Annotated in this window: 37 protein-coding genes, 1 tRNA gene and 2 pseudogenes; 14 read left to right on the top strand and 26 right to left on the bottom strand. The window is 43.0% G+C overall.

Annotation, left to right across the window (positions count from 1 at the left end):
• Nucleotides 1-127: 127 nt before the first annotated feature.
• Nucleotides 128-193: pseudogene (locus IQ234_RS03410) on the top strand (DUF3782 domain-containing protein); the annotation flags it as partial.
• A 698-nt stretch (nucleotides 194-891) separates the two neighbouring features.
• Here IQ234_RS03410 and IQ234_RS03405 read toward each other — a convergent pair.
• From IQ234_RS03405 to IQ234_RS03395, 3 genes are all read right to left on the bottom strand, one after another.
• Nucleotides 892-3414 carry a glycogen/starch/alpha-glucan phosphorylase gene (locus IQ234_RS03405; protein ID WP_193956043.1) on the bottom strand — a complete coding sequence of 841 codons (2523 nt, stop codon included), beginning with the start codon at nucleotides 3412-3414 and terminating at the stop codon, nucleotides 892-894.
• A gap of 198 nt (nucleotides 3415-3612) precedes the next feature.
• On the bottom strand, nucleotides 3613-3906 hold the full coding sequence (locus IQ234_RS03400; RefSeq protein ID WP_110578765.1) for an RNA recognition motif domain-containing protein: 294 nt from the start codon (nucleotides 3904-3906) through the stop codon (nucleotides 3613-3615).
• Nucleotides 3907-4127: 221 nt separating this feature from the next.
• Nucleotides 4128-4382 carry a DUF3493 domain-containing protein gene (locus tag IQ234_RS03395; RefSeq protein WP_002751490.1) on the bottom strand — a complete coding sequence of 85 codons (255 nt, stop codon included), beginning with the start codon at nucleotides 4380-4382 and terminating at the stop codon, nucleotides 4128-4130.
• Nucleotides 4383-4441: 59 nt separating this feature from the next.
• On the opposite strand from IQ234_RS03395, the gene IQ234_RS03390 reads away from it, so the two are divergent.
• Nucleotides 4442-4513: transfer RNA gene (locus IQ234_RS03390), tRNA-Thr, on the top strand.
• A gap of 193 nt (nucleotides 4514-4706) precedes the next feature.
• Here IQ234_RS03390 and IQ234_RS03385 read toward each other — a convergent pair.
• On the bottom strand, nucleotides 4707-5207 hold the full coding sequence (locus IQ234_RS03385; protein ID WP_193956042.1) for a hypothetical protein: 501 nt from the start codon (nucleotides 5205-5207) through the stop codon (nucleotides 4707-4709).
• A 38-nt stretch (nucleotides 5208-5245) separates the two neighbouring features.
• On the bottom strand, nucleotides 5246-6226 hold the full coding sequence (locus IQ234_RS03380) for a DUF4351 domain-containing protein (RefSeq protein WP_193956041.1): 981 nt from the start codon (nucleotides 6224-6226) through the stop codon (nucleotides 5246-5248).
• A gap of 231 nt (nucleotides 6227-6457) precedes the next feature.
• On the opposite strand from IQ234_RS03380, the gene IQ234_RS03375 reads away from it, so the two are divergent.
• Complete coding sequence (locus IQ234_RS03375) at nucleotides 6458-7963, top strand: AAA family ATPase (RefSeq protein ID WP_002766416.1); 1506 nt, start codon at nucleotides 6458-6460, stop codon at nucleotides 7961-7963.
• A gap of 12 nt (nucleotides 7964-7975) precedes the next feature.
• On the top strand, nucleotides 7976-8488 hold the full coding sequence (locus tag IQ234_RS03370; protein ID WP_193956040.1) for an SH3 domain-containing protein: 513 nt from the start codon (nucleotides 7976-7978) through the stop codon (nucleotides 8486-8488).
• Nucleotides 8489-8842: 354 nt separating this feature from the next.
• On the opposite strand, the gene IQ234_RS03365 is transcribed toward IQ234_RS03370, so the two are convergent.
• From IQ234_RS03365 to IQ234_RS03345, 5 genes are all read right to left on the bottom strand, one after another.
• Nucleotides 8843-9316: a phosphate-starvation-inducible PsiE family protein gene (locus IQ234_RS03365; protein WP_193956039.1), complete on the bottom strand. Its 474-nt coding sequence runs from the start codon at nucleotides 9314-9316 to the stop codon at nucleotides 8843-8845.
• A gap of 379 nt (nucleotides 9317-9695) precedes the next feature.
• A complete protein-coding gene (locus IQ234_RS03360) occupies nucleotides 9696-10535 on the bottom strand; it encodes a nitrate ABC transporter ATP-binding protein (RefSeq protein ID WP_193956038.1) in 840 nt (279 codons plus the stop codon).
• A 78-nt stretch (nucleotides 10536-10613) separates the two neighbouring features.
• Nucleotides 10614-12632 carry a nitrate ABC transporter ATP-binding protein gene (locus IQ234_RS03355; protein WP_193956037.1) on the bottom strand — a complete coding sequence of 673 codons (2019 nt, stop codon included), beginning with the start codon at nucleotides 12630-12632 and terminating at the stop codon, nucleotides 10614-10616.
• 69 nt (nucleotides 12633-12701) lie between these two features.
• Nucleotides 12702-13532, bottom strand: coding sequence for a nitrate ABC transporter permease (gene ntrB / locus IQ234_RS03350; RefSeq protein WP_193956036.1), 831 nt, complete (start codon nucleotides 13530-13532; stop codon nucleotides 12702-12704).
• A 112-nt stretch (nucleotides 13533-13644) separates the two neighbouring features.
• Nucleotides 13645-15003 carry a CmpA/NrtA family ABC transporter substrate-binding protein gene (locus tag IQ234_RS03345; protein ID WP_193956035.1) on the bottom strand — a complete coding sequence of 453 codons (1359 nt, stop codon included), beginning with the start codon at nucleotides 15001-15003 and terminating at the stop codon, nucleotides 13645-13647.
• Between the two features lie 427 nt (nucleotides 15004-15430).
• On the opposite strand from IQ234_RS03345, the gene IQ234_RS03340 reads away from it, so the two are divergent.
• Complete coding sequence (locus tag IQ234_RS03340; protein WP_193956034.1) at nucleotides 15431-16513, top strand: molecular chaperone DnaJ; 1083 nt, start codon at nucleotides 15431-15433, stop codon at nucleotides 16511-16513.
• A 204-nt stretch (nucleotides 16514-16717) separates the two neighbouring features.
• Here the strand turns inward: IQ234_RS03340 and IQ234_RS03335 are convergent.
• The 7 genes and pseudogenes from IQ234_RS03335 to IQ234_RS03305 form a co-directional block, all read right to left on the bottom strand.
• Nucleotides 16718-16846, bottom strand: a pseudogene (locus IQ234_RS03335) (hypothetical protein); the annotation flags it as partial.
• A 27-nt stretch (nucleotides 16847-16873) separates the two neighbouring features.
• Complete coding sequence (locus IQ234_RS03330) at nucleotides 16874-18034, bottom strand: restriction endonuclease subunit S (protein ID WP_193956033.1); 1161 nt, start codon at nucleotides 18032-18034, stop codon at nucleotides 16874-16876.
• Nucleotides 18035-18349: 315 nt separating this feature from the next.
• Nucleotides 18350-18805 (bottom strand): NUDIX hydrolase, encoded by a 456-nt coding sequence (locus IQ234_RS03325; RefSeq protein WP_193956032.1) that lies wholly within the window; start codon nucleotides 18803-18805, stop codon nucleotides 18350-18352.
• A 76-nt stretch (nucleotides 18806-18881) separates the two neighbouring features.
• Nucleotides 18882-20270, bottom strand: a complete 1389-nt coding sequence (gene argH / locus IQ234_RS03320; RefSeq protein ID WP_072925798.1) for an argininosuccinate lyase — start codon at nucleotides 20268-20270, stop codon at nucleotides 18882-18884.
• Nucleotides 20271-20439: 169 nt separating this feature from the next.
• Entirely contained in the window at nucleotides 20440-20643 is a 204-nt protein-coding gene (locus IQ234_RS03315) for a hypothetical protein (protein WP_193956031.1), read from the bottom strand.
• A gap of 106 nt (nucleotides 20644-20749) precedes the next feature.
• Nucleotides 20750-21361: a class II aldolase/adducin family protein gene (locus IQ234_RS03310; protein WP_193956030.1), complete on the bottom strand. Its 612-nt coding sequence runs from the start codon at nucleotides 21359-21361 to the stop codon at nucleotides 20750-20752.
• The gene (locus IQ234_RS03305; RefSeq protein ID WP_193956029.1) at nucleotides 21358-21693 is read right to left on the bottom strand and encodes a hypothetical protein; all 336 of its coding nucleotides are present in this window, start codon (nucleotides 21691-21693) and stop codon (nucleotides 21358-21360) included. Before IQ234_RS03305 ends, IQ234_RS03310 begins: the two co-directional genes overlap by 4 nt.
• A gap of 261 nt (nucleotides 21694-21954) precedes the next feature.
• Here IQ234_RS03305 and IQ234_RS03300 point away from each other — a divergent pair, with 261 nt between their 5' ends.
• Together IQ234_RS03300 and IQ234_RS03295 are read left to right on the top strand one after the other, a co-directional pair.
• Entirely contained in the window at nucleotides 21955-22848 is an 894-nt protein-coding gene (locus IQ234_RS03300) for a ferritin-like domain-containing protein (RefSeq protein WP_193956028.1), read from the top strand.
• Between the two features lie 163 nt (nucleotides 22849-23011).
• Entirely contained in the window at nucleotides 23012-24076 is a 1065-nt protein-coding gene (locus IQ234_RS03295; RefSeq protein WP_193956027.1) for a pentapeptide repeat-containing protein, read from the top strand.
• Nucleotides 24077-24134: 58 nt separating this feature from the next.
• Here IQ234_RS03295 and IQ234_RS03290 read toward each other — a convergent pair whose 3' ends face one another.
• Both IQ234_RS03290 and IQ234_RS03285 read right to left on the bottom strand, forming a co-directional pair.
• Nucleotides 24135-24887, bottom strand: coding sequence for a Uma2 family endonuclease (locus tag IQ234_RS03290; RefSeq protein ID WP_193956026.1), 753 nt, complete (start codon nucleotides 24885-24887; stop codon nucleotides 24135-24137).
• Between the two features lie 243 nt (nucleotides 24888-25130).
• On the bottom strand, nucleotides 25131-25763 hold the full coding sequence (locus IQ234_RS03285; RefSeq protein ID WP_147070499.1) for a response regulator: 633 nt from the start codon (nucleotides 25761-25763) through the stop codon (nucleotides 25131-25133).
• Nucleotides 25764-25991: 228 nt separating this feature from the next.
• Here IQ234_RS03285 and IQ234_RS03280 point away from each other — a divergent pair, with 228 nt between their 5' ends.
• Nucleotides 25992-28229, top strand: coding sequence for an MASE1 domain-containing protein (locus IQ234_RS03280; protein ID WP_193956025.1), 2238 nt, complete (start codon nucleotides 25992-25994; stop codon nucleotides 28227-28229).
• A 282-nt stretch (nucleotides 28230-28511) separates the two neighbouring features.
• On the opposite strand, the gene IQ234_RS03275 is transcribed toward IQ234_RS03280, so the two are convergent.
• The 4 genes from IQ234_RS03275 to IQ234_RS03260 form a co-directional block, all read right to left on the bottom strand.
• Nucleotides 28512-30185, bottom strand: coding sequence for a DUF4127 family protein (locus IQ234_RS03275; protein WP_228008357.1), 1674 nt, complete (start codon nucleotides 30183-30185; stop codon nucleotides 28512-28514).
• Between the two features lie 83 nt (nucleotides 30186-30268).
• A complete protein-coding gene (locus IQ234_RS03270; protein WP_193956023.1) occupies nucleotides 30269-30691 on the bottom strand; it encodes a hypothetical protein in 423 nt (140 codons plus the stop codon).
• An 81-nt stretch (nucleotides 30692-30772) separates the two neighbouring features.
• On the bottom strand, nucleotides 30773-32287 hold the full coding sequence (locus tag IQ234_RS03265) for a glycoside hydrolase family protein (protein ID WP_193956022.1): 1515 nt from the start codon (nucleotides 32285-32287) through the stop codon (nucleotides 30773-30775).
• Nucleotides 32288-32366: 79 nt separating this feature from the next.
• Complete coding sequence (locus tag IQ234_RS03260) at nucleotides 32367-33476, bottom strand: DUF2235 domain-containing protein (protein WP_193956021.1); 1110 nt, start codon at nucleotides 33474-33476, stop codon at nucleotides 32367-32369.
• 520 nt (nucleotides 33477-33996) lie between these two features.
• Between IQ234_RS03260 and IQ234_RS03255 the strand changes: the two genes are divergently transcribed.
• On the top strand, nucleotides 33997-34713 hold the full coding sequence (locus IQ234_RS03255; RefSeq protein ID WP_193956020.1) for a hypothetical protein: 717 nt from the start codon (nucleotides 33997-33999) through the stop codon (nucleotides 34711-34713).
• Nucleotides 34714-34932: 219 nt separating this feature from the next.
• Here the strand turns inward: IQ234_RS03255 and cysK are convergent, their stop codons facing one another.
• On the bottom strand, nucleotides 34933-35892 hold the full coding sequence (gene cysK / locus IQ234_RS03250; RefSeq protein ID WP_193956019.1) for a cysteine synthase A: 960 nt from the start codon (nucleotides 35890-35892) through the stop codon (nucleotides 34933-34935).
• A 287-nt stretch (nucleotides 35893-36179) separates the two neighbouring features.
• On the opposite strand from cysK, the gene IQ234_RS03245 reads away from it, so the two are divergent.
• The 5 genes from IQ234_RS03245 to IQ234_RS03230 all read left to right on the top strand — a co-directional run bounded on the left by IQ234_RS03245 (nucleotide 36180) and on the right by IQ234_RS03230 (nucleotide 40064).
• Nucleotides 36180-36878, top strand: a complete 699-nt coding sequence (locus IQ234_RS03245) for a hypothetical protein (protein ID WP_193956018.1) — start codon at nucleotides 36180-36182, stop codon at nucleotides 36876-36878.
• Nucleotides 36875-37237 carry a hypothetical protein gene (locus IQ234_RS03240; RefSeq protein WP_193956017.1) on the top strand — a complete coding sequence of 121 codons (363 nt, stop codon included), beginning with the start codon at nucleotides 36875-36877 and terminating at the stop codon, nucleotides 37235-37237. The genes IQ234_RS03245 and IQ234_RS03240 overlap by 4 nt, the downstream gene beginning before the upstream one ends.
• 15 nt (nucleotides 37238-37252) lie before the next feature.
• Entirely contained in the window at nucleotides 37253-37783 is a 531-nt protein-coding gene (locus tag IQ234_RS03235) for an HNH endonuclease (RefSeq protein ID WP_193956016.1), read from the top strand.
• Nucleotides 37784-38276: 493 nt separating this feature from the next.
• Nucleotides 38277-38399, top strand: coding sequence for a hypothetical protein (locus tag IQ234_RS21525; RefSeq protein ID WP_002737208.1), 123 nt, complete (start codon nucleotides 38277-38279; stop codon nucleotides 38397-38399).
• Nucleotides 38400-38423: 24 nt separating this feature from the next.
• Nucleotides 38424-40064 (top strand): MBL fold metallo-hydrolase, encoded by a 1641-nt coding sequence (locus IQ234_RS03230; protein WP_193956015.1) that lies wholly within the window; start codon nucleotides 38424-38426, stop codon nucleotides 40062-40064.
• A 234-nt stretch (nucleotides 40065-40298) separates the two neighbouring features.
• Here IQ234_RS03230 and IQ234_RS03225 read toward each other — a convergent pair whose 3' ends face one another.
• Together IQ234_RS03225 and IQ234_RS03220 are read right to left on the bottom strand one after the other, a co-directional pair.
• Entirely contained in the window at nucleotides 40299-46451 is a 6153-nt protein-coding gene (locus tag IQ234_RS03225) for an AAA family ATPase (protein WP_193956014.1), read from the bottom strand.
• Nucleotides 46448-48280 (bottom strand): carotenoid oxygenase family protein, encoded by a 1833-nt coding sequence (locus IQ234_RS03220; RefSeq protein ID WP_193956013.1) that lies wholly within the window; start codon nucleotides 48278-48280, stop codon nucleotides 46448-46450. The genes IQ234_RS03225 and IQ234_RS03220 overlap by 4 nt, the downstream gene beginning before the upstream one ends.
• Nucleotides 48281-48463: the final 183 nt, after the last annotated feature.

The raw sequence follows: 48463 nt of genomic DNA, 5'->3' as shown, positions 1-48463 counted from the left end.
AGCTCTTTTATGAGTTTTGAGAAATTCGTCATCAGGGCAAACTACCTATTGTGAGGTGAATAAGTTGTCTAGATTCTATCTATAATAGCATTTTTTGTCTGACTTTTCTCAACGTTCAACACTTCTGGTGCATGAGTTTCACCCTGGTATTTCGGTAAAACGGGATAATGAGGGTTTAGAAATTGATCTATTATAACGGTGTGCAGTCGTATGAGGTACAGTGTCACGAGCTATAAACCATGCTAGGCAAAGCTTGGTTTGTATCTCACTCAAGCGCTTACCGCTATATTTTTGACCGTAGGCACTCTCATCGAATTTTATTTTAAGTTAATTATTTGCATAACAATTCCCGAAGAGCCAAAGTTTTTTGTTGCGAATATGTAATGATTTTTGACAAAAGTAAATTCTCACCCCCAAAAATTCGCTTCTTCTTAGTCTTCTAAGCTAATCTTGACGAGATTAATTTCCCATCGGTAAAGTCAAAACCGGGCTCTTCTGGTTTCTGTGTGGAAACGAGGTCTATACTGATAGAATATCCGCAAAATAGTCTTAAAAGTCTTGTCCAGTAAGCATTTCACGATTCCATAAGCAAAAATTATCACACAAAGCCGAGAAGAGCCAAAACCGTTATCGACGAGACGATTATAAAGTCGCGGACAACCTAAAGCTAGGGATTTTCCTCACGGGATTTGGTGGGATTAAGTAAGTAGTTATAATTAAATTGAAGATAGATTTTGCCTCTGATCCCCCCTGCCCCCCTTGATAAGGGGGGAAACTGATAGTTTTTAACACCTAACTACTTAAATTTCATCGTTTTCACCAAGCATTTTTGGGACTACAGTTCCAAAATTCGGGCTAGTCAAAGACTAAACCCGAACTTGACCGAGTTTTTTAATCCTCTAAACTAATCTTGACCGGATTAACTTTCCAAATCTCTTGACAATATTCCCAGATTGTGCGATCGCTAGAGAATTTGGCCATACGAACCGAGTTAAGAATCGACATCCGCGTCCACTTGTCCCGATCGCGATAAGCTTCACTTACCTGTTCCTGACAATCAGCGTAGGATTGATAATCAGCTAAAAGCATATACTGGTCATCGTAGAGGAGAGAATCAACGATCGGCCTGAATAATTCCTGGTCACCATGGCTAAAATAACCACTCTTAATTCGATCGATCACTCCCTTCAATTCGCGATTATTTTTGTAATAGCTCATCGGTTCATAACCGTGTGCCTTCTTAGCATAAACTTCTTCTGCTGTCAAGCCAAAAAGGAAGAAATTTTCTGCCCCTGCTTCCTCGCGAATTTCGATATTAGCGCCGTCCAGAGTCCCAATGGTGAGGGAGCCATTCATGGCAAACTTCATGTTACCTGTTCCAGAAGCTTCCTTACCCGCCGTAGAAATTTGTTCGGAAAGATCCGCCGCCGGATAGATGCGTTGACCCAAGGAAACGTTAAAGTTAGGCAGGAAAACCACTTTTAAACGACCTCTGACATCAGGATCCTTATTCACAATTTCAGCCACAGCATTAGTTAACTTAATGATTAACTTCGCCATAAAGTAACCGGGGGCTGCCTTACCACCAAAGATAAAAGTGCGCGGCACAATATCGATCTGAGGGTTCTGTTTAATGCGATTATAAAGGGCGATAATGTGCAGAACTGCCAGATGTTGGCGTTTGTATTCGTGAATCCGTTTTACCTGCACATCGAAAATCGAATTAACATCCACCTCGATATTGCGGGTTTTCAGCATATAAGCCGCTAAATCGGCCTTATTCGCCTGTTTAATTTCATACCAACGCTGACGGAATTCAGGATCATCAAGGTATTGTTCCAGTTTTCGCAATTCCTTCAGGTCTTTTAGCCAATTATCGCCAATTTTTTCGGTAAATAGTGCCGATAATTGGGGATTGCTCAATAAAATCCACCGGCGCGGGGTGACACCATTGGTTTTATTGTAGAATTTTTCCGGCCAGAGCATGGCAAACTCTTTCAGGGTGTCTTTTTGCAGTAACTCCGTGTGTAAGGCAGCGACTCCGTTAATCGAGTGACTACCCACACAGGCTAAATTAGCCATGCGAATTTGTTTATTACCCCAACCAGCTTCTTCAACTATCGACAATTTGCCCAATAATTCCTCGTTATCGGGAAACCAAGTCCGCACATCGTCGAGGAAAAAGTGATTGATCAGGTAGATAATTTCTAGATGTCGGGGTAGCAATTTCCCGATCAGATCCGCCGACCAACGTTCTAGGGCTTCTGGCAATAGGGTATGATTGGTATAAGCGAAGGTTTTTTGGGTAATTGTCCAAGCTTTTGACCATTCTAAGCCGTTTTCATCCACTAACAAACGCATTAACTCAGCGATCGCAATGGCGGGGTGAGTATCGTTAAGTTGAATAGCGGCGGTTTCGTGGAAATTTTGCAGATTTTTGTGGCTTTTTAGGTGAATGCGAATTAAATCTTGCAGGGAAGCGGCCACAAAAAAGTATTGTTGGGCCAGACGTAATTCGCGACCGGCGGGGGTGTTATCGTTGGGATAAAGGACTTTAGAAATGGTTTCCGCGTCCATTTTTTCAGCCACGGATTGATCGTATAACCCGGCGTTAAAAGCCTCAAAATTAAACGATTCACTCGCTTCTGCTTTCCAGAGACGCAAAGCGTTCACCGTGTTGGTTTTGTAACCTGGGACGGGGGTATCGTGGGGAATGGCTAAAACCCGGCGTTCCGGCAGCCATTGTACCCGTTCCTGTCCCTTATCATCGTGATAGATTTCCGTCCGGCCACCCAGTTTTACTTCCACACTTTCATCGGGACGGGGTAATTCCCAAGGATTGCCGAAGCGTAGCCAGTTATCGGGGATTTCCACCTGCCAACCGTCTTGGATCATTTGATGGAAAATGCCAAATTCGTAGCGGATACCGTAACCGATGGCGGGAATTTCTAGGGAAGCCAGAGAATCAAGGAAACAAGCCGCTAAACGCCCTAAACCCCCGTTTCCGAGGCCGGGATCTGGTTCCTGTTCGATAATTTCCTCAAAATCAAGACCTAATTCCTCGAGCATCTCTTTGATTCGGTCATAAATACCCAAATTAGCGAGATTATTACCTAAATACCGCCCCATGAGAAATTCGGCGGAGAAATAGCAGACGAGTTTAACTTTTTCTTGTTTGTAGGTGTCGGTGGATTTCAGAAAACGACGCAGCAGGCGATCGCGAACGGTGTAGGCAAGGGCGACATAGTAATTGTAGGGACTAGCATTAGTGCGGTTAACCCCTTGCAAATAAAACAGATTGTCCAGAAAAGCCCGTTTTAGGGTTTCGGGACTCATGCCCGTGCGATCGTCTTCAATTAAAGTGGGGCATTGAAGCACTTCACGCCCATCAGCTAGGGTATAGGTTGTCTCCATGGGTTTTTGTTGTCCATATATTCGGGAGTCGATCGCCGATCAGACCTGATGACGATATCCTTTATAGTTTACTTGTTACCTTTTGGAGAGACTCAGACATTTAGACTTCTATTGGTTTTCAGCCGAGCGGCGATCGCAATTGCCGACAAAAAAAGGGTGAACCCTGTCCACCCTCCCACAATTATTCACAAAAAAAGCTTAATAGCGTTTTTTTCTGTCACCACCACCACCATTGAAGGGCGCACGCTCTTCACGATCGCGGGCTTCGTTAACTTTAATTGATCGCCCCATCCAGTCAGCACCATCTAGTGCCTCAATTGCGGCGGCTTCCTGGGCTTTACTTTCCATTTCCACGAAGGCGAAACCGCGTTTGCGCTGTGTCTCTTTGTCAACGGGAATATGAACCCTCTTAACCTTGCCGTACTCTGCAAAGACATCGACCAGATCTTCTTGGGAAATCTCGTAAGAGAGATTACCAACAAAAATAGACATAATACTTGAATCCTCGAACAATACTCGAAACGGTGTGGAGACACAAAATTCAGGGAGAAGCCGAACAATACTAAAGTAAAAGACTTACCGGATTAATACTGGAAACGAACTTGAACACTAATCTTGACTCTCGTCTCGATCATAACACGAAAGGACTGGAGTTAATGTTAACTTTTATTCTTCAGGGGAAGAGACTGTTTTGGCTATCGGTGGCTACTCCCTCAACCGCCAGCTTTTTTCTCCCGACGAAATAACCAAATCATCAGGGCCACCACACCGATTTGTAGGGCAAAATTGGGTAAGGCGGTGGCTACGTCCCTGCCTGCCGCTAATTGGGCCAGAAAAACCACCGCACCGATAAAACCAGAAGCACCTAAACCGAGATAGATAAACTGCCGCAGACCTCGGTAGGGATTAGCCGCTTCCTCTTTCAAGCGGGCGTATTTTTGGGGATCAAGTCGAGGGGATTTGCTCATAAAAAAATCTTTCTAGCTTTGTATCTATTGTCTGTGATATAATCGGGAACTGGCAATGTGCCGATGTAGCTCAGTGGTAGAGTAGTTGATTCGTAATCAATTGGTCGTGGGTTCAAATCCCATCATCGGCTTGGGGTTTTACCTCCCGGAAGTTGACTAGGAAATACCGAAGTCCGGCTGAATAAATCCAAAAACCTTGTTGGATAAGACTTTTAGACTTTTTGTCCATCCAAAAGTGTCGGACGCCGGAGTGATCGGAATGGGCAAAACCCCACACCCCACACCCTGCTCTCACCCACCAACTTTTCCGGCAAACCCTAGTTACTAAAGAAAAGGTTGCATAATTTCTGTGATCGCTTGACGTTGGCAATCGTCATATCCCCAGCGTTCTAGAAAGGCTTGATATTCTCCTTGTCCTGTGTTTAAACTGGTGGCTAATTGTTGTAATTTTTCCCCCAAGGCCTGCGATAATAACTGCTTAATTAGTTGACCAGTTTTTTCTTGGACTTTCTCAGAACCTCGGGCGTTTTCTTCGTCTCCTTGACTGCGATGATAGATAACCATTGCCGTGGACATAGCCAGATTTTTAACTAATAATTCATTCACCAATATCGGGGAAGTTTTTAAAGCGGTGATTACCTCCAAACTAGGATGTTCTGTATAGGGTAAATCGCTGGTTAAATAAGTAACAAAAAATCCTCTAGCTCCATTTTCTGTTGAGACTAGATCAGTAAGTTTTTCATTGATCACATTGGCATCTAAAAACTCAATTTGACTTAGTAAGTATTGAGTTTGTTGGATGGCATTTTCAAAAGTTATACCCATAACATCAATAGCCTTCTGTAAAGTTTAAGAGAAAAATACTAAGCATCTAAAGCATTTAACCAATTAGTTAAATCCTCCAATGTCGAAAAATCCAATAAAGCTTCCCCCACTCGTTCTAGATCATCAATATTCAAGGTCATAATCCGACTCTCTAGAGCCACATCAATAGCTCCTAACTTACGTTTAATCAGACGAATAATTAGATTTCTTTCTCTTGCTAAACCCTGTTCTAAACCCTGTTCTAAACCCCGTTCTAAACCCTGTTCTAAACCCCGTTCTAAACCCTGTTCTAAACCGCGGCGCATCCAACTGGTGGTAATCTGCATAACTCCCTCCTGTTCGGGTTGAATAAATGTGCTAATCTCCTGTTGAAATTCTATCTCCTCGGATGAGTTGAGATTGAGATAGGTATCGACAAAGCCTGAAATCAATTGCATTCTAGCGGCATCTAATCTTAATGTTACCAATAATCTTAGACATTGTGCCTTAACTTTTGCTCTATCGCGAGGGGCAATTTTCATCTTAGCCATCAAAGCGGATGCGACGGGATTAGCTTGATTGATAAAATCTCGCCAATTCAAGCGATTTAACTGGACAACTTGATAGTTAAATTCTAGCACTTTTAAGTCAGGAAACTCAATTTTATATTGACGAATTGCTTCTTTTTGTGGACGATCATAGGAAAATATGACAATGGGATAAACCGGTAAGGCAAATTTTTGATGCAGACGAGCGAAATAAGTAAACATTCGCCGATTAAATTCTGGTTGAGAGCTAGACTGTGCTTCTAGATGAATTAAGAAAAATGATGATTGTCCTCGAAATTGAACTTGGGCGACTAAATCACTTTCATACTTTTCTCCTTCCGTGATATCGGTAAAGACTTCTTTGTCTAAAAATGTGATCTGATTAGGCTCTAAATAATTGATAATCTCAGGAAAAAACAACTGAATAAATTCAACAAAAAAAGTCGCAATTAATTCCTTAAATAAACGATCATGGTCAATAACATTATTCATACATAGCAGTTATCCTAATGGTGAGGTAGAAAGTTTTCGTTTTGAGGAGTCGGTCGCTCGTCGTCGATATCAAAATTAGGTTACACTTCATCTTGAGGAGAAAGGCGGTCAATTACTCGTTAAGAGGGGAAGCGAGGCAATTCGAGCATTTGTACTAAAATATCCAAGAGACGGCTAACTGCTATATTTTCTGATGACGATATAAATAGCAAAAACTATAGACGAATAGCTATGAGCTTTGGTGAAGAATTTCAATTACTGCTGCGGGCCCGTTATCCTCTCATCTATGTTACCACCCTAGAAGAAGAACGTCTCGAAAAAGCGATCGCCGATATTGCTAAACAGAGCAATAACCGTGCTGTCTATGTTTGGGATTTCGTGGATGGTTATCAAGATAATCCCAATAATGAGAACTTTGCTCGGCGTAATCCCCTGCAAGCTCTTGAATTCGTCGAAAAGCTGCCGTCTAACATCGCCGCCATCATAATTTTGCGGGATTTCCAGCGCTTTTTAGAAGATATTTCCATCGCCAGAAAATTGCGAAATCTCGCCCGTTCCTTGAAATCTCAGCCTAAAAACCTAATTATCGTCGCTCCCGAACTGTCCATCCCCTCGGATCTAACCGAAGTAATCACCGTCGTCGATTTTCCCCTCCCCAGTGGCGAAGAAATCAAACAGGAAATCCAGCGATTAATCGCTGCCACCGGACAACCCGTCAAAGAACCACTCCTGGATGAATTAGTGCTTTCTGCCCAAGGATTGTCCCTAGAGAGAATTCGTCGGGTTTTGGCCAAATGTTTAGCCAGTCACGGCAAAATTGAGCCAGAGGACGTGGAATTAATTTTGGCAGAAAAACGCCAATCGATTCGTCAAACCCAGATATTAGACTTTTATCCCGCCACAGAGCAGATTTCTGACATCGGCGGACTAGATAATCTCAAAGACTGGCTGATTCGTCGCGGTGGTGCTTTTAGTGAACGCGCCCGCGCCTACGGTTTACCCAATCCCCGGGGTTTACTATTGGTGGGGATTCAGGGGACGGGTAAATCCCTGACAGCGAAAGCTATTTCCCATCATTGGCACTTGCCGCTACTGCGTCTAGACGTGGGGCGTTTATTTGGCGGATTGGTGGGGGAATCGGAATCACGCACCCGTCAGATGATTAATCTCGCTGAAGCTTTAGCTCCCTGTGTGCTGTGGATAGACGAAATCGATAAAGCTTTCGCCGGAGTGGATGGGAAAGGCGACGGAGGAACCACCGGGAGGGTTTTCGGGACTTTTATCACTTGGTTAGCGGAGAAACAATCGCCGGTTTTTGTCGTCGCTACAGCTAATAACATCCAATCTTTGCCCCCGGAAATGTTGCGAAAAGGACGCTTCGATGAGATATTTTTTGTCGGACTACCTAGCCAAAAGTCCCGCGAGGAGATTTTTAGCGTTCATCTGGGGAAAGTCCGGCCCCATAATCTAAAAAGTTATGATATAAAGCGACTAGCCTACGAAACTCCCGATTTTTCGGGGGCAGAAATCGAACAAACCATCGTGGAAGCGATGCACATCGGGTTTAGTCAAAATCGCGACTTTAGCACCGATGATGTGCTTGAGGCCGCTAGTCAGATTATACCCCTGGCCCGCACTGCTCAAGAACAAATCCAGTTTCTACAGGATTGGGCCAAGTCCGGTAAAGCTCGTCTAGCCTCTCGCGATGATCGTTTTAATGTTAATCCTAACAGTTAATTTAGCACCAATATGAAGCGTTTATCTGGTTTATTGCAATTTATGGTCGGTTTTGTATTGGGAGTGGCGATTTTAGTCGGTGGAGCTACTGCTGTCGCCTATATGCTTCTCTCTGGCATGAATTCTAATCCTCCTAAACCCGTCTTTACCGAGGAGAAAAAAGAGGAAACTAAGGAGGAAAAAGCTGCTAAATCCATCCCCACTACTCCCGTCCAAGAACAACCCCAAGCTGAGGTGAAAGAGTCTCCCACAGCTGCACCAGCACCAAAAGCTGCCCCGAAACCCAGTCCCGAAGCAAGAAAAAAAGAAACCACATCCGAGGGTTATCAAGCGCGGGTGACATGGCAAAGCGGTTTAAGTCTGCGCTCTCAACCTACCAGTGAATCTACTCGTCTCGGCGGTCTGGATTATAATACTAAAGTCAGTGTGGTGGGAACCAGCAGCGATGGGCAATGGCATCGCGTGCGTCTGTCCGATGGTCGCGAAGGTTGGATTAAAGCGGGTAATATTTCCAGAGTTCAATAAGGTGTAGGGTGTAGGGTTTTACCCATTTTCAGGGAAAAAGTCCCGGAATTTTCCCCCCGCTCACTCCAATGGCCGGCACTTTTTAAGGGGAAAAAAGTCTAAAAGCTTTATCCAAAAAGGTTTTTGACCTGTTAAAATCCGATTTTCGCAGCATGAAAATCGGATTGGGACTCTCAAAAACCTTGCATTATCCTTCTTTTAGTACATAAATTGGTACGAAAAGAGAGGGCAACAAGGCCTGAAACTCCCGACTCCTGACGACCGGCTCCTGACTCCTTAACCCCACCAACAAACTTTTTCAGCACACCCTATTTAGAAGGGATAGATTTTCTAAATCTATCCCTTTCCCTTAATTCAAGAACGATTATCGCGATTAACTTTTCTGATTAACCAATAACTTGCCGCTAAAGCTAAGGTTCCCACGGTGAGGGCAATTAAATCATCTTTACTGTATTTGTTGGGATCAAAAATAATAATTTTTCGAGAGATGGCAATTAAAGCCGTAACTACGACTAATTCAACCTGTACGATGTGTTTTCTTAGGTAAGCAGTGATGTTTTCTAATAACTCTAAGGCAATTAAAATATTGAGAAATAATCCGAAGATTTCAATTAAAGTTTTGCCAAAAAAACCGATGGGTTCCGTAGTAAATAAATCTCGGATTAGGATAACTACTAGATCATAAAGAGAAACAATAATAACAATAATTAAGGCTACGGATAAAACCTTAGAAACTAAGTTTTCAACGACATGAATCGACCTCATGAAATTTTCATCGCGCCATTGTTGTCCGAAATTGATAATTAGTTTCCGTATCTGTTTGAGCATGATTGATTAAGTAAAAAGTAAAAATTATTATTGTATTTGACTGCTAATTGTTCTATTTAGTTAACAAGTAAGCTGATTCCACCTTAATCCCCCCTTGATAAGGGGGCTGCTGATCCCCCCTTAATCCCCCCTTGATAAGGGGTGCTGATCCCCCCTTAATCCCCCCTTGATAAGGGGGGTGATGATCCCCCCTTAATCCCCCCTTAATAAGGGGTGATGATCCCCCCTGAATCCCCCCTTGATAAGGGGGGCATCTGACAATTTTTAACATCTACCCAGTTAGAAATAATTTTACTTGAAGAAGGCTTCCCTAGAAAAAAAATCTAGGTGCGATCGCTTTTAAGTCAACCGCACCCCAAACTAATACAAATGCTCGCATCTAGCTGACATCATCGTGAGCGAAACGATTATAGAGGAAGTCGAGGGCATAGTTACGCAGACGATAATATTCCGGATCCTCCATAATTCTCTCCCGATCGCGGGGACGGGGGAAATGAATATTCATCACTTCGCCGATTTTCGCTTCTGGTCCATTGGTCATCATTACCAGCTTATCAGCGAGGAAAAGAGCCTCATCGATATCATGGGTAATCATCAACACCGTACAGCGTTTATCTTGCCAGATTTTCAGCAATTCTTCCTGTAATTCCTCTTTGGTAATCGCATCCAAAGCGCCGAAAGGTTCATCAAGAATCAACACCTCCGGACGGATAGAAAGAGCGCGAGCGATCGAAACCCGTTGTTTCATCCCCCCGGAGATTTGGGGAGGGGTTTTATCCATAGCTTCGGTTAAACCCACCATAGCTAAATGTTCCCGCACGATCGAGCGTTTTTGTGCCTCTGGAGCATTGGGAGACACCGCATCTACCGCAAGATAGACATTTTCAAAAACGCTTAACCAAGGCAATAAAGCATAGTTTTGAAACACTACCATGCGATCGGGCCCGGGTTTAGTAATTTTCTTGCCGTTAACTTTAACAATGCCATCGGTGGGAGAAGAAAAACCCGACACCATATTTAATAGGGTCGATTTACCGCAACCAGAGTGACCGATCACACAGATAAATTCACCTTCATTGATGCTGAGATTAACATCCTTGAGGACGGTGTAGGGGCCTCTGGGAGTGGAATAAACCTTAGAAACTCCTTCAATGGTGACAAAAGCTTCTTTACTGGGGGTCTGGGTTGCTCGGTTAACTGTCTCGGTGGTGGTGTACATGATTAGTCTTTGGGGAAATTAGTTAATAGGGGCAATGGCTGGGGATAATTGGCTAGTAATTATCCCCTTAGTCGATTTTTAGGCAATTTTGCGGGATTCGCTGGCGCTAGGACGAGCATCAATAGCCACTTCGGCCATGGTGACGTTTTGTTTGATCTCTAAACTATTGAGATAACCGATCGGATCCTCGGCATCAAACTCGATACCATCGAATAACAGGATCGGTGTACGACGATATTTAATATCCCCTAGACCCAATTCCCGGGCCGCGGTACTGAAGACACCCACCCGACAGACGCGTTCGAGAATTTCTACCCAGTTACGGGGGAAAGGAATGTGTCCCCAGCGTGCCATTTGGGTCATCATCCAGAGGTGTTCCGTACGACTGGGACGATTTACCCCATCTCCATAGAACAGATGGTGTGCATATTCTTTCATCGGTCGATCAATACTGCACGCGTAGGAGTTGGGATCACCCAGTTGGATATAATCAATATTGGTACTAAGATACTGACGACTGGCGAGGATTTGACGAATTTCTTCCTGATTCCCTTCCTCAGCACAGTAGCGACAACCTTCCAGCAGTGCTTTAACTAAAGCGACATGGGTATTAGGGTATTTATTGGCCCAATCTTCCCGGACTCCCAGGGCCTTACCCGGGTGGCCCTGCCAAATTTCTAAGTCGGTAGCGACGGTGTAACCGATACCTTCCATAGAGGCCCTGAGATTCCAGGGTTCACCCACACAGTAACCGTCAATACTACCGGTTTTCAGGTCAGCTACCATTTGGGCCGGGGGAATAGTTTCGAGGTGAACGTCTTTATCGGGGTCAATTCCCGCTGCCGCTAACCAGTAACGCAGGAGCAAATTGTGCATCGAGGAGGGGTGAACAATGCCAAAAATATGGCGCTGCTCCCGCGATTCCAATAGCATCTGTCTTAAAGCGTTACCGTCAATCACTCCCTCGTCATAGAAGCGTTTAGCGAGGGTGACACCGTTACCGTTACGAGTCATAGTCAGGGCGCTGACAATCGGCAAAGGTTGATCTTGATAACCACCGACGGTTAACCAGGTGGGCATTCCTGAAGGCATTTGCGCCCCGTCGAGGAATCCCCCTGCGATCCCATCCACAACCCCTCGCCAACTGGTTTCCCGGACTAAATTCACCTCATCTAGACCATGTTTAGTAAAGAATCCCTTTTCTTTGGCCACTGCTAGGGGAGCGCAAGCGGTGAGGGGAACAAAACCGATTTCTAGATTGACTTTTTCTAAACCGTGACGAGCAATAACTTCGACTTTGCGAGCGCGTAGTTTTTTGATCCGTTTTTGTTGGTTGAGGAAATAGATAATTTCGCTCCGGAGACTGTAGTAACTGGGGTGTTCCACCACTTCCATGCGTTTGCGGGGACGGGGGATATCTACTTCCAAAATACCGCCAATTTTTGAGCCTGGACCGTTGGTAAGCATGACGATGCGATCGGATAATAGCACCGCTTCATCCACATCGTGCGTCACCATTACCGAGGTCATTTCGTATTCTTCGCACAGCTGCATTAACTGTTCCTGTAGATTACCTCTAGTCAGGGCATCTAACGCCCCAAATGGTTCGTCTAAAAGCAGCACTTTTGGACGGATTGCTAGGGCGCGAGCGATCGCTACCCGTTGTTTCATCCCCCCCGATAATTCGTTGGGACGTTTATCCACTGCATGACGAAGATTGACCAGATCGATATATTTTTCGACTTCAGCTTTTCTTTCATCTTCTGATAGTTGAGCGAGAACTTGATCGACGGCGAGGGTGATATTTTCTTTGACGGTTAACCAGGGTAAAAGGGAATAGTTTTGGAAGACCACCATGCGATCAGGTCCCGGTTTTTTAATGCTTTGACCTTGCAAAGTCACCACCCCTTCGGTGGGCAAATCTAAACCAGCGATCATGTTTAAGAGGGTGGATTTTCCGCAACCAGAGTGACCGATAAGGGAGATAAATTCTCCTTTTTTTATCTGTAAATCGATCCCTTTTAAGGCCACATATTCACCGCCACCACTAAGGGGGAAGATTTTATCAATGTTATCGACAGCAACAAACAAACTCATAGTTTTTTCTCCTTAAGTTAGCTCAAGTTTCAGTTGTTTAAAGATGGGGAAATTTTCCCCATCAATTCCCTATTGACGAACGATTTGATTTTGTAACCAAGCCATAAAGCGATCGAGTAATAAACCCACACCACCGATATAAAATAGCGCGAGAATAATATCGCTGATGTAGTTATTTTGGTAGGCATCCCAGATAAAGAAACCGATACCGACGATACCAGACATAACAATTTCCGCCGCAATAATCGCTAACCAAGCTAAACCGATCGCAATTCTCAAACCAGTGAAGATGTAGGGAAGTGCTGAGGGAATTAATATCTTGAAAAAGAATTTTTGGTTGGACAATTGCAAGACTTGTTTAACGTTGATATAGTCTTGGGGAATTTGTTGGACACCAACGGTGGTATTAATCAAAATCGGCCAAACTGCGGTAATAAAAATAACGAATAAAGCAGCAGGTTGGTTTTGTTGTAAAGCGGCCAAAGATAGGGGAACCCAAGCAAGAGGAGGAACTGTTCTCAGGAATTGAAAAAGGGGATCGAGTGCCTTATTTAAGAAGGGATTAACCCCGACCATAATTCCAACTCCAATACCCACCACTGCGGCAAAAGAATAACCGATTAATACCCGTTTTAGACTTTCGAGAGTTTGCCAGAATAGTCCCTTATCAATACCTCCACGGTCAAAGAAAGGATACATTAAATAGGTGCGGGTACGCTCATTAGTAATAATATCCGATGGCGGCGGTAATTTAATCAATCCCACCATAGACATTAACTGCCATAAAATCAGGAAAAATAAAATACCCACAATCGGAGGAAGGATATCCCCAGAATGCTTTTTCCAGAATTTACTGAAGTTGAAACCACCGTTACTTTTTCTGCTGACGCTAGTTGCCATTTTGCCGTTTTTCTTTGTTGAAGATAAGGTTACTTGATGGGGAAGAGAAGAAAACATTTTTGATATTGATAGACTAGATATTTTATGCACCTAGCCTATCGGGAAAAACTCGCTATTTTTTAATCGCCAAACTATCGAGATAAGCTTGGGGATTGGCGGGGTCAAAAGTTTTGCCATCAAAGAATTTTTCGACACCACGGGAGGTACTGGTGGGAATATCGGCCGCAGGAACTCCTAATTCTGTGGCTGCCGCTTTCCAAAGATCCTCGCGGTTAACTTTGTCGATTAATGTTGAGGCAGTGGTTAAAGTTTCTTTCGGCAAGAAACCCCAACGAACACTTTCGGTTAAAAACCAGAGATCATGACTCTTATAGGGATAGGAAACGCTACCGGCGGGATCTTTCCAGTAGAAAACCCCTTTATTTTTGTCGGTGATTTCCGGTTTGCCGTCACCCATTTTCTGCATTCCTTTGAGGGGACCGGCGATAATTTCTTCTTTGAGGTTGAAATAAGCCGGTTTAGCGAGAATTGCCGCCGCTTCTGCCCGATTTGCCTCTTGATCGAGCCATTGCTGCGCTTCCATAACTCCTTTTAATAGTGCCTTAGTAGCTTTCGGGTTTTTATCCACCCAATCGGCGCGGATAGCGAGGTATTCTTCCGGGTGATAGGGCCAGATTTCTGCGGTTAAAGCTGACATAAAACCGATCTGATCAGCCACAATTCTCGCCGGCCAAGGATCGCCGGTACTAAACGCATCCATGGTTCCCGTTTTCATGTTGGCCACGGTTTGGGCTGCGGGTACGGCAATTAGGTTAATATCCGTATCGGGGTTAATCCCACCGGCGGCTAACCAGTAACGAATCCAGAAGTCTTGATTAGCTTTCGGGAAAGTATAGGCAGCTTTGAAGGGAGTTCCCGTCGTTTTCATGCCAAGGATGTAATCTTTGGCGGGTTTCAGGTCTAAACCGATATTTTTGCCCTCGTGTTTACCTGCGATCGCAATTCCGTTACCCTGGGTGTTTAACTGCGCTAACACATACATGGGGACTTTAACGTTATTTTTGGTGATTAGTCCCTCGGAAATCAGGTAAGGCATGGGCATTTGCCACTGTCCTCCGTCAATTCCGCCCGCATCTGCCCCAATTTCGACGTTATCTCTAGCGGCACCCCAGTTAGCTTGTTTGGAGACTTCCACATCGGGCATCCCGTGTTTAGCAAAAAAGCCTTTTTCCTTGGCAATAATTAAAGGTGCGGCCTCAACAATCGGAATATAACCTAATTTAATTTTGGTGGTTTCGGGGGCTTCTCCGGGAGCCACCGCAACGGGAGAAGCAACCGGGGAAGCGGGCGCGGTGGTGCTGGTTCCACCCGTACTGTCGGGGGGATTACCCACACAACCTTTGAGGACAACAGCCCCTGCCGCTGAAACTGCCGCCGTGGTTAAAAATTTCCGTCTCGAAAATTTTGACATAGAATCTCCTACCTGCTTGCTAAAGCAAATATGTGTGCTGAATTATGGGTAAAGGAATCCCTCGCTAAACTTTCCTTCTAGCCCGTGCTATAGAAATTTAGCTATGGAATATTGAATCTCGATTGACCTTACTAAATAAGTCTAGCGGAATTTGGAAAAAATAATTAATCTGAGCGAGAATTTTATGTACAAAAATTTAATTCGATTGATAAGGATTAATTAAGACCATTGATATATCTAGCTTCTAGCCACTTAAAAAGGTTTCCGTAGGGCGCTGGAGCAGGGGAGTAGGGAATTATGAATTATGAATTATGAAGTGGGGAGGTGGGGGAGTGGGGAGAAACAATAAAATGAGCCAAGGGTGAGTTTTAGGAATGCGGCTCCTTGCGGCTTGGTAGAATGGACAATATGCTTTCACCCCAAAGTAATGACCAGATCTAAAAAGCCGAAATCACCGAACTCCTCTGATTCGCCTACCTCTCCTTCCTTGGCTCTGTCTTCCCTACATTTTCGTCTGCAAGCTTTAGAGGAGGAGCATCAGTGGCTCCTCAAGCAGATTGGCAGAAAACGCAACGAACTGAAGAAATTCCTCGACCAGATGCGTTCTCTGGCGACGGAGATTTTTCAGAGAGGACAACCCCTCTATGAAAAACTTACCGACCTCGACCGCGAAATACACGCCCTTTTTGACGAAATCCTCGCTGCTAGAAAATTGGGGCAGCAGACAAAAAAAAGGATTCTCGGAATTTACGAGACACTTCAGTTAACGGGGGTGATTAGCCCGAAATTTGACGATGGAGATGAAGAACTTGACGAACTTTTCGGAGAGGAAGAACCAGAAGGATCATCGGAGCAATCCGCGCAGGATTTCTTCTCTGGGGAAGACTCCTATAGCCGTCACGATGATGGAACAGAGCTATCACCTGAAAGCTCGCCTAAATCTCCTGAATCTAGACAAATACGCCGCACTTTCCTGAGAATGGCCGAGATTTTTCACCCCGACAAGGTTACGGATCCCGAAACTCGGATGCGTCACAACGAGATTATGAAGGAAGTCAACCGCGCCTATAAAGAGGGAGATATTGCCAAACTGCTCGAAATCGAACGACAGTATCAAATGGGGGACACTTTCGAGGTTGAAGGCTCATCGGAAAGCGACCTCCAACGACAGTGCGAGAGGGTTGAAACCAATAACGAACTACTCAAAAAGCAATACGAGAACCTGAAAAGAGAACTGCGCTCGGTGCGAAATACCCCGGAAGGCGAGATGGTGAGGGCCAGTCGCGCTTGTGAGAAGGATGGCATCGACCCGATTGAGCAAATGCTAGAGGAGATGAAATTACAAGTTCAATCTACCGAAAAAATCTATAATTTTGTCCGTGACTTCCGCGATAAAAAGATAACGGTTAAAGAGTTTCTGCGCGGACCGGTCAGGATGGGCAGCAGCCCGGAAGAGATGGAAGACATTCTTGATCAACTTCTGGAGCAACTTCGCAGAATCAGCCGTTGAAGAGAGAAAGCCAGTATTTAGGGTATGCTGAAAAAGTTTTTCCCGGTGGCCGAGTGTAGGGTTTTACCTAATTTTCAGGGCAAAAGTCCCTGAATTTTTCCCCCGATTATTCCTATATCCGGTACTTTTTGATTTTCAAAAAGTCTCAAAGTCTTAGCCAACAAGGTTTTTAGATTTATTCAGCAAACCCTACCTAGTTATTGTTTAACAGTTATATAAAAAAACAGCAAGTTCGGTTATTTTATCTAGGTTTTTCCCTCGTGACAGTGTGAGATGATAGGAATCTTGGCTAATTGTCCAACGGTCTTTTTTAATGGCATTTCCCACAAAATTATGGTAGTAATCCGCGGGATGCCATGGCTACAGTTCTCCCCTAAATGCCTTTTGTAAAAGGGAATTAAAGAGATTTTCAGATTCTTTAAATAGCAATTTTTGTCTGTCCGTGCATTTCTGTTGGGAAACAGCAAAACTTGCATATTTACGTTGTAAGAATATTGGAGGAATGGGAATTACAACTTTTCTTAGCTCTTTCTGTCTAATTCCCTTAACCGTACTACCTGTAGATCTGCGCTCAATTTGGTCACGAACAAATGAACTCTGAAGAGTGCCAAACAAATAGGTATTATCAAGAATATTAGATTTACCTCGCATCAATAGAACTCTTTGAGCCAAAGCAATATCAGGATCATCAACTTGAGCGACTTCTCCTAGCGGGGCTTCTGTCGTAAAAAGAACATCACCTAATTGTGGCAAACCTCTACGCATCCATGAGTCATAATTTTCTCGGGCAATGAATTCATTAGGTGGCTGTATTCGGCCATTTTTGATTATTTTTGCTGTAATAAGTGGAACACCTGAATTAGCTTTTGTTGGTGTTTTTCCACGATAATCAATGAACCTCTCAATACACTTTTCTAGGGGTAGAAAACAATCCTGTCCACAGTGTTCCCTAAAATTTCTTTCAGAATCACCGAACATCTCTAGGAAAGTCGATTTTAACAACTCCTCAGTCAACCGAATTGCCTCTTTGCGCTTGCGTCGCACCCCATCCGCTTTATCTAAAATTGCCGCAATTCTTCGCTGTTCTTCGAGGGGTGGGAGGGCAATAAGAATATTATTAGCCGCAGTCTTAGTTAGCTTCCCTCGTGTACTTCCAGTAATAAACGGGGTAACGTCATATCTTTCTAAATGACGGCAGATGTATCTAATATCGACATCTTTTTTGGGTCGCAAAACATGAGCGTGATTGTTAACCCAACATTTTCCCTCCACTTGATAAGCAATAGTCTTATCAGCATCCCCAAAATGCCCTCCGTCTTCCGCTAAAAGTACAAGAGGCTCATCAAAGATATAATCGGCGACGGAGTCCTGCTGACCATTAGCTCCATAATATGGATATGGTCCAGGCACTCGATCTTTTTGAGTAATTGGTTTTCTCTTACTATCGAGGAAATCAACGACTTCTGACAAAGGGCGGTGAGGCCACTTCTTTGTGATTTCTGATGGATAGATCATGATCATCCCAACATCTCCTTTAACGCGTGTAAAACCTGAACAATCTTATTTTCAAACATAAATCAAATATCCTTTCTGTTGACTAAAGCGGTGGGTTACGACGGATTGTTAGATTGACTTTACCCCCTAGATTGTTGCCGTCTAACCCACCCTACTATGAACTCTTCTCCCCCCTTTTTAAGGGGGGTTGGGGGGGATCAGATGGCGCTTTTATGCTAGTCATCACATCCTCTCTAAAACCTGATCAATCTTATTTTCAAACATAAATCAAATATCCTTTCGGTATATTCAAAAACTAGGGTCGCAGATACTAGGACAAAATCAAGCCACTACAGTGGCGCCCCTGAGATAATCTTCTAGTTGGCGATCGTTATCGTGGCTGAGATTGCCTAGAGGTAAAGTTTCGACGCTAAAAGCTCTCACCTCACTGACTTCTAATGTATCTTTGATTTGAAAATTCCCCGCAGCCGTCACTTCAATTAACAATGAAATGGAGTGAATGCGCGGATCACGTTCAAAAGAGGAATAAACCCCGACTAAACGCCCTAAACTGACTAAATTTAATCCTGTTTCCTCTTTTAATTCCCTTTGAGCAGTATTAAAAATATCTTCCCCCCAATCGATCATTCCCCCCGGTAGGGCCCATTTGCCGGTGTCTCTGCGTCGGATTAAAACAATTGTACCATCAGCAAGCAGCGGAATTATTGTCACCCCAGTTACAGGATGACGAAAGATAATTCCCATCACACTTTTAATAAAATACCAAACACGACCCATAGGAATTAGGAGATAGGGAGATAGGGAGATAGGGAAATTTTAACTAATACCCCAAAACCCCAAACCCCTAACAATATCAATCATGATTGAGAATGGCTTTAGCCTGAATTAAGGCCGATCGCACTTGTTCAAAACCTGTGCCACCATAGCTATTACGGGCCGCTACTACCTGACGAGGAGCGATCGCGTCATAGATATCGGCCTCAAAAGCTGGATGTAATTCTTGCCATTCCGTCAGGGTTAAATCTTTCAATAACTTACCCGCTGCCAAACTGCTTTTAACCACTTTCCCGACTAAATTATAAGCTTCTCGGAAGGGAATCCCCTTACTGGCTAAATAATCCGCCACATCCGTCGCATTAGAAAAATCTTCCGCCACCGCGTTAGCTAATCGGTCGGTTTTAAATTGAATCCCGGTGGCTAAAAGTACCGTCATCGCTTGCAAACAAATCCGCACGGTTTTAACGCCATCAAATAACGCCTCCTTGTCCTCCTGCAAGTCTTTGTTATAGGCTAGGGGTAAACCCTTCATTAAGGTCAATAACGCTTGTAAATGCCCAAAAACCCGCCCTGTTTTGCCGCGCACCAATTCGGGAACATCGGGATTTTTTTTCTGAGGCATAATGCTAGATCCCGTGGCACAACTATCGGTGAGAGTGATAAAACTAAATTCTTGGGAAGACCAGAGAATCATTTCTTCGCTCAAACGGCTCAGATGAACCATAATCAGACTAGCGGCCGTCATAAATTCAATAGCAAAATCTCGATCGCTAACTCCATCGAGACTATTGTTATACACCTGCTCAAAATCGAGTAAATTGGCACTGTAATGACGATCAATAGGAAAAGTCGTCCCCGCTAAAGCGCCACATCCTAGGGGCGAAATATTAGTCCTGGCGCGAATTTGCCCTAATCTTTGGTGATCCCGTTCGGCCATTTGAAAATAAGCGAGGAGATGATGGGCTAAACTAATCGGTTGCGCGCGCTGTAGGTGGGTATAACCAGGGATCAGGGTTTCCAGATGGTTTTCAGCGTGATTGACTAAAGCTTGCTGAAAATTGCGAATTTCTTGCCTAATATCATCAATTTGTTGTCTAAGATACAGACGTATATCCGTTCCTACCTGATCATTCCGCGAACGGGCCGTGTGCAGTTTTTTGCCCACATCTCCCACTATCTCGGTTAAACGACGTTCTACGGCAAAATGCACGTCCTCTTGATCGATGCCGGGGTTAAAGTTGCCGGTGCGGTATTCTTGACGAATTTGTTCCAATCCAGAGACGAGACTATCCGCTTCTTCGGGGCTAATAATACCCGTATAGGCGAGCATTTTAGCGTGAGCGATCGATCCGGTGAGATCATACTCGATTAATTCGATATCAAAGCCAATACTGGCGTTAAATTCTACGATCGTAGGATGGAGACTACCTTCAAAGCGATCGCTCCAAGTTTTCTTTGCTGTCACTGTTTTCGTTAGATGATTGTGGATAAAGTTAACCAAAATATGCTGGACAATTTTGGGGAATAATCCGGCGCTGATAGCATTACCGCTTCAGGTTAGAAAAATCTCCAACCCTACAAACATAAGAATAGCAAGAATTGCTCGCTCTGGCTGAAGGCCGATAGGCGAAAAGCTAATAAGACGTAAAACCTCGAAACATATAACCGACAATCAAACCGATTAATAGGGCCCATGCTTGCCCAGTTTTGACGAAAGTTGAGAAGGCTTTCTGGACATTGCCGATGATATCCACGTCTTGCTCGGAAATAGTCATCAAGACATTGGCAAGAGGCGAAAAATCGATCGGGACAGATAGATGATGGAAGATGTCGATCACGATGGCATTCCTCAAAAACGAAAATCTACAGAATAAGTTAACATGAAAACGACTAAATCAAAACCACTTTTATCTTCCTAGTAGTGAGTTGGATGAGAGGTCACTTTCAAGATGATTGAGATTGCTGGTAATAGGATAATAATAAGTTACCCGCTTTTGCTAAATCTTGCCCAAAGGCGATAATTCCTTCTTCATGACCACTCATCACTAAAATTTGTTGCTCCTCTAGATGATCTTCTTGACATAAACGGATAATTTCTGCGGCCATTTCTGGGGTTCCATAGGCGATATTTTCTTGGGTGGTCGGCACTCGATACATCAAATTTTGCCACAGGGGGCGATGGTGAATATGAATCACCCCATTAATCTGGGGATTCGCTTCATAAATCGCTGCATGGGTGAGAGTTTCTGAAGAAGCGGCGATTGTTCCCCGACAAGTGACCCGATTTTCTTTCCAATCGTAGTCTATAACTGTGGTGTAATGGGATTCATTTAATACTGGAATTCCCCCAGTGTTAGTGCCAGAAATAATGATTTCTTTGTCTATTTTTCCTCGTTGACTCACATTCCCAAAACCGATTCCGTTATCGTATTGACCGATTAATCCCAGTCGATAGAGGCGATTGCGCCAATAATTTAATTCTGCAATCTCTGAGCTTATTAAGGAAGGATCAGAAATCCAAGTACAATTGTATTTAATATAGCCTTCGTCAATCATAGATTTTTCTGAAAATATTCGGGATAATTTTGACAAACTTTCTGCACAAATTCTTGGAGAGGATAGGAAATATTGGCGATATAATTATCTTTAATTGCTTGAGAAAATAGGGGTAAAACTTCCGTGTCTAAGGCGGGGTTAAATAACTCGATTGGTAGGATTAAATCGGAACCTTCCCGCACATCAATGGTCTCAAAATTATCGGCTACAATTAACCAAAGAGGACGCACCCAAAGAGCCGAACGACTTTCGATCACCTGAATTACTTCTCCGTATAAAGTTCGATTTTTGCAGAATAAACTAACAATTTGATGGGGAGTGAATGTGTTCATAGACAATTCTAGTTTTCCTCGATCAGCTAAGACGCATTTTAACCGCTTATTCTTAGATTAGCCGAATCTCCCCCCAATCTCTTTACTCTTGCAAGAGCCAACGGTAAAGAGTATCTCATCTCCACAAGCAATTTAAATGCTCGGGCAGCTTATCTTTCACTGGTCACTGATTACTGTTTACTGATCACTGAAAAAAGCTCGCCAGATCGGGAAAAAACTCCGTTAGAATACGGAAAGCCGTTTACAAAACGATACAAAATCATGACCGTTGCTTACCCTCGTAAATTCAAGAAGACGATGAGCGCTCGCGACATCATGAAGCGTGTTATTAGCGATCGCGAAATTCATCTTGTCACCCTCAACCGTTACCGCTACAACGAACAACGTAGCTGTAAAGACCTGACCGAACTGATCGAAACCCTAGACGGACAACCAAAAGAACTGATCCAGGAGCTTTCCCATCACGTCGCCGATGAGGCCCGCCATGCCTACTGGTTAACCGATTTATTGATCGAATTGGGGGCCGATGTGGGGAAACCGCCGGGGTTGTCCTATATCGATGAATTTGAACGTCTTCTCGATCAAGATCAATTCCAAGGCGAAGAACAAAGGGAAGATAGACTGATTGCAGCCCTAGCGGCAATTAACGTCACGGAAAAACGGGGATGCGAATACTTTGCCGCCCATATTTATGCCCTCAAAGCAGGGGAACAAACCCCGGAAAATCTGCAAATTCAGGAAACGATCGCCAAAATCTTTCCCGAAGAAGCGGGCCATGTGCGTTGGGGTAATCGTTGGTTAGCCAAAATTGCCCAAAAAAGCCCCGAACATCGGCAAAAAGTCGAAAAAGCTAAGGCCAAATACTCGGCGATCGAACAGGCCGCCTATGAATCGGGTATGGACATCACCCTGGGGGCAGAATTACGCCGCGTCGGTCATTTAATGGAAATCGCCGCCACTATGCCGCTCTGGGAACGTCCTCAATATCTGATGGAACGTTTACCCCAATCCCTTCTCGACCCGAAATTGCAATTATTCCGGGTAGAAGCGGCTCAAAAAGCCTGGAATCGTGATCCACAAATGTTTATGGAACGCTTTTTGCCGATGTTTTTTAATGCGGACGACAAGATCGGCAAAAAAGAGAAAGTCAACTAATTTAACCTTGATTTTCGGGGGCAATCATTCAGCGATCGCTGAAGAAATGTTCAGCGAGGATCGAGAAAATCAGCTATTGTTTTAAATAGGGGTGAGTTCTCGGCTTTGGGGCCAGAGAAACACCACTTTTTTACTGTTTATTTTAGCTTTTCTTTTTTGGATTATGCGTCTTTTAGCTGCCTTCGATCGCTATCCCGATAGTGTATCGTTAACCCTAGAACCAGTAGCCACCGACTCGCAAAAATTTGATTTATATTTAACTTTACACCTACAAGCTCAAATTCAATCTCTCCTCGGCGGGGAAATTAAATGGGGACTAAAAGGAGGAAAATTAGATTTTCTTTTAGTTAATTGTCACCTAACACCAAATCCTCTTTCTAGTCAAGATTTATACATAAATCGTATTAATAATCATCAATGGCGGTTATCTTTCAAAAGTCCTCAGTCAATATTTACAGGAGCGATCGAAAGGATTAACCTAGGAACCGTCAGTGTGGAGGAAGAACCTTATCATCTGACAGTGCAATTTTCGCTGACAGCTGCCGATATTTGTATCACGGAAACATCGGGATTATGGAAACACGATCTAAGTCCCAATAAACATAGTATTTTAGAGCGAAAGTTAGCATTTTTCCTGATGGAAAATCAATTTGATGCTTTTTTGAGTTGTATTTCTTTGGGTTCATCGCAGGTGGAATTAGATAATGTTCTAGTTGAACCGCAACCGGCAGCATCAGAAAATTTAGAGAAATTGCAGGCACAAATCGAGGGAATTTATGCTGCTGTTAGTGATGATTTTCTGGAATTAGCCCAATTAGCTGAACTCAATTCCCTAACGGATTTTACTGGGGCAAATCTCCTGGCAGCGGAATTAAGTGGTATATCTTTAGGCATGGCTAATCTCTATCAAGCTAATCTGCGGGGGGCCAATTTAACCGATGCTGATTTAAGTGAAATTAACGGCAGTCATGCTAGTTTTAAGGGAGCGGATTTAAGCGGAGCCTTATTAGCTAATGCCGATTTAAGTTATGCTGATTTTTACCGTTCTAGTTTGGCTTTAGCTAATTTAATTGGCTCTAATTTAGAAGGAGCTAATTTGGTTGAAGTCAACATCACTCAAGCTAATTTTAGCGGGGCAAAAGTGCAGGGGGCAAAGTTTGCCGATAACGTGGGTATGACTGAGGAATTGCGGGAAAATTTACGCTTGCGCGGAGCTTTCTGCGATTAGTCAAGTATTCAGCCTCTAAATGACACCAAATACCCTCACTTCTCACCGAAAATGAAGATTAGAGATTTTCCTCGGTATCTATCCCTAATTCCCGCAGTTTAGCCGCTAATTTCGCCGCTTTTTGTTTTTCTTGCTGTACTTGGTTTTCTGCCTCTAAAACCCGATTTTCTGCCTCTAAAACCCGATTTTCTGCCTGTTGTGCCGCTTCTGCGGGAGTGGGTACTAATTCCCCTTCGGGGGTAAAATAGCGCAATTTATTGGCAGACAAACCCAAATATAAGCCTAATTGTTGACTCCAGAGCCATCCCTGGGCATTGGGGGTAATCGGTTGATATTGACCGCTAATTAGAGTAAATCCTTCAAATTCTAAGCTTTCTGGGTCAAACCAAAAATAATCGGGAGTGCGAAATATATCTTGATAAATTTGTTTTTTCTCCTCTCGGTCAACTTTGGCGGTACTATCGGAGAGAATTTCGATAATTAAATTGGGATATTTGCCCTCTTCTTGCCAAACTACCCAACTTCTGCGGTTGGGGTTAGAATTTGTCCCCAAAACGACGAAAAAATCGGGACCACGAAAGAATTCTGACTTTTTCTGGTTGGGACTGTAATAGATCGTTAAATTGCCAGTGGCAAAATAATCTTCTCGCTCGCGCCACCACCATTCTAAACACTGAATTAATAAAATAATTTGTTGTAGATGTAGGTTACTTTCCAAGGGTGGTTCATCACTCCAAAATTCGCCTTTTGGGAAGATTATCTCAGGGTTTACATGAGACTCGACTAGGGGTAAGCTTTGAGCGATAGTCATGGTTGTCCAACAGAGATAGGTCGATAACTTATTATAAATTATTGAAGGGATTTTTTGGGCAATTGTAGCAGTAGTAATTGAGGTAAGCTAAGACGCATTTAAACCGCTTATTCTTAGATTGGCCGAACCTCCCCCAACCCCTTTACTGTTGCCTTTTTCCTCTTGCCTCTTGCCTTGTCTCAACAAGCAATTTACATTACGAACAGCTTAGAATATTCCTGTGGGTAAATCGCCATTTTCTCTTTAAACAATACCAGAACGCAGGGCAATTACAGCCGCTTGTACTCGGTCGTCCACGGCCAATTTATTCATAATTCCCCGCACATGAGTTTTAATCGTATTGGTGCTTAAATAGAGCTTTTCGGCGATTTCAGCGTTACTTTTTCCCTCGACAATTAACTTTAAAACCTCCATTTCTCGCTCCGATAAAAGTGCTAGATTGGGATTAGGTTGCACTGCTGGCGGTTTGAGATTATCCATGACTAAACGGGCAATTTGAGGGTCTAAATAGGTGGCCCCGTCCTTAGCTGCTTCAATAGCGGCCAAAAGGCGATCGAGACTCGCTCCCTTGATACAATAGGCATCAGCACCACTGGCCAGAGCTGCGATCACTTCCTGTTGCAGAGTATGGGAAGTGAGCATGACCACATGAACATTAGCTAAACCTTCCTTAATCTGTTTAGTTGCCGCAATGCCATCGAGACGGGGTAAACCGATGTCCATGACCACTAAATCTGGCCGTAGGGATAGGGCTAATTGTACCCCCGCCAGACCATCACTGGCTTGACCGACGATCTCAAAATCCGGCTGTTCACCGAGCGCTTGTTCTAAACCTAACTGCATTAAAGGATCGTCTTCAACAATTAAAATCCGCATGATCTTTGATTCCTAACGGGAAAATGTACGGTTTTCACCCATCTGCATGAAGCAGAACTACTCCTAGTTTAGGCAATCTGGAGAGAGATTAACAGTGATCAGTGATTCAGTGACCAGGGACCAGTGAAAAGACAGTGGGAAACTACCATTTAATACTGCTCGCTTAATACACACTGCTCACTTAGAACCCAAATCTGATAACTGATAACTGATAACTGATAACTGAAAATGCTACGTATTTCATCAGATCGGTCTAAAATTGTGCTTGTTGCCCTAGTTTATCTGGGTGTTGGTTGGCTAGGCTATCTCTGCTTAAATTTAGGGTCGCGACCTGCCCCAATTTGGATGAGTGCCGGTATTGGCTTAACTGCTGTTTTTTTAGGGGGAAAAAGGCTAGTTTTAGGCGTTTTTATCGGAGATTTGCTTCTTAACTTCTTTTTAGGGGGCAGTTGGCCCATAGCTCTATTTTCGGCGGTCGGTAGCAGTATATCGGCTCTGTTAGGGGCGCAATTCCTGCATTATCTGAGATTTTCCGCCACTTTACAGCGCATTCGCGATATCCTTTTACTGGTATTTTTAGCAGCCTTATTGGCCTCGGCAGTTAATGCCACTATCGATACTTTTGCCCGTAGTTGGCTAAATACTTGGGATTGGCGGCAATTTGGACAGTCTTGGGGCATTATCTGGCTCGGAGATAGTACAGGTATCTTAATGACCACGCCGCTGCTGTTGCGTTTTTGCTTCAATCGTCAGTCCCTGCGGGAACCCCGGCAACCCCAACGCTTTGGCGAGGCGTTAGTTTGTCTGAGTTTGCTAACGGTGGTGAGTTCTGTGGTTTTTGGTGGTCAACAGAATTTTCTTAACCCCGATTGGAGTATGGTGCAGTACCTCGAATATCTACCTTTTCCCTTTGTGGTTTGGGCTGCCATGCGTTTTCAGACCTGGGGAGCGGTAATAGCGAATTTTTTGGTGTCTATCTTAGCTTTGAGGGGATTGGTCGGGGGAATCAGCCCTTTTATCCTACAGGCTCCTGATTATACCAGAGGTGTCCTGATCTTACAAATCTTTTTAGTCATTGTCATGTCAACTTCTCTGTTTTTATCGGCGGCGATTACCGAAAGACAACAGATCGATCGAGCTTTAAATGAAACTTTAGAACGAGAACATTTATTAACACAAGTTGCTTTAAAAGTCCATCAATCTTTAGATATAGATCAGGTTTTAAATACCATTGTTGAGGAAATCAGACATTTTCTCGATGCCGATCAAGTCTATATCGGTCACTGTCAAGAGGGGGGGTGGGCCAAGGTAATCGCCGAGTCCCGTCGTCCCCAGATTCCCCCGCTCATGGGTTGGTTTCCCGAACCAGAATTACTGGAAGAATTAGGACAATTATTTTCTTTAGATAAGTTAATTATTGCTGATAATACCGCTAAGGTGCAAACGCTGCCCACTCTCAAGGGTTATTACGAATACCTGCAAGTTAAATCCTCTTTAGTTTTACCTCTAACGGTTAATAATCAACATTTAGGCGCTTTAGTAGTCCATCAATATTCCCATCCCCGTCATTGGCAAAAAAGCGAGGTCAAATTATTAGAACAGTTAGCCACCCAAGTTTGTATCGCTATCGGCCAAGCGCAACTATATCAGAGGGTGCAAAGCTTGAATAATAATTTAGAACGGGAAGTGGAAACAAGAACCCTCGAACTGCGGGAAAAAGTCCGGGAAATTCAGCGTTTATACGAAATGAAAACGGTTTTTTTACAGGCAGTATCCCACGATCTTCGCACTTCGATTATGGGATTAGTGATGTTATTAAAAAATTTCCAGTGTCGGCAAACAGAAAAGGTAACTATCTCGCGAGCAATGCTCGATCAGGTGGTGCGTAGTTGCGATCGACAATTAAATTTAATTAATGCTTTATCAGAAAATCATTTTGCTGAAGAACGGCCTTTAATCTTGCATCGTCAACCTCTATTTTTAAAAGAACAGGTGGAAATTTGGCTGAAAGATTGGCAAAAAGATTTTGATTTATACCAAGCTACTTTTATTAATCTTATCCCCGATAATTTACCTGCTATTAATGCCGATCCTTGTCAGCTAAGAAGTGTTTTTGAACAATTATTAAATAATGCCTTAAAACATAATCCTTCACCAATTCAGTTAGCCTTAGATGCTCGTATTGACCAAGATATGCTCTACTGCACTTTAAGCGATAATGGTATTGGCATGGATGAGGAACAATGTCAACATCTTTTCCATTTATATGTAAGAAATCTTCATAATCAACACCTAACGGGCATTGGTTTAGGTTCCTACCAATGTCGGCAAATTATCGAGGCTCACTCCGGGAGAATTGGGGTAAAAAGTACCCCCCGGGTTGGCTCACAATTTTGGTTTACTTTACCCCTTGCTCATCAAAATTCTCGAGTAATTAAGCAGGAGTTAGTCAACAGTAATCAGTGATTTTTAACGAAAGCGAGATGATTATGCTTATCGCTCTTCTAAAACCCTGGGGGATATATCGCTCTTCTGGGACTTTCGGAAATCCCCGACCGAATCCAGATTCTGAAACTCTTGCTTGACAAGGGAACGCTAACTTTTTTTCTAATAAAAACTCAAATTTCGAGTTTCTGTTAGTTAGCACTCGCTTGAAGGCTTACCCCATAAGAGAGCCAGCGTTGAGAGACTGTAAGATTTTTGCCAGAGTTCCAGAAGAGCGTTATGAGATTGTTGAAAAATTGACTGTTAGACGAATTGATCACCCAATGAAGGATTAAAAGCGATCGCTTCCAGATCGGTACGATAGATACCAACTTTATGAATTTCCTCTGGTAATCTTGGCCAGATGTGGACTTCACTCTCAAAAGTGCGCCAAAGTTGGGGAGTAATTCGGAAGACTCGGTTATTAACACTGGGAAGTCCTGCAAAATGTTCTTGCATTCTGGCATTAACGTGCCGATTTAAGACCTCAAAGACTTTTTTGACCGTAGCAGGATTATCATATCCGTCGTAATGCTTGAAAGTTATTCCTGTTTGATTTTTTAGCTGATTACAGAAGCTTTTAGGTTCTTCGGATCGTTGAACTTCTTTATAGCCATTAGCAAAAACATCATGAGCAATTGCCTCCAGGTAAAGTTGTCTTTGAGCGGCGGAATTTTTAGAGTAGAAAAGAATTTTTGCCACCGCCAAAGTTGAGCCAACACAATTGCCAAATGTTCCCCAACTACCGAAGGCTAATAAATCATCATAAGGTAACACAGAAGTGACATTCCAAGCCCCATTAAAAAGTCGGGCATCAATGATGACTAATTTAGCGCGTTGCTCAGAAGAATAGTTCTTATATTGAGCCAGAAATTGCTCATCTAACTGGGCTTGTTCCCAGTCGTCTTTCTGATAATCATCAATACTACCATTTTGACGACGAGTTAGGATAGCGACCTCAAAATCCCAGTCAGTTTCTGATTCTTCTAACCCAACTGCTTGTAATTTTTCGGTCACAAGTTCTCTCGGTGGTCGTCTCCCGTCGTACCACATTTCAGTCTCCTTATTAGAGATGCGAACACGCACTTTAGTTTTAGGAAGAGTTTGAGCGATTCCCATTGCTACTAATTCATCTGCTCCCCAAGTAATTGGCTGTTTTAGAGCCGAGAGATTATACTTATCCAGAAGATTGTCTAATCTCGTTTGCATTGTTTCTCGCACATCTTTGGATGAATGTTTTTGAGAATCTCCCATCGCACAAACGACAGCTGAGATTTTTCGATTTATCGACTGTAATAGACGGATAGATTGTTCGAGTCTCCATAACTCTTTGTCGTGTCTTTCTTTTGCCCAATCTGGATAAGGAGTTGCATCTGGTTTAGGAGGACCGACACCAACAAAAGATTGGACAATAACCGCTTTTTCAAATTGAGAAATAGTGGGGAGATAATCTTCGGGATATTGTACCAATCGTTCTGCAATAATGAACGCTGTATCCTTGACCGGAAGCAGTGTAATCAGTTGTCTAACTAAAGAATCTGTTTGTCTTCTTGGACTAAGAACGTAAACAGGACAAATTCTTTCTGAACGGTTGTCTTGTCCATTAGGGGGAATCCCCACTCCTTCTAAATCTTGTTCTGTTGGTCGGTGATACACCTTAAATTGAGACAGCTTAATGTCTTGCAATATCTTGGCCAGAGGGTCATTACTTTTAATTTCGACATGGGGAATATAAGCGAACCATTTCGTCATCTGATTAACAGGGGTTGTTAATTCTAATTCCCAGTGATTATTGTCCGCAGATTTGTAATTATTAATCTCAATTTTATCTCCTGCTGTTAAGGAAAATTTTTGAGTAAGATCAGTAATCTGACTGCTATCTAGGGTAGATTGTTTGATAACAGTATTGACTAGAGCTTTCAGTGTTTGTGTAGTCATCATTTTTGCTCCTTTTTTGCCTGATTCTGGACAGGTTACTTTAACAACAGCAGACAGTTAACAAATAGGATATTTTCCCTTTGTCAAGTTAAGGAAGTTACCGTGAGTTGAATGCTATCTCGATTATTGCCATAGGCGATGATCACATCGTTAGCAAAGCAGTAAAGCCGTCCTGTTTTTGGGGCTATAAACTGTTTATTTGTGCCGATGAGGAAGAAACTATCTTGATCTTTATCAATTGAACCAATCAGTGAAAACCAAGGTGAATTAGGCATTCGTCGTAGTCCTTCACATAGTTTCAGAAAGAAATTAGGACTTTCATAACCATCAGCATTAGAGGTAATTGTCCAGTCTGTCCATTGACCTGTTGCTTGAAAATGATATTCTTGTCCAGCGACAAGATTAATTCCTGTATCGTTCCAGATTAGTTTTGAGTCTATGGTTATAAGGAGATTTGTGTTTTGCATTACCTGTTGTAAGGCTGATGCCAGTAAAAGTTTGTACATTGTTCGTGAGTAAATCACCGAATCAAAAAAGAGTGGGGTGATCACTATGAAAGATCATTATGATCACCCTTGAGTGAGTTATTATTGAGGTTGAGGACAAGTTCCTAAGCCCCAATCTACATATAGATCACGGGGGTTAGTTTCTCGTAGCCAACTAACTAATTTTTTGTAGTCGGCAATATCGTAGATACCAAGGCAACCTGCCGTTCCTGGACAGGGACCATCACAATATTTTCCATTCCAATCAATATGGATTTCAATAGCACTTCGCCGTGTGGAATTCGGTCCGACATATTTGATAGGGGTAGTCACTGGACCCAGACCATTACTAAAAACAGTCGGGCCATATTTATCTTTGCCACCTGCCCAGAGAATGTCATTAATGTACCATTTACCTTCAGGCAGCGGTTCCATGGAACCTGATACACTTTGAGGACCGGTGCGGAAAAGTTGTTTACTCCGTTGTCCAGAGCAAACTTTAAGATGATCTTTTACCTGTCCATTCTTGATATATTCCAAAATGAGAATATATAAACCATCACCGTCTTTCTGGTTGGTTTTAGTCAGTCGGAGATAAGTTCCGGGAGCAGGTTGAGGAGTAGGTGGAGATGTTGTTTCTTCTCCCCACAATTTAGCCCAAGTTTTTGGTCCGACTTTCCCATCTGCTTCGGAGTGACCAAAAACGTCAGCTTGGAATTTTCTGACCGCCTCATCCGTGCCACTGCCAAAGATACCATCTAATTCTTTCTGGTAATAGCCTAAATCTTTTAAGCGTTCCTGCATTTCTCGGATATCATGGCCTGGAGCATCTTCATCACTCATGCCTTTCAGTAACAGTCCTCGATTTAATTGAGGTGGATTTTCCACTAGAGAAAGTGTCTGATTACGACCTGCGAATACAATTTGTGTAGCTTGCGGAATAGGACTCCCAGGTTCGGCAAGATGAAAATTCCGAGCATTGGGATATTGTTGCAACAGATCGATCAAATCATCTTTAAGATGGGTTTCTAGTTTAACAACCTCTACCACTTGTTGATCATTGTAGGCAACAACTACTGTATTTCCCCCATCTAAATATCCTTTCAACCAAGTTACAGAATGTTCAGGAGAGACTTCAAGCTCAATAGGAGTTCCAAAACTATCATTTTTACGGAATAAAGCTTCCTCATCTTTACGGCGATTCGTTAACCCATCAAGCACAACTTGTACTCCGTTAACTGTTGCTTTATTCCAACGTTTAAATTCATTGGCAGCCCCCTCATAATCCTTCTCATTCAGTTTACGTCGTAAGGTACTGTCTTGAAAAGCTCCAATGCCTACGTTATAGGCAAAGGAAACTAAAGCGTCAAACTGATTTTGATGAAGATCAACATTTACCAATTTATCCACAGCTTTGGCTTTTTCCTCACATTCATGGACAAGGAAGCCTTCCGCCTGTTGATCGGTAATCTTGTCCCCTGGTTTCACCGGCCGTCCATCAGGATAGCGAGTGGTTCCAATTCCAATTGTCCAAACGCCAGCCGGACACTTATAAGCGGTAAGCTTGCAACCTTCCCACTTTTTGATCAGATCAATACAGTTCTGTGATACTTTCATGGCAAATCCTCCTAATTAGTTCAGATTATGAGTGTTTATGTAGGTAAAGTGTGGGCGACATTTTTGAGGTAGAGAAGTGCTAAACAGAGACTATTTCTTTCTTTCTCAAAGCACCAAGCTCTTTCTCAAGCATCATTTGAATTTCGGGAATAGCGGGTTTATAAGGGGGATTAATATTCAGGTCTGTCCAGCGATTTTTAACACTTTCATGCAAATTGCTAACATCCCCTTCAAACTGACGAGGTGCTGTTCCCGCTACATTAAATGGCCATTTTGATGTATTATCAAAACGCGCACTACAATTGGGATGAACTTCATGTTGAATATAACTTTTATCTAAGGCCAAACCCAAGGCTTCGACTTGTTCCATCATCCACAATAAAGCTCCATCGGATAGGCCAGATTCTTCCTGAGAACCTCCACCAACACAACCATGACCCCCCGGAAACCAAACCTGAACCACTTGTTCTTTTTGTTGTCTGATGTGGGTAGAATGGGGACGCATTAGCGTTACATCAAAGACCTTACGAATTTCATCAATGGCAACTGCATGAAACGCCTTTTCAATTGTAGGATTGATGGTCGAATCATAAAAGCGATAACGTTCGTTGAACTTTTCATCTAAATGCAGAGAATGAACGATATCAGGGATACCTAAAGAAGCAACCGTATCCCAACAGCATAAGGCTTTAATGGGAACCCGTCGTCCATACTGATTACGGAAATCAATGGCATTTTTACCGTTAGGTGCGTTATTTGGGTCTTGTTTTTCTCGGTAAATTTCGTAGGCTTTGGGGATTTGTCGGATAAATTCCCGATACAACAAACCACAATTATAAATTAACCCGGCTAAACAGCGTACAGTGTAAGCTCCCCGACTAAACCCAAAGAGATAAATTTCATCTTCAGGTTGATAGTTTAAGCACAGAAAACGATAGGCATCCTCAATCTTATGATCCATGCCAATGCCTAAAGCACCTCCACCAATTTTAATTAAAATATCAGTCACCTCAGCATTAGTTTGTTTTGTCCCAATGCCTTCGTCATAATAGATGATTTGACGGATGGGGTTGCCCTTACTATCATCAAGTGGCGTGATAGCCTGCACCATTTTGACAACATTGGTAGGATAACCTTGTCCTAAATCTTGCCAAGTTCCATCACAACAAACAATAAGACGGCTTTTCATAGCGATGAACCTCCTAGGTTTCTTAAAACTCGCCAGTTTATGGAATATTTGAGGATTCTAGTGAATTATGACTCAAAATTATCGAGATTTTCCTTAAGGTAAAATTCCCGCAAGACTCAACCGAGACAAAGGAAGTTCTAACTCTGTTCGGCAGTGAAATAGATGAGTTAGATAGCTGGCGTGACTAGGTAAAATTAGATGCGGTATTTATACTTAATACTCTAGATCGTCTATCAGAGCTTACTGCCCTAAAGACGGTAAATTAATATATTTCTTGAGGTTTCTATATATAAGTTTACAGAATATTGTTGAGCTATTTATTACTAAAAAAAATTGAGTTTGATGGCAAACAATCTTAACACCTAAGCTCGCCAATCTGAACTTTAGCCGATTCTCGATCGCAATTTTAGCCCACCCTAGCACTTCCCTCTTTTCCCACGAGGATTTTTAGCAAGAAAAATGATCTGTCTGCCTGAGAACAGGCTATAGTGATCATCAAACCCTCAGTGAAAAACTTCCCGTGTCTTCAGTATTCCGCCTTCCTCCCTATTTTTCTCCCGCTCTGCAGCGTCGAGTCATGAAAATGCTCGCGGCAAAAAAAACCCGTCAATTCTTGACATGGGTGGCAGCTTGTGCTAGTTTTTTGATCCTCTGGGCGTGGAATTGGCAGCTAGTTTTGGCCACTTTAACCGGGGTGGGGGCGATGATTGGAGTTTACCATCTCCAGGGTCAAAACTGGCCATCGCTGTGGCTGTGGGGGCGTGCTTTTTTCAGTGCCGATAGCGGTAAATTAACTTTAGCGGTAGTCTGTGGTGGTTTAGGCAGTTTAGCCACCTATCTCGCTGTGGCCATTTGGACCTATGCCGAAAATCGCTGGTTAGCTCTGGCCTCAATTTTGCAAGGATTTGGCACGGTTTTGACTTTAATCCTGCTAGGATGGCATTTTCTCGACCATCGCGGTCAAAATGAGTCAAAAAACTTCGATCGCTGGTTAGAAAAATTAACAGTCAATGATCCCTTAATGCGCTTAATGGCCGTCCGACGTTTAAGCGAAATGGAACTTTCCCCCAGTCGTCGAGAACAATGCCAAGAATACTTTCGTTATCTTCTCTCGCGAGAAACCGATGCACAAGTGCGATCGGCTTTATTGGATAATTTTGCTGGCAAAGAAGCAATCAAACCGCAACCTTTACAAATACCCCTACAGGTGAAAAAATCTCTCCTAAAATACGATTAATACTAAATCCTGTTTAAAAAGTATAGGGAAGTGGGGAAGTGGGGAAATTGAACTAAAACCCCAAAACCCCAAAACCTAAAACCTGTCTCCTAACGACCGGCTCCTGACTCGGAGAATACTGACGACCGACGACCTGCACCTGAATACTAGGCCACCATTTAAGATAACTGCTATAGTTAAAGCTAAAGGCTGACTGTAGAGGTTGAAGAGGATATTTTTTTACACCAAAGTTAACTCGCGCTCCTCAATATTTTGGAACATCAGGGTACTCAGATAACGTTCTCCAAAACTAGGCTGAATCACCACAATTAATTTACCCTCATTTTCCGGTCGTTGGGCCAGTTGAATCGCAGCGCAAAGATTGGCACCGGAAGAAATCCCTGAAAGTAAACCCTCTTCTTTTGCCAAACGACGACCAAATTGAAAAGCTTCTTCATCACTGACGGTAATTACCTCATCAATCAGATCCCTGCGTAAAACTTCCGGAATAAAACCCGCACCGATACCCTGAATTTTATGGGGACCGGGATTACCCCCAGAAATCACCGGACTATTGAAAGGTTCCACCGCGACTACTTGAAAACTAGGTTTACGCGATTTAATCAATTCAGCGACTCCCGTAATCGTGCCTCCAGTACCCACACCCGCAACAATAAAATCTACCTGTCCCTCCGTATCTTGCCAAATTTCCTCAGCAGTGGTGAGACGGTGAATTTCTGGGTTAGAAGGGTTGCGAAATTGTTGCAACATATAAGCGCCGGGGATACTATCGACAATTTGCTGCGCGCGTAAAATTGCCCCTTTCATACCTTGGGAACCGGGGGTAAGTTCTAGGGTAGCACCGTAGGCTTTTAACATCGCCCGGCGCTCTAAACTCATCGTTTCCGGCATAGTTAAAATCAAGCGATAACCCTTAGCTGCCGCAGTCATCGCTAGAGCAATTCCCGTATTGCCAGAGGTGGGTTCCACTAAAACCGTGGTTTCTGGATTGATTAAACCCGCTTTTTCGGCGCTATTAATCATGTGGGTGCCAATACGGTCTTTGACGGAAGCAGCGGGATTCATCCCTTCTAATTTCATCACAATTCGGCCAAGACAGCCCTCCGCTTGGGGAATCCGATTCAATTGTACTAAAGGTGTGCGGCCAACCAATTCGGTGACATCGTGAGCGATACGCATGATATTTTCTCAGTCTGGGTGATTCGTGTGCTTAGTTATAGCGGTAAGCTCTCAGCTTTAGCGTTTGAGAATTTCCTCACTAGCCAAGGAGGCGCTATATAGTTCACTTATAGCAAAGGCCAGCCCTAGATCGGCAAAATTTCCGTTTTCCTTTGTTTCTTTAGTCAGTCCGAGTTAATTCCCAGAGACAGGCAAAACTACCATGACCGATAAGATTGCTTTTTTCCAAAAGCTTATACTTGTACTAAAATAATTATGGATAGTTTACTAAAGTCAGAATTACGGTCATGACCATTAAATCTAATCTAGCCCTATTGAAAGAACAACACATAGAAATTAAGGGCTATTTGAGCGATAGGTTAAAAGCACGTCATCTAGAATGGATTGTAGAACATCTTGATGATCCTGTAGCGGCGGAATTGTTCCAGATTATCATACAAGAACGAAATGAGAGAGCGAAAGTTAATTCAACTCAGTCCTTGCAAATATCCAGACACGAGGGCAAAATTGAACAGTTAGGAAAAAGTAATCAGAATTTATCCAACGAGAATGTTGAGCTTAAACAAGAAGTTAGTTATTGGCAAGAAAAAGTTAATGAGTTGCTACACAAGTTAGAGCGGTTACGTCAAGATTTATTAGACTTTGATCAATCTGAGATTTATCGTTTAGGTCAATGGTTAAAGGCTAGTCTATCTAAAACTGGCTGGGAACGTCAACAGGCTTTACTAGAAAAGGAATTAGTTCATAAAGACAGTTATAATCTAGCGGTGAGCGATCTAAAAAATACTATTCAGCAACAACAGGATGGGATTACACACATAAAAGAGCGAGCTATCTCTACAGTTGAATCTTTGGAAAAAACTAATGATAAACTACGAAGACAACTGGGGGATATTAAAAAGTATATTATTAATAACTATGGCGATAAAAAGTGGCAAGAAATCAGTCGTTACTTTGCAGATGACCAGGAAGAACTCAAGCAATGAATTTACTAGAAGAAATGAACTATCGCCAATGGCAAAAAAGAAATAGTGAAGTATTTTATGGCCTTTCCCTAGAGCAACAAAGACAAGCGAGAAAAAATGGCTATTATAATAGCGGTTGGGGAAAGGTCAAAAGCTCTTGGGAACTTCTTCAGGATTTTAAAAATAATGCTTATAAAGTTGTTAGTTTATTTGAGCATGAATTAAATAAAGGAAATCTCGCCAAAGCCATTGATTTAACAATTATTGAGTCCGAAAAAGCCGAAAAAATGTCTAAAGAAGGAAAACAAGAGTTAGAAAAAATCTCGAAAAATTTGCATGAAATAGCCGATAAAGCTTTGGCTAAATATCCTTTATTATGATTATTATGTGCTGCCATGACTAAAATATCAAAATCAAAGTTGTCCCAATTATATAGCTCCGATGAAATTGCAGAAATCTGGAATGCTAATCAACATCTAGCAGTTATCGAACATCCCCAAAAAGGATTAATTAGCCCGAATCAATATCGAACAATGGCCAAAGAAAAACCCTGTCCTTTTTGTGGTAAAAAGATGAAACATGGCGAAGAATTTAAAACTTCTTCTCAGTTAGAAGCTATCAAAAGGGGTTACGAATATAATAATTATCAAGGAGAAAAAGTTATTAATCAAATTAATCAGATATTTTTTCACCCCAATTATGTCACTATCGATCATATAATTAATAAGGTTCGATGTCCCGAAAAAATGTTTGATTTTGACAATTTACAACTGTTATGCTGGCAGTGTAACCAAGCAAAAAGTGATGATAATGCCTATGAACTTCGTCACACTTATGAGTATTTATCTAGTCTAGTCGATGAAACAGCAATTCGTTATCCTCTTCTTGAAAAGACCAATGACTTAGCCGAGTTTAACAAACCTTAATTTTAATCAACCTTAATTAACTTTATCATCTGATCAAATAGCCTTGGATTTTAATTGAAACCCCATGGTAAAATTCCCCTATAATTGAATTGAGCTAATCTGAGGCAAAATCAATAACTTATTTGCTTTTGCCTCATGTCTAATACTAAATCCGGTTATTAAAGAATGATTATTTATTCCCCCTTTTGCCTATTGCCTGTCTTGATATGTAGCAGATACTCAACGGATTTAGTATCATTACGTCGCACTTGAGAAAAGGAGCATTTAAAGTCAGGCTAAATTTTTATGAAATTTTCTTGACTATTATGACAAAAAATGCTAACTGTTCCGATAATTATCAGTAGTTTTTGATGAAATTATCACAAATTACTGGCAAGTTTAATTATTAAAAGAGGTTGAGCGCCCAGGGACAAATTCAAAACCTAGCTGCTAACAACCGAAAAAGTTGGGTTAGTATTAGGGGAGATACCCTCTGAGGAGTTGCACTAATTATATGGACATCAAATTAATCTTGTTGGCATTAACGGCTGTATTCACCGTCTCTTGTCTCTTTTTCGGCACCCGCAACGGTTTTTACGATAGCGATAACTACGATGGCAATGGTTCGGCTCACTAACCAGTCATCATAATCAGGGTTGCCATGGTTCAACGCTCTACTGCTGTCTGGGGGTCGAAATCCCTTTTATCCTGTTTACCTTTTGGTGTCGGTCACACATCGGAAGGGGTTTGTCTCCTACTGAAAATCGGTCCCTATCGCATACTTTTAGATTGCGGTTTGGCCGATATGCAACCCCTCACCCAAAACAAAAAACCACCCGTAGATCTGGTGTTCTGTAGTCATGCCCACAGCGATCACATCCGTGGGTTAATGGCTCTCCATCAGACCTATCCCCAATTGCCAGTTTATGCCAGTGAGGTGACAGTGCAACTGTTGCCCCTACAATGGCCCGATTCTGCCGAGGAAATCGGCAGTTTCTGCCTGGGTTGGCCATGGCGATCACCGATAGATCTCTTTGATGATCTCACCGTCGAGATTTTTCCAGCCGGCCACCTACCCGGGGCCGCCGTGGTCCTATTCACCTACAAAACCCCCGAACGCACCTATAAAGTCCTCTATACTGGCGATTTTTCCCTATCTAATTTTCAACTGGTGGAAGGATTATCGATCGATCTGCTGCGGGGAGTATCCCCCGATGTGCTGATTATTGAAGGCAGTTACGGCACAGAACGCCATCCCCACCGACGACAGCAGGAAAAACAGTTGATGAATCGCATCTATCATGCGATCGCTGAGGGACAAAATGTCCTACTACCCGTCCCCGCTTTGGGATTAGGTCAAGAAATTTTAAAATTACTGCGATCGCACCACCAATTCACAGGCCGCGACATTGATATCTGGGTTGGGGGCAAGATCGCTAAAGCTTGCGATGCCTACCTAGAACTTTTACCACAATTTCCCGCATCTGTCCAGAATTTTGCCAAACATCAGCCCTTATTTTGGGATGAGCGCATCTGTCCCCGGTTGCGAAGGTTGCCAGAAAAACCGACACCTCTAGGGGGAACCACTCCGATAATTTTACTAATCGATCGCCTAGAGGAGGTGAGTAAATATCTGCAAGGGGATAAACCCTGGTTAATGTTAGTTCCCCAACACCTGCACGATATCAACCTGGAGAATCCCCGATTAAAAGCGGCACAGCGTTCGCGATTAATTAGCCAAGAAACCTATCTACTCGCCGAACATAGCGATAGTCGCAACACCACCCAACTGATCCATAACCTGCGACCGCAGCATATCATGTTCGTCCATGGCTCCCCCCTATATCTAGCGGATTTGACCAGTTTAGAAGAATTACAAAGCCGTTATCAACTCCATTCTCCGGCCGTAGGAACCCTGGTGGAATTGCCTATTGGCGATCGCTTTTTGCAACCGACACCTCCGGCCCCTAGTCACTATGAGGGAGAATTAAATGAATCGGATTCGATCATCACTATCACCTTACCAGAGCCGATCACCCGGGATCCCCGGTGGAGTAATTTCGCCGATACGGGACTGGTAGAAGCTCGCTGGCAAGGGGAAGAATTATTATTGCGGGGAGTCTCCCAACGGGAATTATTAAGCGAGAGTCCCAATCGCATCACCAAAGCTTTAGAGGAGATGGATTGCTGTCGTGTCTGTGTCCACTACAAAAGTCAGCGCTGTTGGAATCCCGCTTCTCCTCTCTACGGTTTTAAAGTGGTTGCTGAAGGCTATTGTCCCGTTTTTGAAGCCAATATATAATTAGGGTTTGCTGAAAGGTGGGGTTAGGAGTCAGTAGCTGGTCGTCAGTAGCCGGTCGTCGGTCGTTTCAGGCTTTGTTGTCCTCTTTTTTTGTACCAGTTTGTGTACTCAAAGAATGATAATGCAAGGTTTTTGAATATCCCAATCCTATTTTCGCAGCATGAACATCGGATTTTAGCAGGTCAAAAGCCTTATTTTAAAAGGGTTTTACCATTATTCAGCAAACCCTACTTATTAGGTTGATTTTGCCCGGGCCAGCCAATGGAGGTTAAAAATCCCTTGATAGATGGGATTATGGACCCGCAGCCGGCCCTGGTCTTTAATCACCAACCCCGATAGAAGTAACTCTTTTTCTGGGGGGCTATCCTCGGCAATCACCTCTTTTTCCCTTAAAATCCGTTCATAGAGTCTCAGGAGCAACTGGGAGCGATGACTGTTGAGAAGCCGATCGCGAATAGTCCGCAGATGTTCCGGTTCATCCTGAGCCTCCCAATTGTCAATGATCTTCTTCTGTACTAAGTCCTCAATCCAGGGGGCCTCACCATTGGGGGGAATCGGCGAGGTGGCGGTACGAATTAACTGACAGAGTTTTTGGGTCAGAAAAGGTTGACCGTTTGTCCAGGCAAAGACTTCTTTTAAGACAGTTTGCGGGTTACTAAATTTCTCGGCCAATCCGCGCAGTAAAGGCTGGGCTTCGTGTTCCTTAAAACCCTCTAATTGAATCCAATGACCGATATTAAAAGGGGTGATTTGGTGGTCGGTAATTAAATCGGAGGGGGTGACAACACCGAAGAAAGCGAAGGTCAAACGCCGATAGAGGGGGTTAAAGCCGCGCTGGTTATAGCAGGAACGAATCAGGGCAAAAAAGTCATTAACCGCGAAATTTAAGCCCAAAACGCTATCGATTTCATCGATAAAAATCACGATTGGTTTCGGGGGAGAACCGTCCAGTATCCCCACTTCCAGCAATAACACTTCTTCGATAAATTCGCCCAAGCGCTGCACTGCCGAGACATCTTCCCGTTCTTGCCACCAAGCTTTCAGATTGACCCTTTTGAGCAGGCCAAAACGTCGCCCTAACTCGAAGGCTATCCCCTTGTACCATTGGTCGGCAGTGACATTTTCACTGCCGATGCGGGTTAAATCAATGGGAGCGCAAGAGATGCCCTCGTGTTGGAGGTGATCGATCATGCGTACCATTAAACTAGACTTACCCATTTGACGGGGATTGAGAACATAGCAAAAATCGCCGCGTTTGAGGGCTTTATAGAGATAACGGTCGGCGGCGCGGACCACGTAGGTGGGGGCATCCATGGGTAAACTGCCCCCCACTTGGTAGTCAAAGGTGCTAGATTCTTCGGTACTTCTGAGCAGTTCATTTTCAAACAGTAATTCTGCTTGGGTGGCCTTGAGAATTTCTAGGGTTTGGCTGAGTTCTAGGGTGCGCTCCTCCACTTTCTGTTCTAGGGTGCGGCTATACTCGGCCAATTCTTCGGTAAAGCGAATCCGTTCCGCTTCCGCCTGTTTTCGTTCGCTAATATCGGTAAAAGCGGTGATCGCATAGATAATTTCCCCTTTTTCGTCAAAAACGGGTGTGGCATACACTTCTAGGGGAATAATCTTCTCTCCTTGGTGAACTTCTATATCATCCACCGTGTTTTTTTCCCCCCTTAAAGCTCGGACAATCGGATGGTATTCTGTGGGATACAATCGATCGGTTCCAGCTTGATATAACTGATAGGTTTCCCCCAACTGATTAGCCGTGGTGATATTAACTATCTCTTTTCCTAAAATCTCTTGGGCGGTTTGATTGGCGTAGTAGGGTTGACTGTCGGCATCAAGGACAAATACCCCCACTGGCATGGCTTCTAAAAATTGCGCTAGTTGTCTCTGTTTGGCTTTGATTTCGGCGTAGAGTTTGGCGTTAGTAATTGCGATCGCCGCTTGGCTGGAGAGCAGTTGCAGCACTTCCAATCTTTCTTGGGTAAAAGCCCCGACGGTGAGATTATTTTCTAGATAGACAATTCCCCGCAGTTGTCCTTGGTCGAGCAGGGGTGTGCAGAGCAGCGATTTGGTTTGATGGGTTTTAATATAGGGATCGTTGCTAAAATTGCCCTGATGGGCAGCATCTTTATTAAGAACGGTTTGACCGCTCCGGGCCACATAGTTAATAATTGAGACGGGAAGATGTTCTTCGATCGCATTAGATTTAAAGACTGTCACCCCATCTTCCTGCACTGAACCGGAGGCTTCAATCAATAGTTGTCCGCCGCTTTCTAGGATAAGATAGCCCAGCTGCGCCCCCGCATTTTCGATGAGAATTTTCATCAGGGTGGCGAGTAATTGATCTAAAACTATCTCGCTAGAAATGGCTTGGGATGCCTTCATAATCGTGGCTAAATCTAATAGTTCTCCCGCATGACTAACTGAATTTTTTCTGGTGGTAGTTCTCGTGGTTTCGGTCGGGGAATTATAACCATAGTTATTGACCATTAACTGAGAATAGCGGCTTTCTATATCTTTGACTTTAGCTGTTGCTCCCCAAAGAGAATAGAGATAAGCCGCTTCACTGATGTAGGTTTTGGCAATTTTTACTTTACCCCAATCGAGATAGAATTTCGCCGCTAGTTCGTTAGCCAGTGCTTCCTCATTAATGTATTCATTTTCCTTGGCTTTAGCAATGGCTAGATCGTAGTTTTCTATGGCTTCTAGATAAGATTGCTGCACCCGGTCTTTTTCCGCTTGCACTAAATAAAATTTATGGAGATAGTTAGAGGGGGCTTGATTAGCCCATTCCCAAAGCTTTTTCTGATTATTCGTCACTCGTTCTAAGACTTGCTGTTTTTGGTCATTGTCCAGATGATTATAAATAGCTAAATGAGCGAGGGAATCATAAAAATTATGCAGAGAAATCAAGAAAGTTGCGGTGGCTCCCCCTAGATATTTTTGGGCTTGGTTAGCATTTTCAATGGCTGTTTCGTACTGTCTGAATAGATAACAAAGGTATAATTTATTAACAAATAAAGCACAGAGACCGTAGAGATCATTAGCCTCTAGATGGTACGTTAACATAACAGTTTCTTGATAGTATTTTCCTTCTAAACGGCTGGGATTTTCCGAGTGCCCCAGCAGATTTAAAACTGTTTGTCCGTAGATTTTTAGATAGTTGCGGGTGTTTTCTTGTTTGAGCTTAACAAAAGCCAGATCATAGTTAGCTATTTCTTGGGCTAATTCTGTTAATTCCTGTCCGATAAAGGCGGAATGAAAACAGTAAAGATAGGCGCAGATCGTTCCGTAGTAGAGATCACCCATCTCCAAACCAGTTTGATAGGAAGATTTTAACAAGGACAGGGAATTTTTAATCGGTTCTTTCCAGATACTAATAGTGGTGGAAAAAACGGCAATTATTTTTGGCATCAGGGCTTTAGCATGAAATTTATCGGCAATGTTTAAAGCCAATTTTCCAAATTGATAACCCGTTTTCCAATCTTCCAAAAGACCACAAAGAATTAAGCCATAATTTACATAAGTAAAAGCCGCTAGATAACTATTGCCGTACTGAATTGATAAGTTAATCTGTTTTGATACTAGGATGGGTAAGAGATGAGGGGCGGCAATAAAAATCGGAGAAAATATAGCACTTGCTATTTTCATTATTGCTAATTTTTCTTCCTCATTTATCTGCGGTAAATTAATTAAATCTTCGATATTTTTACCCGCTAGTTTTTGCCTAGTTTTATTCAGTTCTTCCTGGATATCTGATGATTGTAAGGATTGAGGAATCTCGAAATCTAAGCTTTTGAGGACAGATAAGCCAATTTGTACCGCTTTTAGTTCGTGATTTTGGGCGTGATAGGCTTCGATGATGACTTCATAAACTTTGATTTTATCTAGGGTGGTTTTTGCCTGTTTTAATACTAGATTAGCCCAGCATTGCATCTGCTCAAAATCCCCACTTAAATAGGCGATTTCTGTGGCTTCAGAATAAATATTTAAAGTCAGTTGATAGTTATTTTTCCAGCTTGATTTTTTGAGAAGTTTTTGAGCAATTTTAATATACTTTAATGCTCCAGTTTGGGCATTAGCGGCTTTGGCTTTTTGGGCTGCTAGTAAATTCAAGTTAGCCACTGACTCTCGTTCTTTTTCCTCGCTAATTAGTTGACAACCAAGATTGAGATGATCGACTATTTTAAAAATCTTTTCCGATAATTCATTGGTGGCATTATGCTGCCAAAGTAGGCGACCAATTGTTAAATGAATTAAAGATTTTTTGCTGTCCTCGATGAGAGCATAGGCTCCTTGTTGAATACGATCATGAGCAAATTTATATTCTTGAATTAGTAATTGTTCATCTAATTCGGAGAGGGGAATAATTAAACCAGCTTCGCTACTATAAGTTAAAATTGGTAAAAGTTCTGGGGGTGATTTTTCAGAGATTACTGCTAGAATATTTAAATTAAATTCTGAGCCAAGACAAGCTGCTAAACTTAAAATTTCCTGGGTTTCGGGAAGCAATTTCTGCATTTTACCCATCATAAATTGAATCAGATTATCGGTACTGCCAATCCTTTGAATTTGGCCGAGATGCCATTGCCAATAGCCCCTATTATTCTCGGTTTTAGTGGTTGTTTCCTGCTCTGGTTGGAAAAACAGCAAATTTTCCCAGTAGATAGTTTTGAGAAATTCACTGACAAAAAAAGGATTACCGTGGGTTTTTTGCCAGACTAAAGCGGACAAAGATTGCACATATTCTGGTGAATGATTTAAGGTGTCGGCAATTAACTGATTGACCTGTGCAGGACCCAGAGGTCTTAAAATAACTTGATTGATAATTATGCCCCCCTGCTCTAATTTATCGAGGGTAGCGGTTAGGGGGTGGGTGGAATTAATTTCATTACTGCGATAGGAGCCAATTAAAAATAAATAGTCCATATCGCCATCGAGCATAATTAATTCTATCAACTGGAGACTAGCCAAGTCTGCCCATTGTAAATCATCGAGAAAGATGACCAGGGGATGTTCTGGGGAACAAAAGACCCGAATAAAATTTTTAAAGACTAAATTAAAGCGATTTTGAGTAGCGATCGCTCCTAATTGTAACACCTCTGGTTGTGGACCGATAATTAATTCTAATTCGGGAATCACATCAATAATAACCCGTGCATTCGTCCCCAAAGATTTTAGGAGTTTTTGTCGCCATAGTTGCAGTTGTGGCTGACTTTCCCCCAAAAGTTGCTTGACGAGATGAGTCAAAGCGCTAATCACGGCAGCATAGGGAATATCGCGCTGAAACTGGTCAAATTTACCAGAGATAAAAAAGCCGCGTTTTTCAGTAATTGGCTGATAAATTTCCTTAACCAAGGTGGTTTTACCCATGCCAGAATAACCCGTAACTAGCATCAGTTCGGTGTGAGAGGAGTTTTTATCCACCGTGGCTACCCGTTGAAAAGCAGTGAGGAGAGTGGCGATTTCCGCCTCCCTGCCGTAGAGTTTTTGGGGAATTTGGAACTGATTGGCTAGATCTTGCCTAGCGATGACAAAATCTTCAATTTTACCCGTTGTTTCTAGTTGTCTTAAACATTCTTCTAAATCTGCCCGAATACCGTAGGCGCTTTGGTATCGTTCCTCGGGGGTTTTAGCCATCAGTTTCCTGATGATTGCTTCCACCAATGGGGGAATTTTCTCCCTGACGAGACTATTAATCTGCAAGGGTTGTTTTGCCAGATGACAGTGAACTAATTCCAAAGCATCGTTAGCCCGAAAAGGTAATTGTCCGGTGAGCAGTTCATAGAAGCTAACGCCCAAGGAATAAAAATCCGTGCGGTAATCGAGACTGCGATTCATCCGTCCGGTTTGTTCGGGAGAAATATAGGCTAAAGTCCCCTCGAGGACGTTGGGATTTTTTAGCCCCGGATTTTCCCGCTGCAGGACGCTGGCAATGCCAAAATCGATGATTTTAATTTGTCCGGTTTCGGGATTAAGAACTATATTGGCAGGATTAATATCTTTGTGAATAACCTTGGCGTTGTGAATTTTCTCTAAATTAGCCACTATTCGGAGTGCAAGGCTTAAAAAGTCCCTTAAGGCTAGGGTTTTGCCCCCTAGCCATTTTTTTAAGGATATGCCCCCGAAATCTTCCAAAATAATCACGGGAGTTCTGCGGTAGGTTTCTAAGCCATAGGCTTTAATCGCCTCCTCGAAGTTCAGACCGCAGATGGTTTTATACTCCTGTTTGTAGTGGGTTAGTTCTTGGGTGGTGGGGTATTCTTGCTTGAGGATTTTGAGCATAACCGGTTGATTATCGGCGATGCGAATGGCCCGATAGACTTCTGAGTTAACGCTTTCGTAAACCTGGGCAAGAATGTCGTATCCGTTGAGAACAATCATTTTTTTACTTGGCGATTGTAAATAGCTGCGGGTCTCCCCCAGAAAAATTCTCTGCGAACCAAGACCAGACTCCGCAAGGCTGAAAGAACTCGATTTACCTGTGAGACGGAAGGACGGGGAGAAGGGACTACCTGCTCGAAATACTCGGAATGCAAGGTCAAACCAAAGTGAACATCTTCAGGTAAGCTCAGTTTAGCAATCGGTCCGTCCTTGAGATTGTCAGGGTTAAATAACCAGGCTTCTAATACTTTGGTCGGAGTTAAAACCGTCGTCAATAGATAGCCCTGTTCTTGGGGAATAAACTGAATGCTATCTAAAATATAGCCATCGGGACAAACATAAAAATCCAGTAGTCCCCGACCTAAATATGATACATGAGTATCACTGGCATTTTTTTCTTGGCTAATCTGTTGACTTAACTGATTCCAATCCTTATCGAAGGGAACCTTGGCTAATACCGAGGGCAAGTCATGACAGGGAAGTTCGGCATCGCTGAGGATGCGATTGCTTTGGTCGCGACAATCCATATACTGACGACGACAAATTAATTCGCGCACATAACCGAGATAGATTTGATAAATAGCACTGTATCCCTGTTCCGATTCCCGGGGGTCGGCGGTGTAGAGACCAGTACAGAACCAACCCGGATGGATGAAAGCTTGTTCGCTCATCACCCTGGCATCTTCGATAACCACTTTGCGCAGCACTCCGGCGTCAAAGGAAAACATCCAGGGAATGCCGTGGTATTCGGGGGGATAACTCTGACCGGTAAAATGTTGGATATCGTCTTTTTCGATCGCTTCGGTTAAACTAATAGTGGCATTTTGGATGGCCACAATCTGAATTTGACCGTTGGTACTATGGTAACTACAAAGGAAGTGATAACTGTCTCCATTGAAGGTAATTAATCGCGAGGGAACGGTGGTTTCTTCTTCCTTGAGGTCTTGACGTTTAACCAGATAAATTTGAGTTTTCGGATAGGTTTCTTCGGGTCTGATTCTGATACCTAATAGTTTGGCCACTCCCATCTGAAAAGGCATATCGGGAATCATGATATAATCCTCGGTGACGATGACCGAATGGGGACTACCATCGAGGATAGTTCCCTGTAGTTTCCAGGGTTTAAGTTGTTTTTGTTGATCCCAAAGCACAATATACACCGAAGAATCTAAATCTTTTAACATACCTCCCGATGCAAGTTTTAGCTTTAATTCACAGGTGATAAATTCTTTGGTCTTTTTGTCGTAGAAGGGGTGGGCGGTATTTTGTATGACTGGGAAAAAAGACAAAAGCACGGAAACAATATGTTGGTCAAAATAACCAATCGGAGTGATAGTATCAAGGGAAACGGGGTCCACTTCCCAGTAACGTCCCGCATCGGCAGTGAGAATTAATCTGGTTTCTTCTAGTTGTTTATCTTCGGAAACTTTTTCTAGTTTAACCATAGCAGTATTCGCTATTTCCGAAGAACCTAAAATGCTGACCACTGCGGGAAAAGTGGCTTGACTAATATTAAATATCGGTAAAACTTTTCGCCAAAAACTATCCCAAGTCTTTAGTTTTTTACTGTAAACGTTAACTTGATTATTTTTCCCTTGCAAGTCCCATCTAATAATTACACCTTCGCCAGAGAACAAATGACGGTCATTTTTTCTATGAAAAGGACAGACGATAAAAACGTATCCCGACAGATTTTCCGGCCAATGTCCCTCGGTAATTGTGGCGACTGCCTTATATAAATTGTTCTCATCTGGTTGACCGAGTTGCGAGCGACTAAAATTACTAACGTTGACAGTATTTTGGACAGTATCTTTGATTGACATATTCATAAGTAGGGTTTGCGGCAAAAAGTTTGTTGGTGGGGTTAGTAGCCGGTCGTCGGTGGTCAGGAGATAGGATTCAGAAGTCAGGATTCAGGAGCCAGGAGACAGGTTTTAGGTGTTGGGGTGTTGGGGTTTTAGTTCAATTTCCCCACCTCCCCAATTCATAATTCATAATTCATAATTCATAAT

It is taken from the genome of Microcystis aeruginosa LEGE 91341 (genome assembly GCF_015206885.1).
Classification (GTDB): Bacteria; Cyanobacteriota; Cyanobacteriia; order Cyanobacteriales; family Microcystaceae; genus Microcystis; species Microcystis aeruginosa_H.
This window is presented reverse-complemented; position numbering and strand designations above follow the sequence as displayed.

Coding starts and splice junctions, on each gene's coding strand:
- IQ234_RS03300 (WP_193956028.1), top strand. CDS start 21,955: ATGACCGTTGCTTACCCTCGTAAATTCAAGAAGACGATGAGCGCTCGC.
- IQ234_RS03345 (WP_193956035.1), bottom strand. CDS start 15,003: ATGTCAAAATTTTCGAGACGGAAATTTTTAACCACGGCGGCAGTTTCA.
- IQ234_RS21525 (WP_002737208.1), top strand. CDS start 38,277: ATGGACATCAAATTAATCTTGTTGGCATTAACGGCTGTATTCACCGTC.
- IQ234_RS03290 (WP_193956026.1), bottom strand. CDS start 24,887: ATGACTATCGCTCAAAGCTTACCCCTAGTCGAGTCTCATGTAAACCCT.
- IQ234_RS03340 (WP_193956034.1), top strand. CDS start 15,431: ATGACCAGATCTAAAAAGCCGAAATCACCGAACTCCTCTGATTCGCCT.
- IQ234_RS03230 (WP_193956015.1), top strand. CDS start 38,424: ATGGTTCAACGCTCTACTGCTGTCTGGGGGTCGAAATCCCTTTTATCC.
- IQ234_RS03370 (WP_193956040.1), top strand. CDS start 7,976: ATGAAGCGTTTATCTGGTTTATTGCAATTTATGGTCGGTTTTGTATTG.
- ntrB (WP_193956036.1), bottom strand. CDS start 13,532: ATGGCAACTAGCGTCAGCAGAAAAAGTAACGGTGGTTTCAACTTCAGT.
- IQ234_RS03355 (WP_193956037.1), bottom strand. CDS start 12,632: ATGAGTTTGTTTGTTGCTGTCGATAACATTGATAAAATCTTCCCCCTT.
- IQ234_RS03305 (WP_193956029.1), bottom strand. CDS start 21,693: ATGAACACATTCACTCCCCATCAAATTGTTAGTTTATTCTGCAAAAAT.
- IQ234_RS03325 (WP_193956032.1), bottom strand. CDS start 18,805: ATGGGTCGTGTTTGGTATTTTATTAAAAGTGTGATGGGAATTATCTTT.
- IQ234_RS03240 (WP_193956017.1), top strand. CDS start 36,875: ATGAATTTACTAGAAGAAATGAACTATCGCCAATGGCAAAAAAGAAAT.
- IQ234_RS03360 (WP_193956038.1), bottom strand. CDS start 10,535: ATGTACACCACCACCGAGACAGTTAACCGAGCAACCCAGACCCCCAGT.
- IQ234_RS03235 (WP_193956016.1), top strand. CDS start 37,253: ATGACTAAAATATCAAAATCAAAGTTGTCCCAATTATATAGCTCCGAT.
- IQ234_RS03375 (WP_002766416.1), top strand. CDS start 6,458: ATGAGCTTTGGTGAAGAATTTCAATTACTGCTGCGGGCCCGTTATCCT.
- IQ234_RS03225 (WP_193956014.1), bottom strand. CDS start 46,451: ATGATTGTTCTCAACGGATACGACATTCTTGCCCAGGTTTACGAAAGC.
- IQ234_RS03405 (WP_193956043.1), bottom strand. CDS start 3,414: ATGGAGACAACCTATACCCTAGCTGATGGGCGTGAAGTGCTTCAATGC.
- IQ234_RS03270 (WP_193956023.1), bottom strand. CDS start 30,691: ATGTACAAACTTTTACTGGCATCAGCCTTACAACAGGTAATGCAAAAC.
- IQ234_RS03245 (WP_193956018.1), top strand. CDS start 36,180: ATGACCATTAAATCTAATCTAGCCCTATTGAAAGAACAACACATAGAA.
- IQ234_RS03310 (WP_193956030.1), bottom strand. CDS start 21,361: ATGATTGACGAAGGCTATATTAAATACAATTGTACTTGGATTTCTGAT.
- IQ234_RS03285 (WP_147070499.1), bottom strand. CDS start 25,763: ATGCGGATTTTAATTGTTGAAGACGATCCTTTAATGCAGTTAGGTTTA.
- IQ234_RS03385 (WP_193956042.1), bottom strand. CDS start 5,207: ATGGGTATAACTTTTGAAAATGCCATCCAACAAACTCAATACTTACTA.
- IQ234_RS03330 (WP_193956033.1), bottom strand. CDS start 18,034: ATGATCATGATCTATCCATCAGAAATCACAAAGAAGTGGCCTCACCGC.
- IQ234_RS03380 (WP_193956041.1), bottom strand. CDS start 6,226: ATGAATAATGTTATTGACCATGATCGTTTATTTAAGGAATTAATTGCG.
- IQ234_RS03220 (WP_193956013.1), bottom strand. CDS start 48,280: ATGAATATGTCAATCAAAGATACTGTCCAAAATACTGTCAACGTTAGT.
- IQ234_RS03395 (WP_002751490.1), bottom strand. CDS start 4,382: ATGAGCAAATCCCCTCGACTTGATCCCCAAAAATACGCCCGCTTGAAA.
- IQ234_RS03260 (WP_193956021.1), bottom strand. CDS start 33,476: ATGAAAAGCCGTCTTATTGTTTGTTGTGATGGAACTTGGCAAGATTTA.
- cysK (WP_193956019.1), bottom strand. CDS start 35,892: ATGCGTATCGCTCACGATGTCACCGAATTGGTTGGCCGCACACCTTTA.
- IQ234_RS03275 (WP_228008357.1), bottom strand. CDS start 30,185: ATGACTACACAAACACTGAAAGCTCTAGTCAATACTGTTATCAAACAA.
- IQ234_RS03400 (WP_110578765.1), bottom strand. CDS start 3,906: ATGTCTATTTTTGTTGGTAATCTCTCTTACGAGATTTCCCAAGAAGAT.
- IQ234_RS03265 (WP_193956022.1), bottom strand. CDS start 32,287: ATGAAAGTATCACAGAACTGTATTGATCTGATCAAAAAGTGGGAAGGT.
- IQ234_RS03295 (WP_193956027.1), top strand. CDS start 23,012: ATGCGTCTTTTAGCTGCCTTCGATCGCTATCCCGATAGTGTATCGTTA.
- IQ234_RS03280 (WP_193956025.1), top strand. CDS start 25,992: ATGCTACGTATTTCATCAGATCGGTCTAAAATTGTGCTTGTTGCCCTA.
- IQ234_RS03365 (WP_193956039.1), bottom strand. CDS start 9,316: ATGCTCAAACAGATACGGAAACTAATTATCAATTTCGGACAACAATGG.